Annotated in this window: 56 protein-coding genes, 4 pseudogenes and 1 riboswitch (1 of these 61 running past the window's edge); of the genes and pseudogenes, 28 read left to right on the forward strand and 32 right to left on the reverse strand. The window is 70.2% G+C overall.

Annotation, left to right across the window (positions count from 1 at the left end; all coding sequences use genetic code 11):
- Positions 1-18 precede the first annotated feature (18 nt).
- Positions 19-525, reverse strand: coding sequence for a flavin reductase family protein (locus tag ACIPEK_RS08000; protein WP_401992112.1), 507 nt, complete (start codon positions 523-525; stop codon positions 19-21).
- Positions 526-895: 370 nt separating this feature from the next.
- Here ACIPEK_RS08000 and cdgB point away from each other — a divergent pair, with 370 nt between their 5' ends.
- Positions 896-2,539: a diguanylate cyclase CdgB gene (gene cdgB / locus ACIPEK_RS08005; RefSeq protein ID WP_401992114.1), complete on the forward strand. Its 1,644-nt coding sequence runs from the start codon at positions 896-898 to the stop codon at positions 2,537-2,539.
- Positions 2,540-2,691: 152 nt separating this feature from the next.
- Complete coding sequence (locus ACIPEK_RS08010) at positions 2,692-3,648, forward strand: carbohydrate-binding protein (RefSeq protein WP_401992116.1); 957 nt, start codon at positions 2,692-2,694, stop codon at positions 3,646-3,648.
- A gap of 74 nt (positions 3,649-3,722) precedes the next feature.
- Here ACIPEK_RS08010 and ACIPEK_RS08015 read toward each other — a convergent pair whose 3' ends face one another.
- The 5 genes and pseudogenes from ACIPEK_RS08015 to ACIPEK_RS08035 form a co-directional block, all read right to left on the reverse strand.
- Positions 3,723-4,574: a ketose-bisphosphate aldolase gene (locus ACIPEK_RS08015; RefSeq protein ID WP_401992119.1), complete on the reverse strand. Its 852-nt coding sequence runs from the start codon at positions 4,572-4,574 to the stop codon at positions 3,723-3,725.
- 58 nt (positions 4,575-4,632) lie between these two features.
- Complete coding sequence (locus ACIPEK_RS08020) at positions 4,633-5,613, reverse strand: 1-phosphofructokinase family hexose kinase (protein ID WP_382900534.1); 981 nt, start codon at positions 5,611-5,613, stop codon at positions 4,633-4,635.
- A 170-nt stretch (positions 5,614-5,783) separates the two neighbouring features.
- Entirely contained in the window at positions 5,784-6,938 is a 1,155-nt protein-coding gene (gene nagA / locus ACIPEK_RS08025) for an N-acetylglucosamine-6-phosphate deacetylase (protein ID WP_401992122.1), read from the reverse strand.
- Complete coding sequence (locus ACIPEK_RS08030; protein ID WP_401992125.1) at positions 6,938-7,870, reverse strand: ROK family protein; 933 nt, start codon at positions 7,868-7,870, stop codon at positions 6,938-6,940. The genes nagA and ACIPEK_RS08030 overlap by 1 nt, the downstream gene beginning before the upstream one ends.
- A 114-nt stretch (positions 7,871-7,984) precedes the next feature.
- Positions 7,985-8,152: pseudogene (locus tag ACIPEK_RS08035) on the reverse strand (sugar isomerase); the annotation flags it as partial.
- Between ACIPEK_RS08035 and ACIPEK_RS08040 the strand changes: the two are divergent.
- Both ACIPEK_RS08040 and ACIPEK_RS08045 read left to right on the forward strand, forming a co-directional pair.
- Positions 8,111-8,350, forward strand: a complete 240-nt coding sequence (locus ACIPEK_RS08040) for a hypothetical protein (RefSeq protein WP_401992749.1) — start codon at positions 8,111-8,113, stop codon at positions 8,348-8,350. The pseudogene ACIPEK_RS08035 and the gene ACIPEK_RS08040 overlap by 42 nt on opposite strands.
- Positions 8,316-8,540, forward strand: a complete 225-nt coding sequence (locus ACIPEK_RS08045; RefSeq protein WP_401992128.1) for a hypothetical protein — start codon at positions 8,316-8,318, stop codon at positions 8,538-8,540. Before ACIPEK_RS08040 ends, ACIPEK_RS08045 begins: the two co-directional genes overlap by 35 nt.
- A 17-nt stretch (positions 8,541-8,557) precedes the next feature.
- On the opposite strand, the gene ACIPEK_RS08050 is transcribed toward ACIPEK_RS08045, so the two are convergent.
- Positions 8,558-10,219 (reverse strand): MFS transporter, encoded by a 1,662-nt coding sequence (locus ACIPEK_RS08050; RefSeq protein ID WP_401992131.1) that lies wholly within the window; start codon positions 10,217-10,219, stop codon positions 8,558-8,560.
- 160 nt (positions 10,220-10,379) lie between these two features.
- On the opposite strand from ACIPEK_RS08050, the gene ACIPEK_RS08055 reads away from it, so the two are divergent.
- Positions 10,380-11,390 carry a helix-turn-helix transcriptional regulator gene (locus ACIPEK_RS08055; protein WP_401992134.1) on the forward strand — a complete coding sequence of 337 codons (1,011 nt, stop codon included), beginning with the start codon at positions 10,380-10,382 and terminating at the stop codon, positions 11,388-11,390.
- 24 nt (positions 11,391-11,414) lie between these two features.
- Positions 11,415-11,681, forward strand: a complete 267-nt coding sequence (locus ACIPEK_RS08060; protein WP_383070697.1) for a DUF3263 domain-containing protein — start codon at positions 11,415-11,417, stop codon at positions 11,679-11,681.
- A gap of 12 nt (positions 11,682-11,693) precedes the next feature.
- Here the strand turns inward: ACIPEK_RS08060 and ACIPEK_RS08065 are convergent, their stop codons facing one another.
- Positions 11,694-12,572 carry a hypothetical protein gene (locus ACIPEK_RS08065; RefSeq protein WP_401992138.1) on the reverse strand — a complete coding sequence of 293 codons (879 nt, stop codon included), beginning with the start codon at positions 12,570-12,572 and terminating at the stop codon, positions 11,694-11,696.
- A 170-nt stretch (positions 12,573-12,742) separates the two neighbouring features.
- Here ACIPEK_RS08065 and otsB point away from each other — a divergent pair, with 170 nt between their 5' ends.
- Complete coding sequence (gene otsB, locus ACIPEK_RS08070; protein WP_383070693.1) at positions 12,743-13,621, forward strand: trehalose-phosphatase; 879 nt, start codon at positions 12,743-12,745, stop codon at positions 13,619-13,621.
- Between the two features lie 11 nt (positions 13,622-13,632).
- On the opposite strand, the gene ACIPEK_RS08075 is transcribed toward otsB, so the two are convergent.
- Both ACIPEK_RS08075 and ACIPEK_RS08080 read right to left on the reverse strand, forming a co-directional pair.
- Positions 13,633-15,024, reverse strand: coding sequence for a trehalose-6-phosphate synthase (locus ACIPEK_RS08075; RefSeq protein WP_401992141.1), 1,392 nt, complete (start codon positions 15,022-15,024; stop codon positions 13,633-13,635).
- A gap of 44 nt (positions 15,025-15,068) precedes the next feature.
- The gene (locus ACIPEK_RS08080; protein WP_401992144.1) at positions 15,069-16,019 is read right to left on the reverse strand and encodes a glucosyl-3-phosphoglycerate synthase; all 951 of its coding nucleotides are present in this window, start codon (positions 16,017-16,019) and stop codon (positions 15,069-15,071) included.
- A 153-nt stretch (positions 16,020-16,172) separates the two neighbouring features.
- Positions 16,173-16,300: riboswitch (SAM riboswitch) on the forward strand.
- Between the two features lie 18 nt (positions 16,301-16,318).
- Between ACIPEK_RS08080 and thrC the strand changes: the two genes are divergently transcribed.
- The 4 genes from thrC (at position 16,319) to groL (ending at position 20,499) form a co-directional block, all read left to right on the forward strand.
- Complete coding sequence (gene thrC, locus ACIPEK_RS08085) at positions 16,319-17,620, forward strand: threonine synthase (protein WP_401992147.1); 1,302 nt, start codon at positions 16,319-16,321, stop codon at positions 17,618-17,620.
- Positions 17,621-17,649: 29 nt separating this feature from the next.
- Positions 17,650-17,928 carry a MoaD/ThiS family protein gene (locus ACIPEK_RS08090; protein WP_072487929.1) on the forward strand — a complete coding sequence of 93 codons (279 nt, stop codon included), beginning with the start codon at positions 17,650-17,652 and terminating at the stop codon, positions 17,926-17,928.
- A 422-nt stretch (positions 17,929-18,350) separates the two neighbouring features.
- On the forward strand, positions 18,351-18,557 hold the full coding sequence (locus ACIPEK_RS08095; protein ID WP_003967346.1) for a cold-shock protein: 207 nt from the start codon (positions 18,351-18,353) through the stop codon (positions 18,555-18,557).
- A gap of 319 nt (positions 18,558-18,876) precedes the next feature.
- Positions 18,877-20,499, forward strand: a complete 1,623-nt coding sequence (gene groL, locus ACIPEK_RS08100) for a chaperonin GroEL (protein ID WP_383070685.1) — start codon at positions 18,877-18,879, stop codon at positions 20,497-20,499.
- A 381-nt stretch (positions 20,500-20,880) separates the two neighbouring features.
- Here groL and ACIPEK_RS08105 read toward each other — a convergent pair whose 3' ends face one another.
- The 3 genes from ACIPEK_RS08105 to ACIPEK_RS08115 all read right to left on the reverse strand — a co-directional run bounded on the left by ACIPEK_RS08105 (position 20,881) and on the right by ACIPEK_RS08115 (position 23,328).
- The gene (locus ACIPEK_RS08105) at positions 20,881-22,122 is read right to left on the reverse strand and encodes an esterase/lipase family protein (protein ID WP_401992150.1); all 1,242 of its coding nucleotides are present in this window, start codon (positions 22,120-22,122) and stop codon (positions 20,881-20,883) included.
- Positions 22,123-22,246: 124 nt separating this feature from the next.
- Positions 22,247-22,438, reverse strand: coding sequence for a hypothetical protein (locus ACIPEK_RS08110; protein WP_401992153.1), 192 nt, complete (start codon positions 22,436-22,438; stop codon positions 22,247-22,249).
- 2 nt (positions 22,439-22,440) lie between these two features.
- A complete protein-coding gene (locus tag ACIPEK_RS08115; protein WP_401992156.1) occupies positions 22,441-23,328 on the reverse strand; it encodes a hypothetical protein in 888 nt (295 codons plus the stop codon).
- 412 nt (positions 23,329-23,740) lie between these two features.
- On the opposite strand from ACIPEK_RS08115, the gene ACIPEK_RS08120 reads away from it, so the two are divergent.
- Entirely contained in the window at positions 23,741-24,211 is a 471-nt protein-coding gene (locus ACIPEK_RS08120; RefSeq protein ID WP_401992159.1) for a hypothetical protein, read from the forward strand.
- Positions 24,212-24,292: 81 nt separating this feature from the next.
- On the opposite strand, the gene ACIPEK_RS08125 is transcribed toward ACIPEK_RS08120, so the two are convergent.
- Positions 24,293-24,511 (reverse strand): ferredoxin, encoded by a 219-nt coding sequence (locus ACIPEK_RS08125; RefSeq protein ID WP_401992162.1) that lies wholly within the window; start codon positions 24,509-24,511, stop codon positions 24,293-24,295.
- 36 nt (positions 24,512-24,547) lie between these two features.
- Positions 24,548-24,988 carry a hypothetical protein gene (locus ACIPEK_RS08130; protein ID WP_401992165.1) on the reverse strand — a complete coding sequence of 147 codons (441 nt, stop codon included), beginning with the start codon at positions 24,986-24,988 and terminating at the stop codon, positions 24,548-24,550.
- 176 nt (positions 24,989-25,164) lie between these two features.
- Between ACIPEK_RS08130 and ACIPEK_RS08135 the strand changes: the two genes are divergently transcribed.
- Positions 25,165-26,379 carry a sensor histidine kinase gene (locus ACIPEK_RS08135; RefSeq protein ID WP_401992168.1) on the forward strand — a complete coding sequence of 405 codons (1,215 nt, stop codon included), beginning with the start codon at positions 25,165-25,167 and terminating at the stop codon, positions 26,377-26,379.
- A gap of 17 nt (positions 26,380-26,396) precedes the next feature.
- On the forward strand, positions 26,397-27,068 hold the full coding sequence (locus ACIPEK_RS08140) for a response regulator (RefSeq protein ID WP_401992171.1): 672 nt from the start codon (positions 26,397-26,399) through the stop codon (positions 27,066-27,068).
- A gap of 95 nt (positions 27,069-27,163) precedes the next feature.
- On the opposite strand, the gene ACIPEK_RS08145 is transcribed toward ACIPEK_RS08140, so the two are convergent.
- The gene (locus ACIPEK_RS08145; protein WP_401992174.1) at positions 27,164-27,382 is read right to left on the reverse strand and encodes a ferredoxin; all 219 of its coding nucleotides are present in this window, start codon (positions 27,380-27,382) and stop codon (positions 27,164-27,166) included.
- A gap of 5 nt (positions 27,383-27,387) precedes the next feature.
- Entirely contained in the window at positions 27,388-28,578 is a 1,191-nt protein-coding gene (locus tag ACIPEK_RS08150) for a cytochrome P450 (RefSeq protein WP_401992177.1), read from the reverse strand.
- Positions 28,579-28,689: 111 nt separating this feature from the next.
- Between ACIPEK_RS08150 and ACIPEK_RS08155 the strand changes: the two genes are divergently transcribed.
- The gene (locus tag ACIPEK_RS08155) at positions 28,690-29,280 is read left to right on the forward strand and encodes a TetR/AcrR family transcriptional regulator (protein WP_401992180.1); all 591 of its coding nucleotides are present in this window, start codon (positions 28,690-28,692) and stop codon (positions 29,278-29,280) included.
- Between the two features lie 50 nt (positions 29,281-29,330).
- On the opposite strand, the gene ACIPEK_RS08160 is transcribed toward ACIPEK_RS08155, so the two are convergent.
- Positions 29,331-30,914, reverse strand: coding sequence for an adenosine deaminase (locus tag ACIPEK_RS08160; protein ID WP_401992184.1), 1,584 nt, complete (start codon positions 30,912-30,914; stop codon positions 29,331-29,333).
- A 216-nt stretch (positions 30,915-31,130) separates the two neighbouring features.
- Here ACIPEK_RS08160 and ACIPEK_RS08165 point away from each other — a divergent pair, with 216 nt between their 5' ends.
- Entirely contained in the window at positions 31,131-32,477 is a 1,347-nt protein-coding gene (locus tag ACIPEK_RS08165) for an erythromycin esterase family protein (protein WP_401992187.1), read from the forward strand.
- Positions 32,478-32,572: 95 nt separating this feature from the next.
- Here the strand turns inward: ACIPEK_RS08165 and ACIPEK_RS08170 are convergent, their stop codons facing one another.
- Entirely contained in the window at positions 32,573-32,839 is a 267-nt protein-coding gene (locus tag ACIPEK_RS08170) for a DUF397 domain-containing protein (protein WP_383070667.1), read from the reverse strand.
- Positions 32,820-33,662 carry a Scr1 family TA system antitoxin-like transcriptional regulator gene (locus ACIPEK_RS08175; protein ID WP_401992191.1) on the reverse strand — a complete coding sequence of 281 codons (843 nt, stop codon included), beginning with the start codon at positions 33,660-33,662 and terminating at the stop codon, positions 32,820-32,822. The genes ACIPEK_RS08170 and ACIPEK_RS08175 overlap by 20 nt, the downstream gene beginning before the upstream one ends.
- A gap of 114 nt (positions 33,663-33,776) precedes the next feature.
- Here ACIPEK_RS08175 and ACIPEK_RS08180 point away from each other — a divergent pair, with 114 nt between their 5' ends.
- Both ACIPEK_RS08180 and ACIPEK_RS08185 read left to right on the forward strand, forming a co-directional pair.
- Entirely contained in the window at positions 33,777-34,025 is a 249-nt protein-coding gene (locus ACIPEK_RS08180; protein WP_382221434.1) for a hypothetical protein, read from the forward strand.
- Positions 34,015-34,248, forward strand: a complete 234-nt coding sequence (locus ACIPEK_RS08185; RefSeq protein ID WP_351202401.1) for a hypothetical protein — start codon at positions 34,015-34,017, stop codon at positions 34,246-34,248. Before ACIPEK_RS08180 ends, ACIPEK_RS08185 begins: the two co-directional genes overlap by 11 nt.
- Before the next feature lie 214 nt (positions 34,249-34,462).
- On the opposite strand, the gene ACIPEK_RS08190 is transcribed toward ACIPEK_RS08185, so the two are convergent.
- A complete protein-coding gene (locus ACIPEK_RS08190) occupies positions 34,463-35,068 on the reverse strand; it encodes a TetR/AcrR family transcriptional regulator (RefSeq protein ID WP_401992196.1) in 606 nt (201 codons plus the stop codon).
- 133 nt (positions 35,069-35,201) lie between these two features.
- Here ACIPEK_RS08190 and ACIPEK_RS08195 point away from each other — a divergent pair, with 133 nt between their 5' ends.
- Positions 35,202-36,224: a hypothetical protein gene (locus ACIPEK_RS08195; protein WP_401992199.1), complete on the forward strand. Its 1,023-nt coding sequence runs from the start codon at positions 35,202-35,204 to the stop codon at positions 36,222-36,224.
- Positions 36,225-36,352: 128 nt separating this feature from the next.
- Positions 36,353-37,198 carry a hypothetical protein gene (locus tag ACIPEK_RS08200; protein WP_401992202.1) on the forward strand — a complete coding sequence of 282 codons (846 nt, stop codon included), beginning with the start codon at positions 36,353-36,355 and terminating at the stop codon, positions 37,196-37,198.
- Here ACIPEK_RS08200 and ACIPEK_RS08205 read toward each other — a convergent pair.
- Positions 37,179-38,567, reverse strand: a complete 1,389-nt coding sequence (locus tag ACIPEK_RS08205) for an ATP-binding protein (protein ID WP_401992205.1) — start codon at positions 38,565-38,567, stop codon at positions 37,179-37,181. The two genes, ACIPEK_RS08200 and ACIPEK_RS08205, sit on opposite strands and share 20 nt — an antisense overlap.
- A 61-nt stretch (positions 38,568-38,628) precedes the next feature.
- Positions 38,629-39,303, reverse strand: coding sequence for a response regulator transcription factor (locus tag ACIPEK_RS08210; RefSeq protein WP_401992208.1), 675 nt, complete (start codon positions 39,301-39,303; stop codon positions 38,629-38,631).
- A gap of 319 nt (positions 39,304-39,622) precedes the next feature.
- Here ACIPEK_RS08210 and ACIPEK_RS08215 point away from each other — a divergent pair.
- Positions 39,623-39,748, forward strand: a pseudogene (locus tag ACIPEK_RS08215) (Uma2 family endonuclease); the annotation flags it as partial.
- Positions 39,749-39,964: 216 nt separating this feature from the next.
- Here the strand turns inward: ACIPEK_RS08215 and ACIPEK_RS08220 are convergent.
- From ACIPEK_RS08220 to ACIPEK_RS08230, 3 genes and pseudogenes are all read right to left on the reverse strand, one after another.
- Positions 39,965-40,154: pseudogene (locus ACIPEK_RS08220) on the reverse strand (PTS glucose/sucrose transporter subunit IIB); the annotation flags it as partial.
- Between the two features lie 48 nt (positions 40,155-40,202).
- Complete coding sequence (murQ, locus tag ACIPEK_RS08225; RefSeq protein WP_401992211.1) at positions 40,203-41,168, reverse strand: N-acetylmuramic acid 6-phosphate etherase; 966 nt, start codon at positions 41,166-41,168, stop codon at positions 40,203-40,205.
- Between the two features lie 78 nt (positions 41,169-41,246).
- On the reverse strand, positions 41,247-42,164 hold the full coding sequence (locus tag ACIPEK_RS08230; RefSeq protein ID WP_114245853.1) for a MurR/RpiR family transcriptional regulator: 918 nt from the start codon (positions 42,162-42,164) through the stop codon (positions 41,247-41,249).
- A 134-nt stretch (positions 42,165-42,298) separates the two neighbouring features.
- Here ACIPEK_RS08230 and ACIPEK_RS08235 point away from each other — a divergent pair, with 134 nt between their 5' ends.
- Positions 42,299-42,667, forward strand: coding sequence for a hypothetical protein (locus ACIPEK_RS08235; RefSeq protein ID WP_093895806.1), 369 nt, complete (start codon positions 42,299-42,301; stop codon positions 42,665-42,667).
- Entirely contained in the window at positions 42,664-42,939 is a 276-nt protein-coding gene (locus tag ACIPEK_RS08240; RefSeq protein ID WP_383070634.1) for a DUF4031 domain-containing protein, read from the forward strand. The genes ACIPEK_RS08235 and ACIPEK_RS08240 overlap by 4 nt, the downstream gene beginning before the upstream one ends.
- A gap of 10 nt (positions 42,940-42,949) precedes the next feature.
- Here ACIPEK_RS08240 and ACIPEK_RS08245 read toward each other — a convergent pair whose 3' ends face one another.
- The gene (locus ACIPEK_RS08245; RefSeq protein ID WP_401992216.1) at positions 42,950-44,185 is read right to left on the reverse strand and encodes a Cmx/CmrA family chloramphenicol efflux MFS transporter; all 1,236 of its coding nucleotides are present in this window, start codon (positions 44,183-44,185) and stop codon (positions 42,950-42,952) included.
- A gap of 116 nt (positions 44,186-44,301) precedes the next feature.
- Positions 44,302-44,988: a hypothetical protein gene (locus ACIPEK_RS08250; RefSeq protein WP_401992219.1), complete on the reverse strand. Its 687-nt coding sequence runs from the start codon at positions 44,986-44,988 to the stop codon at positions 44,302-44,304.
- A 78-nt stretch (positions 44,989-45,066) separates the two neighbouring features.
- On the opposite strand from ACIPEK_RS08250, the pseudogene ACIPEK_RS08255 reads away from it, so the two are divergent.
- Positions 45,067-45,559, forward strand: a pseudogene (locus ACIPEK_RS08255) (allophanate hydrolase subunit 2 family protein); the annotation flags it as partial.
- Between the two features lie 227 nt (positions 45,560-45,786).
- Here ACIPEK_RS08255 and ACIPEK_RS08260 read toward each other — a convergent pair.
- On the reverse strand, positions 45,787-48,069 hold the full coding sequence (locus ACIPEK_RS08260) for a heavy metal translocating P-type ATPase (RefSeq protein ID WP_401992222.1): 2,283 nt from the start codon (positions 48,067-48,069) through the stop codon (positions 45,787-45,789).
- A 253-nt stretch (positions 48,070-48,322) separates the two neighbouring features.
- Here ACIPEK_RS08260 and ACIPEK_RS08265 point away from each other — a divergent pair, with 253 nt between their 5' ends.
- Positions 48,323-49,012, forward strand: coding sequence for a copper homeostasis protein CutC (locus ACIPEK_RS08265; RefSeq protein WP_401992225.1), 690 nt, complete (start codon positions 48,323-48,325; stop codon positions 49,010-49,012).
- 237 nt (positions 49,013-49,249) lie between these two features.
- On the opposite strand, the gene ACIPEK_RS08270 is transcribed toward ACIPEK_RS08265, so the two are convergent.
- Entirely contained in the window at positions 49,250-51,322 is a 2,073-nt protein-coding gene (locus tag ACIPEK_RS08270) for a HelD family protein (protein ID WP_401992228.1), read from the reverse strand.
- A gap of 362 nt (positions 51,323-51,684) precedes the next feature.
- Between ACIPEK_RS08270 and ACIPEK_RS08275 the strand changes: the two genes are divergently transcribed.
- Positions 51,685-51,915: a hypothetical protein gene (locus tag ACIPEK_RS08275; protein ID WP_382900597.1), complete on the forward strand. Its 231-nt coding sequence runs from the start codon at positions 51,685-51,687 to the stop codon at positions 51,913-51,915.
- Positions 51,912-52,058 carry a hypothetical protein gene (locus tag ACIPEK_RS08280; RefSeq protein WP_401992231.1) on the forward strand — a complete coding sequence of 49 codons (147 nt, stop codon included), beginning with the start codon at positions 51,912-51,914 and terminating at the stop codon, positions 52,056-52,058. The genes ACIPEK_RS08275 and ACIPEK_RS08280 overlap by 4 nt, the downstream gene beginning before the upstream one ends.
- A 27-nt stretch (positions 52,059-52,085) precedes the next feature.
- On the opposite strand, the gene ACIPEK_RS08285 is transcribed toward ACIPEK_RS08280, so the two are convergent.
- A complete protein-coding gene (locus ACIPEK_RS08285) occupies positions 52,086-53,729 on the reverse strand; it encodes a DNA repair helicase XPB (protein ID WP_383070622.1) in 1,644 nt (547 codons plus the stop codon).
- Positions 53,730-53,898: 169 nt separating this feature from the next.
- Here ACIPEK_RS08285 and ACIPEK_RS08290 point away from each other — a divergent pair, with 169 nt between their 5' ends.
- On the forward strand, positions 53,899-54,441 hold the full coding sequence (locus tag ACIPEK_RS08290) for a GNAT family N-acetyltransferase (RefSeq protein ID WP_401992235.1): 543 nt from the start codon (positions 53,899-53,901) through the stop codon (positions 54,439-54,441).
- 22 nt (positions 54,442-54,463) lie between these two features.
- Here ACIPEK_RS08290 and ACIPEK_RS08295 read toward each other — a convergent pair whose 3' ends face one another.
- Positions 54,464-54,738: the 3' portion of a helicase C-terminal domain-containing protein gene (locus ACIPEK_RS08295; protein ID WP_401992238.1), read on the reverse strand. It continues 2,185 nt past the right edge of the window; the window shows 275 of its 2,460 coding nt (coding positions 2,186-2,460); the start codon falls outside the window, past its right edge — the gene reads right to left on this strand; it ends in the stop codon at positions 54,464-54,466.

Here is a 54,738-nt window from a genome sequence, read left to right on the forward strand (position 1 = left end):
CCCGCGTGATGCCGAGCCTCACCCCAGCTGCCGGTAGCGCCCCCGGAAGTACGTCAGCGGTGATCCGTCCCCGCTCGGCAGGGCCGCGCTCAGCACCCGGCCGATCACCAGCGTGTGGTCGCCCGCCAGGACCCGCTGCTCGGTGCGGCACTCCAGCGTGGCCAGTGCGCCTCCGACCAGAGGCGCATGGCTGATCTCCCCCCTTGTACAGGGGATGTCCTCGAACAGCAGCCGGTCGCTGATCCGGCCCTTCATCGCGAACCGGCCGGCGATGTGCTGCTGGCTCTCGGTGAGTACGGAGACCGCCCACAGCGGTTGCTCCGACAGCAGGTCGTCCATCCGTGAGTCGTTGCGCAGGCTGACCATGACCAGTGGCGGGTCCAGCGACACCGACATGAAAGCGGTCGCCGTCATCCCGACGTCCTCACCGCGCCCGTTCTCGTCGAGCGGCGGCTCCTCGGCGGTGATCAGCACGACTCCGGCGGCCAGCCGGGCGAGGGCGCCTCGGAACTCATCGTTGCTCACCCCCTCAGCATGGGGGATGGGCTGGGAACGCGGGGTGGGGGGCTTCGTCTGCAACACACCGGGCACGCTAGCCGTGGATGCTGCGCCGTCGCATCGGGCCAGGGGACCAGCCTGGTCCTAGGACCCGCGGTCCATGGCGGCGGCGGACCGGCACTGCACCGTACGGATGTGCGTTCAAGGAAAGGATTGACCGCATCCGCGCGGCCCTCTGATCCCTTTACCATCTGTTGTGACTTGGGTCACAGAGTGCAATATTTGCTGACCCTGTGTACCGACTGCACAGCTCACTGTGATTCAGTGGCCGTGACACTGAAGCCAGTACGTCGATATGAAACCTGGAGTGCTGTCGAGGTCTCGGGGAGTGCGAGCAATGGAGGCCGAGTCGGAGCCGTACGTCCGTCTTGCGACGATGCGGCAGCTGCACCAGGCCGTGGCCGATCTCAATACGGCGCGGAGCCTGGCCGACACACTGCAGACCGTGGCCGACGGAATCGTCGCCGGTCTCGGCTACGAGCTGGCCTGTGTGAACCTGGTCCGCCCCGACGGCGATCTCGTCGTCGCCGCCTTCGCCGGTAACAGCGCCGCAGAAGCCCTGATCACCGGCCGCGTCGGCTCGCGCAGCTCCTGGGAGCGCAGGCTCTCGATGGGTGAGGCCTGGGACGAGCTCTGCTTCATACCGCACACCGACGGCTGGGTCCTCCTCGACGACGACGTACCGCAGTGGCACACCGAGGGCCCCGAACCCCGCTTCGAGGACGAGTGGCACCCCGAGGACCGGCTCTACGCCCCGATGTACGCGTCCGGCGGCGGCCTCGATCTCCTGGGCGTCATTTCCGTCGACCGCCCGCGCAACGGCCGCCGCCCCGGCGCCTGGGGCCGTGAGGCGCTCCAGATGTACGCATCACAGGCCGCCATTGCGATCAGCAACGCCCGGCTGAGAGCAAACATGCAGCGCGCCCTGGTCCGTCTGGAGCGTGAACAGCAGGCGCTGCGGGCCAGCGAGGAATCCTTCCGGCAGGCCTTCGAGTACGCGCCCAGCGGCATGGCCATCGCCGAGATGGGCGGCGACCAGCACGGCCGGCTGCTGCGGACCAACGACGCCCTGTGCCGGCTGCTCGGCCGCCCCGCGTCCGTCCTGCGCCGCTACTCCTTCGCCGACCTCGTCCATCCCGAGGACATCGGCACCCTGCTGCGCACCTCCGCCGAGGGCGGCCGCGCCGAGCTGCGGCTCGGGCGGCGGGACGGCACCTACCTCTGGGTCTCGCTGCGCAACTCCGTCGTCGCCGACACCACGGACGGCCCGCGCTTCCTGCTCACCCATGTCGAGGACATAGAGGAGCGCAAGCGCCACGAGCTGCATCTCGCGCACCGCGCCTCGCACGATGCGCTCACCGGTCTGCCCAACAGCGCCGAGCTGCGCTCCCGGCTCGGCTCCCGGCTCTGCGAGCGCCCGCACTCGGTGGCCACCACCGCGGTGGAGGCGCTGGACGCGGCCTACGGCGACGCCGACGATCCGGACACGCGGACGCACGGCTACGACGTGGACTCGGTGCCCGGCGGCCCGTACGACCACCATGTGCATTCCGTCGCACCCGACACCGAGAACGACGACGGGGCGAAGGGCCTCGCGGTCCTCTTCTGCGACCTCGACGGCTTCAAGTCGATCAACGACCGCTTCGGCCACCACACCGGTGACGCCGTACTGATCGAGGTGGCCCGCCGTCTCACCACCTGTGTGCGTGACGGCGACACCGTCGCCCGGCTCGGTGGTGACGAATTCGTTGTTCTCGCCGACGGACTCGGCGCCGCAGACGCCGCGGACCTGGCCGTACGCCTCCGTAACGCCATCATTCCGCCCATTCGGGTCGATGGCCGGGCGGTGCGCGTCGGGGCGAGTTTCGGCATCGGCTGGGCGGAGTGCGGCATGACCGCCGAAGAGGTACTGCGCTCCGCCGACCAGCGGATGTACGTGGAGAAGCGGTCCCGGGCGAAGGTTCACCGCAGGGCCGGCTGACGTTCACGACGGTGCTGTTCCCGCATCCCGTGGCGGTTCCAGGACGTGCGACGGCAATTCTTGGTGCGGTCCGTTCGGGGTAGGCTCGGCCGGTCGGCCACGGCTGGCGAAATTCGGCGACGGCTGGCGACATGGTGAGGAGTGACCCAGGGATGACGGCCGGGAACAACGGCGCAAGCAAGCCCGAGGACGACGATCCGTTCGGCTACCTGTACGAGGACGGACAGGCAGCAGGCGCCCAGCCGCCACGGCAGGGCGGCTACGGCTACCCGGGCCCGGCGGCCCCGCAGCCCGGCGTGCCCCGGACCTCGTACAACCAGGTGCGGACAGTCGGCGAGCGCCAGTACGGGCAGCAGGTGCCGCACCAGCAGCCGTACGGCCAGCCGAACGCGCAGTACGCCGCGCCGGAGACGTACCCCGGCGGCGCCCCCACCGCGCAGGTCCAGCAGCAGGGCGGCCGCGGCCGCACCGGCGGCCCCGGCAAGGGCGGCCCGAACACCAAGGGCCTGCTGATCGGCGCCGTCGCGGTGGTCCTGGTCGTGCTCATCGGCATCGGCGCCGCGCTGCTCACGGGCAACGGCGACAAGGACAAGAAGAAGGACGAGGCCACCACCTCCGCCGGACCCGGCGGCCAGGTCTCGGAGTCGCCCAAGCCCAAGGAGTCCGCGAGCTCCGAGGCCCCGGCCGAGCTCCCCAAGCAGGACGCGGCGACGCTGAAGCTCGGCGGTTCGGCTCAGCTGGACAACACCACCAAGGGCGCGAAGAGCGCCAACGGCCAGTACATCAACCTCAACGAGGTCGGCAGGTCGGCGACCTGGTCGGTCGAGGTGCCGAAGGCCGGTCCGTACACGCTGTTCGTGACGTACGGGGTGCCGGGCAAGGATGCCAAGACGTCCCTGACGGTCAATGCCGAGGCTCCCCGCGGCATCAACATGGAGAACTACGCGAAGGCGCCGGAAGGCGACCTGGAGAAGGGCTGGACGACCACGTACTCCTGGCTCCAGCTCAGCAAGGGCTCGAACTCGATCACGATCTCGTGCAACGAGGGCGACCAGTGCGACGCCAATCTTGATCAGCTGTCGCTGAAGGCCGGACATGTGAAGAGCTGACCGTCCCCCGGACGCACTCCGGCCCCCTTCGCCCAGGGCGAAGGGGGCCGGAGTGCGTCCGGGCGCGGAGCGGCTCAGCCCATCAGGGCCAGGAACCCCGCCACCGTCGCGGCCATCGCCTCGCGCCCGGGGGCGATGTACTTGCGCGGGTCCACGCCCGTGGTGTTTTCGGCCAGGTACGCCCGCACCGCGCCGGTGAACGCCGTGTTCAGCGCCGTACCCACGTTGATCTTGACCATGCCGGAGGAGGCGACGGCCTGGCGGATCTCGTCGTCCGGGACACCGCTGGAGCCGTGCAGCACCAGCGGGACCGGGACCGCGTCGCGCAGCCGGCCGATCAGGCCGTGGTCCAGGGCGGCGGTGCGCTCGGTCATGGCGTGCGAGGAACCGACCGCCACGGCCAGCGCGTCCACCCCGGTGTCGCGGACGTACGCGGCGGCCTCGGCCGGGTCGGTACGGACGCCGGGGGCGTGGGCGTCGAGCGGGGCCTCGCCCTCTTTGCCGCCGACCTTGCCGAGCTCGGCCTCGATCCAGATGCCGCGCTCATGACCCCACGTCACCGCCTCGGCCGTGGCCCGCACGTTCTCCTCGTACGGCAGCTTGGAGGCGTCGAACATCACCGAGCCGAAGCCCTCCGTGTGCGCCTGGTGCAGCAGCTCCACGGACTCGACATGGTCGAGGTGGAGCGCGAGGGGGGCGCCGGAGGTGCGGGCGACGGCGGCGGCCGCGGCGGCGATGGCGGAGAGCCGCCCGCCGTGGAACTTCACGGCGTTCTCGGAGATCTGCAGGATGGCGGGCGCTCCGGCCCGCTCCGCTCCGGCCGCGATGGCCTCCGCGTGCTCCAGCGTGATGACATTGAAGGCGGCGATCCCGCGTCCCTCGGCCTGGGCGGCGGAGACGAGTTCGCCGGTGCTCACGAGCGGCATGCTGACCTCTTACTACTTCTTCGAACCAGCTGAACGCGGGTCCGGGACGGGCGCGGCCTCAGGCCGCCGTGGTGTGTTCCTCGATGCCGACGCGCGGCAGCAGCTCCTCGTACGCCGCGCGGTCGAACTCACCGGCCGTCGGGGAGAGCACGGTCGCCGTCGACAGTGCCACCGCCCGCCGCAGCCGGTCCGGCCAGCTCAGGCCCTCGACGAGGCCGGACAGCAGCCCGGCCACCGCGGAGTCGCCCGCACCGGTCGGATTGCCCAGGACCTTGGCCGGCGGGGAGGCCCGCCAGACGCCGTCGGGGGTGATTGCCAGCATGCCGTCCGGGCCCAGTGACGCGACGACCCCGTGCGCGCCGCGGCGGCGGGCGTCGCGGGTGGCACGCAGCGGCTCGCGGGAGCCGGTCAGCTGGGCGAGTTCGTCGGCGTTGGGCTTGATCAGGTCGGGGCGGGCGGCGATGCCTCGGCGCAGCGGTTCGCCACTGGTGTCCAGGAGCACGGGGACGCCGGCGGTGCGGGCCAGGCGGACCAGTTCGGCGTAGGCGCCGACGTGGATGCCGGGCGGCAGGCTGCCGCAGAGGGCGACGGCGTCGGCCCCGGTGAGGAGCTCCTCGTACCGGCCGAGGAGGGCGGTCCATTCGTCGGCGGTGACGAGCGGGCCGGGTTCGTTGAGCTGGGTGGTGTCGCCGGTGGCCCGGTCGACGACGGCGATCGTGCGACGGGTGTTCCCGGCGACGGTGACGAGGGCGTCGGTGATCGGCGCGGCGGCGGGCGTGGCACCGTTCTCGGTCTTCGTGTCCGCGTCCTGCGGCGGCAGGCCGGCCAGCAGTTCGCGCAGCACGGCTCCGGTGGAGCCTCCGGCGAAGCCGGTGACTGCCGTTTCGTGGCCGAGGGCGGAGAGCACCCGGGCCACGTTGAGGCCCTTGCCGCCGGGCCGCTCGGACATGTCGCTGACGCGGTGGCTGGCGTGCGGGACGAGCTCCGGGACGCCGTACGTCAGGTCGAGTGCCGTATTCAGTGTGACCGTGAGGATCACCGCGGCCGCTCCCTCGATCCCTGCTCCGGAGCGCGAATCCTTGGACGGAATGCGCTTTCTCTGCCTGTTTCCCAGGCGATCATGTCAAAGAGGCGACGGTCGGCCCAGACCCCCGGACCAACCGCCATCTCTTCGTTACGTATTCGACTCGCCGTCAATAACGGGCCAAATCAACCGATCTGGGGATCGACGATCCATTCGCCCTTGCGCATGACGCCCTTGAGCGTGAAGTCCGCGTCCAGGATCACCAGGTCCGCGTCCTTGCCCGGGTCCAGCGAGCCGACCTTGTCGTACACGCCGAGCAGCCGTGCAGGGTTGGCGGAGATGGACTGCACGACATCGCCGACCGGAATCCTGTCGATGGTCACGGCCCGGTGGAACGCGGTGTCCAGGGTGAGCGTGGAGCCCGCGATCGAGTTGCCCTCGACCAGCCGCGCGACGCCGTCCTTGACCTCGACCGCGAGCGGGCCGAGCTGGTACCGGCCGTCACCGAAGCCGGCCGCGTCCATGGCGTCGGTGATCAGCGCGACGCGGTGGGCGCCCGCGTGGTGGTAGGCCAGCTCCAGGGCGGCGGGGTGCAGATGCGTACCGTCGTTGATCAGCTCGACGGTGATCCGCTCGTCCTCCAGGAGAGCGGCGATCGGGCCGGGCTCGCGGTGGGCGAGCGGCGGCATCGCGTTGAACAGGTGCGTGGCGACGGTGGCGCCCGCGTCGATCGCCTCGACGGTCTGCTCGTACGTCGCGTCGGTGTGCCCGATCGCGGCGATCACCCCGTGCTCGGCGAGCAGCCGCACCGACTCGATGCCGCCCGGGAGTTCGGTGGCGAGCGTGAACATCTTCGCGGTGCCGCGCGCTGCGTCCATCAGCTTGCGGACCTCGGCCGGGTCCGGGTGGCGCAGCAGATCCTCGCTGTGCGCGCCCTTGCGGCACGGTGAGATGAACGGGCCTTCGAAGTGGATACCGGCCAGGTCGCCCTGCTCGACCAGCTCGGACAGGACACCGGCCCGCTGGGCGAGGAAGTCCATCTCGCCGGTGACGGTGGAGGCGACCAGTGTGGTGGTGCCGTGCTCGCGGTGGGTGCGGATACCGGTGAGGACCTCGTCCACGGTGCCGGAGGTGAAGGACGCGCCGCCACCGCCGTGGTTGTGCATGTCGACGAAGCCCGGGACCACCCAATGGCCGCTCAGGTCGACGGTCCGGGCGTCCTGCGCCGCACCGCCGACGATCCGGGGGCCCTCGACGATCACCCGGCCGTCCTCGACGGTCCCGGTGGGAAGCACCACCCGGGCACCTGCGAGAACTGTGCTGTCTGCGCGTCCGGCCATCAGGCGGATACCTCCGTGGAGAGAAGATCCCAGGCGAGCAGCCCTGCGCCCAGGCATCCGGCGGTGTCCCCGAGGGCCGCCGGGACGATGTGGGGCAGCTTCTGGAACGTGACACGTTCCTCGACGGCCGCACGGAGTGGTGTGAACAAGGTTTCCCCGGCCTCGGCGAGACCGCCACCGATGATGAGCATGCTGGGGTCGAGCAGCGTCAGCGCGGTGACCAGCCCGGCGGCGAGCGCGTCGACCGCGTTCCGCCAGACCTCCAGAGCCGCCGGGTCGTCCGACTCCACGGCCTTCGCGCAGTCCGCGGCGTCCGCCGTCGGATCGCCGGACGCCGCGGCCCAGGCCCGGGTCACCGCGGAGGCGGACGCCAGGGTCTCCAGACAGCCGCGCTGGCCGCAGCCGCAGTCCGGGCCGTCCGGCCGGACCACGATGTGGCCGATCTCGCCCGCGTACCCGTGCGCGCCGGACTCGATGCTGCCCGCGATGCCGATGGCCCCGGCGATCCCGGTGCCCAGCGGTACGAAGAGGAAGCGGTCGGCGCCCTTGCCCGCGCCGATCCGGCCCTCGGCGAGTCCGCCGGTGCGCACATCGTGGCCGAGCGCGACGGGGACACCGCCGAGCCGCTCGCCGAGCAGTTCCCGCATGGGTACGTCGCGCCAGCCCAGGTTCGAGGCGTAGACCGCGACCCCGTTCTCGGCGTCGACGATGCCGGGCACGGCGACACCGGCCGCGACAGCGCTTTCGCCGAGGTGCTCCTCGCCGTACGCCCTCAGGTCCGCGGCGAAGGTGAGGATCGACTCCACTACGGCGTCGGGACCGCGTTCTCTGCCGGTCGCCCGCCGCGCCTCGTGCAGCAGGGCGCCGTCGGCCCCGACCAGTGCGGCCTTCATTCCGGTGCCGCCCACATCGAGGGCGATGACGTGTTTCACGGGAAACAGTTTCGCCCGACGGACCCCAAAAGGTCTAGTCCACTATCGCGGTTTGTTGCGCCTCCATACAAAATCGCGCCCGTGACCCCGCAGCAGCGGACTCGGACAGCGGGCTCAGGGCGAAAGGATCACGCTGCGCGAGAGATTGCGCGGGTGGTCCGGGTCGTGCCCCTTCGACGTCGCGAGCTCGACTGCCAGCCGCTGCGCCCGGATCGGATCCGCCATCGGGTCCGCGGTGGCATGCGCGACCAGCGTGCCGCCCACCTGTGCCACATCGCCGGCACCGGCGGCCCCACAGGGGGATCGATGGGCGTCGCCGACTGGGTCACGGGCTTCGGGCAGCGCGGCCACCGTGTGGAGATGGGCAAGTTCTTCGACTATCTGTTCACCGACAAGAACGTCATCGACTTCGCCGACGAGTACGGCCTGCTGCCGGTCACCGACAGTGCTTCCGCAGCGATGGAGTCCGATCCCGGGTAACAAGCCGCTGTGGAAGTTCCTGGCCGCGCCGGCGAACTCGGAGTTCTACCCGTTCGGCAAGATGTCCTGGGCGCGGGCCAGCGAGTCGATCAAGGAGCACATCGGGAACGCGGTCGCGCCGAACGGGAGCCCCGAGAGCGTGCTGGGGAAGATCGCACAGGACGCGAGGGCGGCGGAGGACGCGGAGTAACGGGCGGCGGCCCTTAGCTAAGAGGCGGGGGACTGCTCGGCGTCGACGCCGGCATCCGGCGCCCCGCTGGGAGCGTGCTCCTCTCCCCACCGCTGGGCATCCGGCTTGCGCCGGGGGATGAGGAAGGTCGCCAGCATTCCGAGCGCCAGCAGTGCGGCGCAGGTATGGCCGTTGATCTGGATCGCGTGGGACATGGCATCACGGGCAGCGGCGGCGGCCGATGCCGTCTGCGGGTTCTGACTCAGCCCGGAGATCATCGCGCCCGCGCTGTCAGAGACTGCCGAAGACAGCTGGTCCGCTCCGGGTGCGGACGTTCCCTGCTGGACAAGCCGATCCGACAGGTCGGAGGTCAGCGTCGTGAAGAACGTCGACGTCAGAATCGCGATGCCGAGCGCGGAGCCGAGTTGACGCGCGACGCTCTGGATTCCGGATCCCTGGCCGGCCTGCTGTGGCGGCACGTCCGCCAGGACGACGTTGGTGACCTGCGCGGTGGCAAAACCGACCCCCATGCCGTACAGGAACAGGGCGATTCCGATGACCCACCACTGGGAGTCGCTGCTGGCCAGCAGGCCGAACATCAACAGACCGATGGCCTCGAGAACCAGGCCGATCCGGACCAGGCCGATAGGGCCGGCCTTTTCGGCCATGCCGAAGCTCGCACCGCTCGCGAAGAAACTGCCGATCGCGACGACGAAGACCATCAGCCCGGTCTGGACCGCGGAATACCCCAAGGTGTACTGAAGCCACAGGGGCAGAACAGCGAGGATGCCGAACTCGGCCAATGCGATGATCAGCGTCGCGATGTTGCCCGTACTGAAGGACTTGATGCCGAACAACGAGGTGTCCATCAGCGGCGCTGTGCCGTTCTTTCGGGTCAACCGAACCTGCAGGAGCAGGAAGAGCACGAGGCACACCACTGAGGTGACCAGAGCGACCGGGACGACCGACAGATTCACCCCGTCCCCGAAGGGACCGAAGCTCTTCCGCGGCTGCCACCACCCGTAGTCGCGTCCCTCGATCAGTCCGAATGCGAGAAGTCCGAGGCCCAGCGCCGACAGCACTCCGCCCATAGCGTCGATCTTGCCCGGTTGCCGAGGGGACTTCTGCAGGAACTTCATGACGCCCGCAAGGATCAGCAGCACGAAAAAGATGTTGATGCCGAAGGCCCACCGCCAGGAGTATTCGGCGAGCCAGCCGCCCAGCAACGGTCCGACCGCGGCGGCCGCTCCGATCGTGGATCCCCAGATGGCGAAGGCCTTGCCGCGGTCCGGACCCCGGAAGGTCATGTTGAGCAGAGCCAGCGATGTCGGTATGACGATCGCGCCACCGATGCCCTGCATGAACCGGCTGGTGATCAGAAGATCCCCGGTGGGCGACAGCGCTGCGGCGACGCTCGCAAGTCCGAAGATCACGGTCCCGATCAGGAACAGCCGGCGTGCTCCCGCGATGTCCGAGAAACGACCCATCACCAGCAGCAGAGCGGCTAAAACGATCGCGTAGGACTCTTGGATCCACTGGGCGCCGAAAGCCGAGATCTTGAGGTCGTCGATGATCGGCGGCATCACCACGTTGACGATGGTGAAGTCCACGACCACCAGCGACACACCGAGGGAAATGGCGACCAGGCCCAGCCAAGCGTCCCGGTTGGTTGATGAGGGCCGAGTTGGATTTTCAGACACTGCGTTCCTCTGTTCTGTTCGATGCAACGCACCCGGTTCGGTCGCCGAGGGCGAGGTACTGGGGCCGGCGGGGACGCGTCTCGGCCCCCGACGCGTGGCACCATGGCAGAAGAAGAGGACGCATTCTGACCTCTACTGACATCAATCCGGAGGACGATCCGTGATCGCCAACCGAACGCTGGAGCTCCTCAGTCTGCTTCAGGTCCAGAAGGAGTGGACCGGCGACGGGCTGGCCGAGCGGCTGGGCGTGTCCCCACGGACTGTCCGGCGCGATATCAACCGGCTCCGCGAACTGGGTTACCCCGTCACGGCGACAAAAGGCCCCTCCGGCTACTACCGGTTGTCCCGCGGAGCGCGTCTCCCTCCGCTGATAGTCGACGACGAGCAGGCCATTGCCATCGCGCTGTCCCTCCAGACAGCGCCGGCCTCAGTGACCGGTATGGGGGACGCCACGAAGCGTGCGCTGAACTCCATCAGGGAGCTCCTGCCGCCCCACCTGGCCCGCCGCCTTGCGACCTTCTCCATCGAACAGATCGAGAACGCCTGGGAGCTTGCTCCGCCCCAGATCGATCCCGCACTGCTGGCGCAACTGAGCGCCGCCGCACAACAACGTGACCTCGTGAGGTTCTCCTACCGGTCCATCAACCTCGACCCGGTGGAGGACAGCGAGGTCCTGGCCGAACCCCACCGGCTCGTCGTCTGGTCCGGACGCTGGTACATGGTGGCCTACGACCAGCACAGGAACTCCTGGCATACCTACCGGCTCGACCGCATCAGACACCTGGTCCCCACCGCTTGGCGATTCGGCCGGCGGGACGTTCCCGAGGGGGACATCACCCGCTTCGTCCAGAGCCAACCCGATCGCGGTGATACCCCGGACACCTGGCCCTGCTGGGGCACTGTCCTGATGGAGTGTCCCGCGACACTGGTGGCGAAGTGGGCTCCAGGCGCGGCAAGTTTCGAAGCGATCGACGAGCGGATCACCCGGATTCGGATGGGCGCCTGGTCGTGGTCGGGGCTCATCGGCTTCCTGGTCACCTTCAACTGCCGTTTCACCGTCGAAGGCCCGCCCGAACTCGCGGAAGCGGCCCGCGAAGTGATGGGCCGCCTTGACGTCGCGATACCCCGGACCGGCAGGCACTCGGGGCCGTCAGCCGGAATCCCCGCCTAAAGCCCGGGCGATATGTTGGCTGATATGACCGCCCCTCCGAATGGCCCCGACGACACAGACGGCTCCGTCGGCCTCTCCGCCAGGGACCGTGCCGTGCTCGCCGTCGAACGGCAGTCGTGGGCCGGGCCCGGGGCGAAGGAGCGCGCGATCCGCGAACAGCTCGGCATCTCGCCCACGCGCTACTACCAGCTGCTGAACGCGCTTCTCGACGACCGCCGCGCGCTGGAGGAGGACCCGGTGACGGTGAACCGCCTGCGCCGGGTCCGCGACGCGAAGCGAGGGCGTCGCTGAGACGGCACCCTCTCAGCGGGAGACGGTGATCACGACGGGTTCCGCGGTGCCGGTGACGCGCAGCGCCTCGACGAAGACCTCCGTGATCCAGGCTGCCGCGTCCAGGGACCACACGGGCACCCGGCAGCGGAAGGCCAGGGCCCGGCGCATCCCTTCGCTCTGCACCTCGCCGGTCAGCGGCAGAGCCAGGCCCGGGAGGTCCACATCGGTGGTTTCCGGCTCGACGGTCATGCGTCCGTAGGTGCACGCCAGCGCCTCGTCACGAACGCGCCCGGCGCGGCCGGCCAGCTCCGCTTCGCGGCCCGACACGGTCACGGTGATCTCCCTGACCGAGCCCGGATCGGCCAGCTCATACCAACCGGCGGTGTACAGGAGGGCGGCGGCGGGGTCCGGTGCCAGGTGCACCGGTGCGACGGTGTGCATGCCGGTGACGCGGATGTCGCCCACCTGCCGCAGCACGTCGCCAAGGACCGTCGCCACCGGCAGGACGGGCAGCCGTTGCCGGTTCAAGCGGGAGGCCACGTCCACCTGGAGCCAGCCGATCTCCCGTACGCGCCCGTCCTGCCTCCAGTCCTCCCCCGCGTCGTTGTGCCCCCACCGGCTCCCCCCGAGCTCCATGCCGGCCCCCAGAAGGGTGCTGCTCCACCCGTAGACCTCGGCCCGGTTCACCGCCAGGCCGAAGACGTCGACGTCGGGCTCCGAAGTGCCCTCGGGCGATGCGAGCCAGGGATGCCGGGTGAGGACTCCGTGCACGCCCATGAGCAGAGTGGAGTCCCGCACCGCATCACCCATCGTTTCCTCCTGCACGCCCGCGCCGCAGTCGAAGGTCATCGTGGCAGTGACGGCCTTCTCCGGGGAGTCGGTCTCGCCGATGATGTCCACGTCGATCAAGCTCCGCCACCGCGTCTTCTTCCTGCCCTCGCACGTCTTGCGGGCGTTGGCCCGGTGTGTGCTGCCGGCCGCGCGGCAGTCAGCCGCTGCGTGTCCGTCACGCCGCGGACGCCGCCCGTATGCCACGTCGCCCATGGCTGTGCCCGGCGGTACGCCTATAGGCTCGGCCCATGGGCAGCAATCCGCACGTACCCGCGCCGAGCGAGAACCCGTCCGAGCTCCCGACCCCCGCCACCCCACCCGGCCGAGAGGCCCTCGCCGCGATCCTCGCGCGCCCGGACCGTGCCGTCGTCGCACTCGATTTCGACGGGACCCTCGCCGATATCGTCCCGGACCCGGAACAGGCCCGCGCCCACCCCGGCGCCGTCGACGCGCTCGTCGCGCTCGCCCCGAAAGTGGCCTCCATCGCTGTGATCACCGGCCGCCCGGCCGGCGTCGCGGTCCGGCACGGCGGCTTCGCCGGAGTACCGGGACTCGACCACCTCGTCGTCCTCGGCCACTACGGCGCCGAACGCTGGGACGCCGTCTCCGGCACCGTCCACGCCCCCGCCCCGCACCCCGGCGTGGCCGCAGTCCGCGCCGAACTCCCGGGCGTGCTCGACCGGTTCGATTCATGGCACGGAACCTGGATCGAGGAGAAGGGCCAGGCGCTCGCCGTCCACACTCGCCGCGCCGCCGACCCGCAGGCCGCGTTCGAGGCCCTGCGCGGCCCCCTCGGCGAGCTCGCCGCCCGGCACGGGCTGATCGTCGAACCGGGCCGCCTGGTCCTGGAATTGCGCCCGCCGGGCACGGACAAGGGTGTGGCGCTCGCGCGGTACGTACGGGAGCTGGACGCCGAGTCCGTTCTGTACGCGGGTGACGACCTGGGTGACCTCGCCGCATACGCCGCCGTGGAGAAGCTCCGCACCGAGGGCCCCGACGGCATCCCGGGCCTGCTGGTCTGCAGCGGCAGCGCGGAAGTGCCGGAACTGGCCGAGCGGGCCGATCTGCTGCTGAACGGCCCGGGTGCAGTCGTCGGCTTCCTGGCAGCCCTGGCGCGACAGCTCTAGCCCGCGCCGGCTCACTCCCGCCGCAGCGCGTCCAGCTGGTCCAGGAACCACTGCTGCGGCGGCAGCGCCACCGCCGCCGCGGCCAGCCGCTCCGTGCGTGCGGCCCGTTCGTCGTCCGCCATCGTCAGAGCCTCGTGCAGAGCCGCCGCTGTCGCGGACACGTCGTACGGGTTCACCACGACCGCGTCGCTGCCCAGCTCCTCGTACGCCCCCGCCTCCCGCGACAGCACCAGCGCGCAGCCGTGGTCGGAGACGACCGGGACCTCCTTGGCGACCAGGTTCATGCCGTCGCGGATCGGGTTGACGAGTGCCACGTCGGCCAGCCGGTACGCGGCGAGCGAGCGGGCGAAGTCGTCCTTGACGTGGAGCACGACCGGCGTCCAGCCCGCCGTGCCGTACACGGCGTTGATCTCGTCGGCGACCCGCTGCACCTCGGCCGTGTAGTCGCGGTACACCGCCAGGTCCTGTCGAGAGGGGTACGCGAAGGCGACATGGACGACGCGCTCACGCCATTGAGGCCGCTCTTCGAGGAGCTCGCGGTACGCGAACAGGCCGCGCACGATGTTCTTGGACAGTTCCGTTCGGTCCACTCGTACGATCGTTCTCCGGCCGGGGCCGACCTGCTTCCGCAGCGACGCCATCCGCTCGTCCACGTCCGCCTCGTGCGCGCGCCCGCGCAGGAAGTCCGCGTCCGCACCGAGACCGTGCACCCCGATCCTGGTCCGGCCGGTGCCGCCCAGGATCTCCGTACAGCAGCCGATGAACGCGTCCGCCCAGCGCCGGGTCAGGAAGGCCGCCCGGTCCGCGCCCAGGATGCCGTGCAGCAGCTGCTCGGCGATGTCGTCGGGGAGCAGGCGGAAGTAGTCGACGGGGGCCCACGGAGTGTGCGAGAAGTGGCCGATCCGCAGGTCGGGGCGGAGCTCGCGGAGCATGCCGGGCACCAACGCCAGGTGGTAGTCCTGCACCAGCACCGACGCACCCCGGCCCGCCTCCTCGGCGAGCGCCTCGGCGAAGGCCCGGTTGTACGTCTCGAACGACGCCCACTGCCGCCGGAACTCCGCGTCGAAGACCGGCTCCAGCGGCGTCTGGTACAGCATGTGGTGGACGAACCAGAGCACCGAGTTCGCAATGCCGTTGTACGCGTCCGTGTGGACGGCCGCGTCGATGTCGAGCATCCGTACGCCCTGCTCACCGACCCCGCGCCGGACCGCCTCCCGGTCCCCGTCACCGAGCGCGGCGCACACCCACAGTTTGTCCTTGACGGCGCTCAGCCCGGAGACGAGCCCGCCGCCGCCGCGCTTCGCGTCGAGTGATCCGTCCGTGGCGAGGGTGTACGACACCGGGCCTCGGTTGGACGCAACGAGGACCTGGGCAGCGGACTGGGCTTCGTACGCGGAGACCATGTTGCGGAATCTAGCCAGATCACGAACCGCCCAAACGTGCGAAGTCAGGCCGCGCGGCGCGAAACGTACTCCTCGATCTCGCGCATCGGGGGCCGCTCCTCGGTGTCCACCGCATGGGTGCGCGGTACGAAGCCGTCCTCGCCGCGCTCGAACTGGGTGAGCGAAGGCCGCACCAAGTGACCTCGGGAAAGACGGAGTTGAGCGGTCCGGTAGATCGTCGCCGCCATCCGGCCGAGCGCCTGCCCGTCCTGGTGACGGTGTTTGCGCACCCCCACGTCGACCTGGGCCAGCGCGTCCAGGCCCACCGTGTGCAGCGCATCGACCAGGAGGCCCAGTTCCACCCCGTAGCCGACGGGGAAGGGCAGTCGTTCGAGGAGGGAGCGGCGTACGGCGTACTCCCCGCCCAGCGGCTGGACGAAACCGGCCAGCTGCGGCCAGTGCAGATTGAGCAGCGGACGGGCCACCAGTTCGGTGACACGACCCCCCTGACCTGCGGTGTCACCGAAGGGGCGGTCGTACATCGCCTTCACGAACTGCACGCTCGGGTCGGTCAGCAGCGGGCCGACGACGCCGGAGACGAAGTCCGCCGAGAAGTCCCTCAGATCGGCGTCGATGAAGCAGACGATGTCACCGCCGGTCACCAGGAGCGACCGCCACAGCACCTCGCCCTTGCCGGGTACGGCGGGTATCCGGGGGAGTATCCCGTCCCGGTGCACCACCCGGGCGCCGGCCTCCCGGGCCACCTTCGCGGTGCCGTCCGTGGAACCGGAATCGATCACCACGAGTTCGTCGACCAGCTGGACCTTCTCCATCAGCTCGCGCCGGATCGTCGCGACGATATGGCCGACCGTCGCCTCCTCGTTCAGCGCGGGCAGTACGACGCTCACGCTCCCGCGGCGCGGGTCCCTGGCCTTGGCGGCCAGGATGCGGTCCAGCGGGCGGTCGGCGACCGACCAGGAACGCCTGGCCAGCCAGCGTTCGACCTCTTCCAGCACGGTCGATACTCCCTGTATGTGATCCATCTCGCGGTTCGGACGACTATCTCAACTGTCCGGTGCTTCGGTTACAGTCTTGAACAACGCGGATGGCCGTCGCATGTCGGGGTCAGTCCGCCAACAAATGCCTGGATCGTTGATCCGGTGCCACAGCGCTCATCCAGAGGGACTGAGGGAACGGCCCGTTGAAGTCCCGGCAACCCTCCTGCCGACCGCGAGGTCACGGTGGGGAAGGTGCCAATTCCGTCTTGTGGCGAAACGCGTCGCAAGGAAGATGAGGAGAAAGGGCCTCCGCCATCATGGCCGTGCAGACTGTTGCAGTAAGCACCAATTCTTCCGCCGAAGCTGTCGACCTCGGACCCGCCGCGGCGCTTTCCTGCCGCGAGTGCGGCGAGCGTTTCGAGCTCGGCCCCATTTTCGCCTGCGCGTCCTGTTTCGGGCCGCTCGAAGTGGCGTACGACCTGCCGAGCGGCTCCCCCGACGAGCTGAAGAAGCGCATCGAGGCCGGACCCGACAACATCTGGCGTTACGCGCCGCTGCTGCCGGTCCCCGCCGATGTCGCGGACAAGCCCAACATCAACCCCGGTTTCACCAAGCTGGTCAAGGCCGACAACCTCGCCCGCGAGCTGGGCGTCACCGGCGGCCTGTACGTCAAGGACGACTCCGGCAACCCGACGCACTCCTTCAAGGACCGCGTCGTCGCCATCGCCGTCGAGGCCGCCCGTGCCTTCGGTTTCACCACCCTGTCCTGCTCCTCCACCGGCAACCTCGCCGGTGCGGTGGGTGCCGCCGCCGCCCGCGCCGGCTTCCGCTCCTGCGTGTTCATCCCGCACGACCTGGAGCAGGGCAAGGTCGTCATGGCCGCGGTGTACGGCGGTGAGCTGGTCGGCATCGAGGGCAACTACGACGACGTCAACCGCTTCTGCTCGGAACTCATCGGCGACCCGCTCGGCGAGGGCTGGGGCTTCGTCAACGTCAACCTGCGTCCGTACTACGGCGAGGGCTCCAAGACTCTGGCGTACGAGATCTGCGAGCAGCTCGGCTGGCAGCTGCCCGACCAGATCGTCATCCCGATCGCATCCGGATCGCAGCTCACGAAGATCGACAAGGGTCTGCAGGAGCTGATCAAGCTCGGTCTCGTCGAGGACAAGCCGTACAAGATCTTCGGCGCCCAGGCCGAGGGCTGCTCCCCGGTCTCCACCGCCTTCAAGGCCGGTCACGAGGTCGTGCGGCCCCAGAAGCCGAACACCATCGCCAAGTCCCTGGCGATCGGCAACCCGGCCGACGGCCCGTACGTCCTGGACATCGCCCGCCGCACCGGCGGCGCGGTCGAGGACGTCGACGACGAGCAGGTCGTCGACGCGATCAAGCTGCTGGCGCGCACCGAGGGCATCTTCGCGGAGACGGCGGGCGGGGTGACGGTCGGCGTGACGAAGAAGCTCATCGAGGCCGGTCTGCTCGACCCGACGCTGACCACCGTCGTCCTCAACACCGGTGACGGCCTCAAGACCCTGGACGCGGTGGCCGCCACCTCGCAGGCGACCGCGACGATCCGCCCGAGCCTGGACGCGTTCCGCGCCGCCGGCCTCGCCGCCAGCTGACCACCCGAGACCGAAGAAAGGCACCCCTCATGAGCGTCAAGGTCCGCATCCCCACCATCCTCCGCACCTACACGGGCGGCCAGGCCGAGGTCCCGGCCGAGGGCTCGACCCTCTCCCAGGTCATCGAGTCCCTGGAGCAGAACCACCCGGGCATCGCCGCCCGCGTCCTGGACGACCAGGGCAAGCTGCGCCGTTTCGTGAACGTGTACGTCAACGACGACGACGTGCGCTTCGAGGGTGGCCTGGAGACGGCGACGCCGGACGGCGCGGGCATCTCGATCATCCCGGCAGTCGCAGGCGGGTGCTGACCGTCCGTCCGACTTCACCGCGTTATCGGTATTGCCCCCTCCGCGAGAGAAGCGGAGGGGGCAATTCTGCATGGTTGAGCGCGGTACAGTGTGGGAAGTCCCCCCAGCTGCCCGTGCCGCCCGCATATGAGAATGCGCCCGGCTGCGACAAGAAGCAGCCAAAGTGTGCGATCTGCTTGCGCCATAAGTCACCTTTGCCTGGCCCGACTTGCCCTGGAATCTCATGAATTCCTCATATTCGGGCGTTCGGTGCTGCCCAGAATTCTCGTCCGATTGACCTGTTGCAGAGGGCAGTTGGGCAGATACATTCGGCCGCGGTCGACGCGTTCCGGCGCACGCACCCTCTCCTGTCGGGGGGTGAGTTCTGACCCGGGTCCGCGAAGTGCGGTCCTGTGCAAGGGCCAGTAATAGGGGAGTTAGGCATGGCTCAGGGCACCGTCAAGTGGTTCAACGCGGAGAAGGGGTACGGCTTCATCGCGGTCGACGGTGGTGCGGATGTTTTCGTCCACTACAGCGCGATCCAGATGGACGGGTACCGCACCCTCGAAGAGGGTCAGCGAGTTGAATTCGAGATCTCGCAGGGCCAGAAGGGGCCGCAGGCGGACATGGTCAAGCTCGCCGTCGGCTGAGCTCGACGCGGTCGGCCAACGACACTACTCACGCACGGAGGGCCCGTACCCCTGAGGTACGGGCCCTCCGTGCGTCCGCGTCCGTGGCCACCCGTGAGTGGCTGTCGTTGTCCACACCCCGAGGCGGACGCTTGCACTCTAGGGGGTCGAGTGCTAATCATTGGCGTTAGCACTCTCCAGGTGAGAGTGACAGAACTTGGACCGGGCCGGTGAGGCCCGCAGGTCCGGTGGGGCAAGGAACCACCGGACACGCAGGCCGTCCGTCGCGGGCGCCACTCGGTCCGGAGAAATCCACCCCTGTCCGGGAGGACCACTTCACATGGCCAAGATCATCGCGTTCGACGAGGAGGCCCGGCGCGGTCTCGAGCGCGGCATGAACCAGCTCGCCGACGCCGTCAAGGTCACCCTTGGCCCCAAGGGTCGCAACGTCGTCCTTGAGAAGAAGTGGGGCGCCCCCACGATCACCAACGATGGTGTTTCCATCGCCAAGGAGATCGAGCTGGAGGACCCGTACGAGAAGATCGGTGCGGAGCTGGTCAAGGAGGTCGCCAAGAAGACGGACGACGTCGCCGGCGACGGTACGACCACCGCCACCGTTCTCGCCCAGGCTCTCGTCCGCGAGGGCCTTCGCAACGTCGCCGCGGGTGCCAACCCGATGGCCCTCAAGCGGGGCATCGAGAAGGCCGTCGAGGCCGTCTCCGCCGCCCTCCTGGAGCAGGCCAAGGACGTGGAGACCAAGGAGCAGATCGCTTCGACCGCCTCCATCTCCGCCGCCGACACCCAGATCGGCGAGCTCATCGCCGAGGCCATGGACAAGGTCGGCAAGGAAGGCGTCATCACCGTCGAGGAGTCCCAGACCTTCGGTCTGGAGCTGGAGCTCACCGAGGGTATGCGCTTCGACAAGGGCTACATCTCGGCGTACTTCGCCACCGACATGGAGCGCATGGAGTCGTCCCTCGACGACCCGTACATCCTGATCGTGAACTCCAAGGTCAGCAACGTGAAGGACCTCCTTCCGCTGCTGGAGAAGGTCATGCAGTCCGGCAAGCCGCTGCTGATCATCGCCGAGGACGTCGAGGGCGAGGCCCTGTCGACCCTGGTCGTCAACAAGATCCGTGGCACCTTCAAGTCCGTCGCCGTCAAGGCCCCGGGCTTCGGTGACCGCCGCAAGGCCATGCTCGGCGACATCGCCATCCTCACCGGTGGCACCGTCATCTCCGAGGAGGTCGGCCTCAAGCTGGAGAACGCCGGTCTCGACCTGCTCGGCCGCGCCCGCAAGGTCGTCATCACCAAGGACGAGACCACGATCGTCGACGGTGCCGGTGACAGCGACCAGGTTCAGGGTCGCGTCAACCAGATCCGTGCCGAGATCGAGAACTCCGACTCGGACTACGACCGCGAGAAGCTCCAGGAGCGCCTCGCGAAGCTGGCCGGCGGCGTGGCCGTCATCAAGGCCGGTGCCGCGACCGAGGTCGAGCTCAAGGAGCGCAAGCACCGCATCGAGGACGCGGTGCGCAACGCCAAGGCCGCCGTCGAGGAGGGCATCGTCGCCGGTGGTGGCGTGGCTCTGCTCCAGGCCTCGGCCGTCTTCGAGAAGCTGGATCTCTCGGGTGACGAGGCGACCGGCGCCAACGCCGTCAAGCTGGCGCTGGAGGCCCCGCTCAAGCAGATCGCCGTCAACGGTGGTCTCGAGGGTGGCGTCGTCGTCGAGAAGGTGCGCAACCTGCCGATCGGTCACGGTCTGAACGCCGCGACCGGCGAGTACGTCGACATGATCGCCGAGGGCATTCTCGACCCGGCGAAGGTCACGCGCTCCGCCCTGCAGAACGCCGCGTCCATCGCCGCGCTGTTCCTCACCACCGAGGCCGTCATCGCCGACAAGCCGGAGAAGGCCGCTGCGGCCGCTCCGGGCGGCATGCCGGGCGGTGACATGGACTTCTGATCCTGACGGATCGGTAGTTCCTGTACAGCTTTACCGCATCGACCCCCGGGACCAGCAGGTCCCGGGGGTCGATGTCGTTTCTGTACGGGGCGGGGCGGTGGACGCACCCACGATGCCCGCCGGAGCACCGTGAGCGCGTGACACCCCGTACGACGGGGCTGCGGAACCAAGGGGCCGCGGACTAAGACCGACCGGCAAATGGGGGGCGGCGTCGCGGGGCTGGGCACGCACATCTGCGGCGTTGTCGTCGGTCAACAACTTCCCCAAGCTCTCGGCTTCGGTCGAGCAGGGGAGACCCCATTCGCGTTGCTTCCCTCCTCCGCCTTGCGGCTGCACGCACCCAGCCCCGTTCCTTCTCCCACCCCCCATGTGCCGGTCGGTCTACGGAAGCCGGTCGAGGAGCCAGGTGCAGAGTTCCTCCGTCACGAGGGTGTGCCCCTCGTTGCGGGACGAGAGCTTGAACTCGTCGAGCCCGCCGGCATTCGGCGGGAGCGCGGAGATGTCCTTGTACAGCTCCTCGTCCGTGTCCGGATCGCCGACGTCGACCGCGCTGACGGCGGGCACGAAGCAGTGCGAGCGGATACGCACGTCGGTCTTGAACCCGAGGAGGAGGTTGAGAGCGTTGAGCCCGTCGGCGAGGATGCCGAACCCTTCCAGCGAGCCGCCGGGTGCGCCGTCGATCGATGGGAGTCCGGACGTATGCACCTGGTTGGTCTTCAGCGTCACCACCCGCAGTTTCGCGACGAGTTCGTTCTCGCCCGGGGACTGCGTGTAGAGCTTGGTGCCCACGACCGAGAGGCCCTTGCCCTCCAGGGCCAGTTCGCCGGCCTGCGCATCGGTACCGGTGCCGTCGGCCACGCCGTTGGAGACACCGATCAGCCGCGGCCGCCGCGGCCATTCGCCGATGGCCTCCATCTCCGCGAGGAACGCGGCGCGCTCGTCGCTCTGGTCCGGCGTCCCGTCCCACTTCTCGATGTGCCGCCACAGCAGCTGACGGGCGGCCGGGCTGTTGATCTGGTCGGAGAACCGGCTGTCGAGATCCTTGATGTAGTGCGCGAACGCCTGCAGCGCGATCGGGATCCAGGCGCCGCGGTGCGGGCTGTCGTACGAGAAGTAGAGAGAGGTCTGGTGGTCGATGCCCTGGCTCTCCATCTTGGCCAGCGCGTGCCGGGTGACGAGCCCACCCATGCTGAACCCGCCGACGGCCAGCGACGCGTCGCCCTGCCGTTCCGCGATGGCGTGCAGGATCGCGGCCTGCGCGGTCCGGGAGTTGTCCAGAATCGATGCACGGCGCTCATGGAAGCCCAGAATGATGACGTCGTGTCCCCGGCGGCGCAGTTCGCTGATGAGCGCGTAGTCGCCGAACTCCATGATTTCCCAGGAGAAGTCCAGGCTGCTCGGCCCGGTGTTGAATCCGTCGGCGAAGATCACGGGTCGCGTGAGACCCGAGTGTCCCTCGCCGTAGTAGACCCAGGCGGTGCCGCCCGGCAGGTCCCACACGGTGTTGGGCGGCAGGGGGAGGGCGCCGTGCTTCTCGGCGTCCAGGCGGGGGCCGGGGGCGAGAGTGATGGGGCGCTTGCTGTGGAGCTCCGAGACGATTTGCTCGTAGGTCGGTTCGGACATGGTTCGTTCCCCTTTGGACTGGTTTGTTACAGCGGGTGTCAAGGTGAACACGCGCAGTAGTGACCAGGAAGAGGAAGTGGATCAAACCACTCCCAGGTGGGAGCCGGTTTCGGACATCCGGCGGTCAGCGGACGAAGTCCTTGAGCCTGTCCGTGTCGAGGGCGAATCCGACCGGGTCGGGGAGGGGGACGGTGGCGCCGAACGGATACGAGGGGCGCTGCTGGTACATGCCGTCCTTCGGCTCGCTGGAGACCGTGACGGTGTCGTTGTCGCGGTCGACGAGGAGGTGGACGGGATGTATGAGCCGCACGGTCATCGCTATTTCCTCTCGGATCGTGGGGCCATCGCGGCCCGGACCTCGCTCATGCGGTTTCGTACGCCGGTGGCCTGGACGGTTCCGGCAGGTCTGGTGGGAGCGTCGACGGGGTTGCCCCGGCATGATCCGCACCGGCCGCCGATCAGGGCCTCCGCGCTGCCGGGTGCGCGGCACTCGCTGCATTCGAGGGTGCGCAACACCGTCCCCCGTTGTGCCGGAGTGACCCGTTCGGGTGGCATCTTGTCGGTCAGCCGCCTGCGGACGAGGGCCGCCGCGTGGTGGACGGGGGTGGGCAGGCCGTCGGTGAGGGCGTGCAGGAGCTCCGCCTCTGTGGCGCCGCGCTCGAACCAGTCGGTGACCTGCGGTTCCAGCGCCGCACAGTCCGCCGCCGAGAGGGTGAGTGAGGGGGCGGTACGGCCCAGCGCGGCCAGCAGTACGAACGCCCGGGAACGGGTGGGGTGTTGGTGCCACCGCTCCGGCGGTACGTCTCCCCGGGTGAACGCCGCCCACCAGTCGTCGTCCCGCGCGGTGCGGGAGTAGAACGTCCGCGTCACCCAGAGCAGGACCTCGTCATTGGCCACGCACTCGCTGCCGCGCCGCAGATGCCCGGCGTCCTGGAGCCGGTTGAGGGCGGTCCGCAGCGCACACTGCCCGTACGGGAGGACCTTGGCCAGCGTCTTCACGGAGATGTCGGCGCCGTCGGGCAGCCGGTCGATGTAGGCCGCGATGGACGCCTCGCGAGGCGGCAGATGCGCGAAATCGCGGTCGGTGCGGGGGCGTTGGGCGGGTGCGGAACGCTTGCCGTAACCCGGATTGGCCATGGGATGCGGGGGCGTGGGCAGGGGTACGTGCGGAGCGTACGGGGCGGCACTAAGCTGGCTGGCAGCCATCAGATCGGGCCTAACGATCGAAGTGGTCAGGCCCCTGTTTCGGTGTTACAGCACCGGCAGGGGTCGTTCGTTTATCGGAACGCTAGAGCGTCGCCACCATCCGTGGCAAGCCGGTCACGAAAAGTCAACTGGCCGGGTGGGGAGGGTGGGTGGGAAGTGGCCCACCTCCCGTTCCTCGGAAAGAGCGCTCGGACTTCGCGGCTTGAGCTCCGGGGGATTTCGCCTGATGGGGGCGCGCGGGGGCGGTGAGAGTGCGCCGTGCGTGATCCGGGCGCGCCGCCGCTGTTGGGGTGGAAAAACGGGCCGAAGGCCTCGCGAGCGCGCGAACGGCCGCACATGTTTGTGATCTTGAGATGGCGGGCCGCTCTTGGCTCGTTCTCCCTGAGTCTTTCTTTCTCGTACGAGGAGTCCCGTGCGTATCCGTTCGATCCTGTCTCTCGCCGCGTCCGCCGTCGCCGTGGCGGCACTGGCCACCCCCGCCCAGGCCGCCGACGCCGCCGACGGCGCGTACTTCATCCGTGACGTGCGCACCGGCGCGTGCCTGGCGGGTGGCGAAGGCCCGCTGGGCGGCCACATCGAGCCCTGCAACCCCGGCACCGTGTGGGAGGTCCGCAACCAGGGCAACGGTCTGGCCCAGATCGTCGAGGCGCGCGGGGAGAACCGCTGCCTGGCGCTCTCGCCGATCCGGATTTTCCCGCCGGCCGTGTGGGTGGACCAGTGCGGCCAGCAGCCCGACCAGTGGACGATCCAGGGCGCGGCCGATAACCAGCCGGTCAATATCGCCCTCGGCCGGGGCGAGTTCGGCTCCCTGACGACGGAGGGTCGGCGCGTGGTCCTCCTCCCCGACGGCCGCCCCCAGTGGATCATGGAGCGGCTCGGCTAGGACCGACCTGTTCGGACGATCACGCAGCCGCCCCGTGCCGGGATCGTTCTTCCCGGCACGGGGCGGCTGTGTGTGGGGGCCTCAGTCGCGGCGCGGGCCGATGACCGATGCCCCCTCGTGCACGGTGATCGCCTGGGCCGGGCAGATGTCGGCGGCGTCCAGGACCCGTTCGTCCGGTTCGATGCCGTCGGGGATCGCCCGGGCGTGCTCCCCGTCCAGCGCGAACACCTCGGGGACGCTCCCGGCGCACATGCCCGATGCCTGGCAGAGCTGTGGATCGACGCGTACGTTCCAGGTCATGGTGGGCGGGAGTGTGGCGGGAGTGCGGAATGCGCGCTAGGCACCCCGTGCCGGGCGTGCGGCGAGCGCCGCGCACAGGGCTGCGAGAGGGAGTTCCACGGCCGCGGCCATGACGGCGGCGGTGGCCAGTTCCGGGCCGGGGGCGGCAGTGGCGAGATCGATGCAGGCGTCGGCGAGGAGGAGCACCGCCGCGGCGGCCGCGGGTGCGCGGTAACGAGTACCGGCGTGCAGCAGGCGGCTGCCGGCGGTGAGCAGCGCGGCGGCCTCCAGGGCGTCGAGGGTGACCCAGGCGGCGGCCTCGGCGGGCGGCAGGGTGCCGGCGAGGTAGCCGAGCCAGGGCAGCAGGGCGAGGCCCGCGCCCGTCAGTATGCGGCTCTGCCGGCGGCGGCCGCGACTTAGGCGCGCGGAATTGCGGGCGGCGCCGAATGAGTGGCAAGTGCCCATTGGGGCAGGGGGGTTGAAGGTGATGAGGGTCACGGCGGAGGTCTCCTCCGGTGTCACGAACCCGGCCGTCGGGCTCGTGATCAACCATCAGATGTCCGTCGGCCGGAGTCAGTAACGCCGCTGTCCGTCTTGGGGTGGCACTAGCTATACCCCGGCTGCGGACGGCAGTTGCATGGCAGGCTACGGCGCCCGCCACCTACGGTTGGACCATGGAAATCCCGCCCCGGACGCGGCGTGCGCTCAACCGCCTGACCCGCGATACGTCCTTCCTCGCCCTAGGGGCGCCGCTACACCTCCTCATGGGGTTCCTGCTGCTCATGATCTTCGGCCTCGGGTGGGAGGTCATCGCGGGGCGGGACAGCAGCGCGCCGACGGCCCTGGGGTTCACGCTGGTGCTGACGGTGTTCTCCGTGCCGGCGCTGACCGCGGCCCAGCGCTGGCGTTTCCGGCGGCTGCTCGGGATCGACATCCCTCGCCCGGGGTGGCGGCGGCCGTGGCGCCAGTTCGGCCACCACTGCCTGGTCGGGGCGCTGTTCGGCTGGCTCGAAGTGTTGGTGGTGGGGCTGCTGGTGGCGGGGGTGGCCGCGTCGCTGGCCTTTGTGTGGGTCTACGCGCTGCCCTGGCAGTGGCGGATGGAGCATGTCGGCTACTCAACGCAGGCGGGGTACGTCTCCGGGGCAGGGCTGGTCGTGCTGGCCACCGTCCCGGGCGTGGCCGCCGCCCTGGTACGCCTTGAGAGTCATGTGGTGCCCGCCCTGCTCGGCCGCAGCAGGGAAGAGGACCTGGCGCGGCGGGTCGAGGATCTTACCGAGAGCCGGGCCGGGGCGGTGGACGCCGCGGATGCCGAACGGCGGCGTATCGAACGGGATCTGCACGACGGAGCCCAGCAGCGACTGGTGTCGCTGGCGCTGAATCTAGGTCTGGCCAAGGCCACGTTGGCGGATCTGCCGCCGGAGGCGCGGGAGGTGATCGACACGGCGCACCGGGAGGCGAAGGAGGCGATCGAGGAGCTGAGCAGTCTTGTGCGTGGGCTGCACCCGGCCGTCCTGGACGAACTCGGGCTGGATGCGGCGCTGTCGGGACTCGCGGCCCGCGCCCCGCTGCCCGTACGGCTGCGTGTGGATCTGCCGCAACGACTTGCGCCGGCGATCGAGGCGGTCGCGTACTTCGTGGTCTCCGAGGCGCTGACGAATGTCGCCAAGCACGCACGGGAGTCGACCCGGGCGGATGTGACGGTCACCCGGCTGGGCGAGATAATGCGGGTGGTGATCGCCGACGATGGTCTGGGCGGCGCTGATCCCTCCAAGGGGAGCGGCCTTACGGGGCTTGCCCAGCGCGTGCGGTCCGTGGACGGAACATTCCGGATGAGCAGCCCCGTGGGGGGACCGACCATGATGCACGTGGAGCTGCCGTGCCCGAGCTGAGGAGTGCCGCGCCTGGCATGAGACAAGAGGAGCCCGATGTGAGGCGTGCCGTGATCGCCGAGGACTCCGTACTGCTGCGGATCGGACTGGTCAAGGTGGTGGAGATGGCCGGCTTCGAGGTAGCGGCCGAGGTGGGCGACGCACACGGGCTGCTGGCCGCAGTCGAGAAGCATCGGCCCGACCTGGCGGTGGTGGACGTCCGGATGCCGCCCGACTTCACGGACGAGGGGGTGCGTGCCGCGCTGTCGATCCGCCGGAGCCGGCCGTCGACCGCGGTGCTGATGCTCTCCCAGTACGTCGAGGAGCGCTACGCGGCCGACCTGCTCGCCACCAACATCAGCGGGGTGGGCTATCTGCTCAAACAACGGGTCGCGGATGTCGAGGAGTTCATCGAGGCGCTGCAACGGGTGGCGGACGGCGGTACGGCGCTCGACCCGCAGGTCGTCGCCCAGCTATTGGTACGGCGGCCGAGCGATCCGCTGGAACGGCTGACACCCCGCGAACGGGAGGTGCTGGCCCTGATGGCCGAGGGCCGCTCCAACGCGGGCATCGCCGCCCAGCTCGTGGTCAGCGAGAGTGCGGTCGCCAAGCACATCAACAACATCCTCGCCAAACTCGACTTTCCCAAGGCGGACGCCGACCACCGCCGGGTACTGGCGGTGCTGCATTTCTTGGGAGTGGGTGCCTAGCCAGGACCGACCTGTGCGGCCGCTCAGGCAGCCGCCCTTGCCGGGATCGCCCAGCCCGGCAAGGGCGGTTCTGTCGGTCGTGGGCCGGTGAGGCCTCAGTCGCGGCGCGGGCCGATGACCGATGCCCCCTCGTGCACGGTGATCGCCTGGGCCGGGCAGATGTCGGCGGCGTCCAGGACCCGCTCGTCGGGTTCGATGCCGTCCGCCCGTACCCGGGCGTGCTCGCCGTCCAGCGCGAACACTTCGGGGGCGACCCCGGCGCACATGCCCGAAGCCTGGCAGAGCTGTGGATCGACGCGTACGTTCCAGGCCATGGCGGTCACCACCCGATCGGCATGACACGCGGGCCGCGTACCAGCATCTCGGACTTCCACGTCACGTCGCCGGCCAACTTCAGCCCCGGGAGCCGGGTGATGAGCGCGATCAGTGCCTCCTGAAGTTCCAGCCGGGCCAGTGGGGCGCCCAGGCAGTGGTGGACGCCGTGGCCGAATCCGAGGTGCTGGTTGCCCTCGCGGGCGATGTCGAGCACGCCCGGGGTGGCGAACCGCAGCGCGTCGCGGTTGGCGGCGCCCATGGCGACCAGGACCGGACTGCCCGCCCGGACGAGGGTGCCGCCGACCTCGATGTCCTCGGTGGCGTAACGGGGTTGGCCGGCACCGCTGCCCAGCGGTACGAATCGCAGCAGCTCCTCCACCGCGTTCGCGATGAGTTCGGGCTCGGCCCTGAGCCTGGCCAGCTGATCCGGGTGGTCCAGCAGCGTGAGGACGAAGTTGGGGATCTGGGACGCGGTGGTCTCGTGTCCTGCCACCAGGATGCCCACGCACAGATCGACGAGTTCGAGTTCGGAGAGCCGGTCGCCGCCGTCGCGGGCCTCGATGAGTGCCGTCATCAGGTCGTCCTGCGGCGACTGCCGGTGCTGCTCGATCAATCCGGCCATGTAGGCGCGCAGTTCTTCGCGGCTGGCGTCGAACTCCGCGGCCGTGAGGGAGCTGGTCGACAGAGCGTCGTCGCTCCATACCCGAAATCGTGGACGGTCCTCGGTGGGTACGCCCAGCATTCGGCAGATCACTGCGACCGGCAGCGGCAGCGCGAACAGGTCGACCAGGTCCGCAGGCGGTCCGGCCGCCTCCAGGTCGTCGAGAAGGCCTGCGGTCAGTTCCCGGACCTGGGGGCGGAGTTTCTCGATCTGGCGGACCGTGAAGGCCTTGGCGACCAGGGAGCGCAGCCGGGTGTGGTCGGGCGGATCCATGCTGAGGATGCCACTGTCGCGCCGGCCCTCGGACTGCCGGGGCTCGTCGTGCGAGGCGCCTGCGGCCCGGCTGAAGCGCTGGTCGCCCAGGACGAGCCGGGCGTCGGCGTAGCGGGTGACGAGCCAGGCCGGTTCGCCGTATTCCATCTGGACCCGTAAGAGGCCGGGCCGGTCGCGGGCGCGCTCGTAGGCGTCGGCGAGCTGGAGTCCGTCGGGGGTGTTGAAGGGGTAGGTGGTGGGGGCGTTGTCTGCTGTCGTCACTGCGGTCTCCCTTATGTAAGCAGCTGCTTACAACGGTAGGAGTGTGCCTCGGGGCGGTCAACAATGCGTTACGGCCGTTATCCTGACGGGCCGTCCGAGAGGAAATTCGCCATGGAGTCCGCGCCCGCACCGCCGTCCGGAGAGCGCCGTCGCGATGCCGCGGCCACGCGTCGCCGACTGCTGGAAGCGGCTCGTGACCTGTTCGCGGAGCGGGGCTACGAAGGGGCGACGGTCCGCAGCATCGCGGAGCGGGCCGGGGCCAACCAGGCGCTGCTGTTCCGGTACTTCGGGTCCAAACAGGGGCTGCTCACGGAGGTCCTCGCGCAGGGCGGACTTGAGCAGTTGCGTGCGACACCGCCCGAAGAGCTCTTCGAGACCGCCCTGCGCTCGATGCTGACCCGCAGCGCGGCCGGCGGCGCGGGGGATCGCTCCCTGGAGGTCTATCTGCGTTCCATCGGGCGGGGTGACGAGGCGGCCGGAACCCTGCGGGAGCTGGGCGAGGAGTACCAGAGTGTGCTGGCCGGGCTTTCAGGCACCGAGGACGGTGCCCTGCGTGCGGATCTCGCCATGGCGTGGCTTCTGGGCATCGGCCTGATGCGGACGGTCGTCGCGCGTGAGCCGCTGGCCGGGGCCGATCCGGACGACGTGTGCCGTCTCGTACTGGGCACGCTCAGGCACCTCTGGCCGGCTCCGGCGGAGTAGCGCAGACACGTCCGGACCCGGGGCCCCGGGCCCGGACGTGTGCTGTTCGGTTACCGGTGACGGCTCTCGAAGGTGGCGAAGGCCGTCTCCTGGCGCCACTCGGTCGCCGCCTTCGGGTTGTCGGCGAGGTAGCGGGCGCAGCGCGCGCTCGGGTGGTCGGTGCCCGGCCGGTCGCTGCGGCAGGCGGCGACCAGGCGGTAGCCGGAGGGGGCGGAGCCGGTGGCCCACAGGCTGCGGCCGTCGCGGAACGCGTACTCCAGCGAGGCGCGGGCCAGGTCCTTCAGCTCGGTGTAGCCGAGATCGTACGTCCTGGCGGCGTACTGGTACTCGTGGCTGATGTCGATCCGCGAGACCCCCGGGTCGTCGGTGGACAGGACCACCGGGACGCCGTAGCGGCGGTACGCGTTGAACGGGTGGTCGTCGCCCGCGATGCCGAGGATCTGCTTGTTGCTGCTGAACGGCACCTCGACCGCCACCTTGCGCTGCGCCATCGTCCGGGCGAGCTGGCGCCAGTCGTCCTCGTGGACCAGGTCGACACCGTGTCCGATGCGTTCGGCTCCGGCGACGAGTACGGCCTCGCGGATGTGGAACGTCAGGTCCTCGGGCTTGACCAGGCCGGGGGCCAGCTCACCGGCGTGCAGGGTGAGGTGGGCGCCCGGGTACTGGCCGCGCAGATAGTTCAGCATCCGCATCTGGAGGCTGTAGTTGGCCAGCGCGCTCTCCCCGTCCTCGGGCTGCACGAGGTTGACCGCGACGAACCTCGGGTCGCGCTCCGCCAGCCGCATGCCGACCGCCATCTGCGTGAACACCCGCGCCGGGGTGCTGCCCCGGGAGACCTGGGAGATCCACCTGACGGGGAGCCGGCAGCCCGGGTCGGGGCGTGGGGTGTCGCAGTGCGCGGCCACCCGGAACTGGGCATTGGCGTCGTCGGCCTCCTTGACCGCATCGTCCACGACCCGGTCGAGCTGCCCGCCGGCCAGAAGCTTGCGATGGAAGGCGGCCAGGTCGGCGTCGTAACCCACGGCGTCGGCAAGCTTCCTGGCGCTGTCCGACGCCGGGGTGACCATGGTCTCCAGATAGAACTGGTTCTGCTCGACCACGGTGTCGGCCACATTGGCGAGCAGCTTGCCGCGGTCCCAGGTCGCCAGGCTGAACTTGCCGAAGGTGTCGAAGAAGTGGTCGTGCCCGGACTGGTCGGCCGGGAAGTCCTGCATGGACCAGGCCCGGATGATCTGCTGCCGGAAGGCGGCGTCCGTCTGCGCGTCGACGGCGGGCCGCTTGCCCGGTCCGCACGGCGGTGCGACGGCCGTCATCGTGGCGTCGATGCACAGCCCCTTCTCGCCCGCGAGCTTGATCAGGAACTCGGTCTTTGCCGCGCCCGACAGGTGGTTGTGGAGGTCGCCTCCCTTGGGCAGCGCCTTGAAGAAGGCCTTCAGTCTCTCGGGCTTGTTACGCAGCGAGTCGAGGTACGCGGCGGTCCTGCGCTCGGCCTGGGTCACCGCGCGGGGCGACGCGTCGCCGACCGGTGCCGCCGTCGCCGGGACCGCGGGAAGCAGGGACAGTACGGCGAGTACGCCGAGCCCGGCCGGGAGCAGGGACGTGGGACGGTGGGCCGTCCGGATTGTTGAGATCACCGCCGAATGATCGCGTTCGGCGAGGGCATTTTTCACCCAAACCACATCTATGGCCGGAAACGTCCACCCGATCGAGTGCGTGTAGCGGGCGCTGCCCTCCGGCTCTTCCGGGGGGCAGCCCCCCGAAACAGTCGGAGGCTTCTCCCAGCGCGCGGCGGTGGAATCGCAGGCAATGATTCTTCTCAAGTTGCAATACGCAAGTTGAGAGGTAACAGCATGGCTAGGCACCGGAAGCGCATCAGCCGGCGGGTACTGCTGGCGACTGCGGCGGTCGCGACGGGAGCGGTCCTCGCCCCTGTGGCGGTCCAGGCCGCCTCGGCCGACACGGCCGGCAGGGGGCAGAACCCGGTCCGCGCACTGGAGCAGGCGGCCCACCCGCTGCGTTCGACCGAGCCCGGGGGGAGCACGGCCGACCTGCGAGCCCTGGGCTCGATGATCGGCGATGCCAAGGTGGTCGGCCTCGGCGAGGCCACCCACGGCTCCCACGAGTTCTTCACCATGAAGGAGCGGGTCTTCCGCCACCTCGTCGAGAAGAAGGGTTTCACCACCTTCGCCCTGGAGCTGAGCTGGTCCGCGGGACTCCAGATCGACGACTACCTCCAGACCGGCAAGGGTGATGCCCGCCAGATCGCCAAGGAGACGCTCACCAACTCGCCCTGGGACCGGGAGGAGTTCGTCAGCCTCATCGAGTGGATGCGGGACTACAACCGCCACCACCCCGACCGCACCGTCCACTTCATGGGCGACGACATCGGCGCTCCCGCACTGAGCGACGAGTTCTTCGGCCGGGTGACCGGCTACGTGCAGAAGAACCACCCGGAGGCGCTGCCGCGACTCAACGAGCTCTACACCGGTCTGCGCCCCATCAATGACGTCTTCGCCTACCTGGGCAAACCGCTCGCGGAACGGCAGCAGCTCGCCGCCAAGGCACAGCAGGCCCTGGAGCTGGTCAGCGGTCTGAAGGGCTCCGGCGGCGACGCGTTCGACTGGGCCGAGCAGAACGCCCGGTCCGTCGCCCAGACCGCCAAGTTCCTCACCCTGAACCCCGAAGACCCGGACTCCAACGCCGCCTCCCAGCGCTTCCGTGACGAGGTGATGGCCCAGAACGTCTCCTGGTGGCAGCAGCGCACCGGCCAGAAGGTGCTGCTGTCCGCGCACAACGACCATGTCGCCTACGTCGCCAGCGATCCCGAGGTGTACTCCAAGACGCAGGGGTCGTTCCTGCGCGACACGATGGGCAAGAACTACCTCCCCATCGGTTTCACCTTCAACCAGGGCTCTTTCCTGTCGAAGGACGCCGCGCTGGGCGGCGAGTGGAAGAAGTTCACCGTTCCCGCCGCCGAGTCCGACCGGAACGAGGCCACCCTCGACAAGGTCCGCTACCGGGACTTCTACCTCGACGTCCGCACCGCCCCGGCCGCCGCGCGCGACTGGCTGAACACCGCCCGGCCCACGCTCAACGTCGGCACGCTGTTCCCTGAGGAGCCGCGCGACACCGCGCTCGCCAAGGCCTACGACGTCCTCATCCACCTCCACGAAGTCAGGGAGGCCGACAAGCTGTAGCCGCGACGGCTTGGCTCCGGCGCGAGCCGCCCGAGACCACCTGACCTGCGGGGAGGCCAGCCGTGCGGCCGGCCTCCCCGCAGCGGGACGACTTCTTAGGCGTGCTTGAGGTCCGCGATGAAGGACGTCCAGGCAGCGGCCCGGAACACGAGCGTCGCGCCCTCGGTGACCTTGGAGTCGCGGACGGGGACGATGCCGGGGTGGCCGTCGGCGACCTCCAGGCAGTCGCCGCCGCTGCCGTCGCTGTACGTGGACTTCCGCCAGGTCGCGACCTCCAGACAGTCCCCACCGCTGCCGCCGCTGTGGGAGGACTTGTGCCAGGTGGCCGTGGACAGGTCGTAGTCAGAACCGCTGATCTTCATGGGCGTAATCCTCCGCCACCGACTCGATCAGGGCCAGGGACAATTCCGGTGACAATGCGCCGGCCACCACCAGATCGTAGGTCAGCTCGTAGTGCCTGACGGTTGCCGGTTCATCGTGCAACGTCCCTGTGCTCAGACCCTGAAGGTAGGCGAGCGGGGGCGCGTCCTCGAAGGACATCAGTTTGAGCTGGCCCTCCATGGCCATGTGGGCGCCCGCGTGGAACGGCAGCACCTGCACGATGATCCGGTGTTTGCGGGCCAGCTCCAGGATGTGGCGGAGCGCCTGAGCCATCACCGCCGGGCTGCCAACCTGGCGACGTAACACCGCCTCGTCCAGAACCGCCCAAACCAAGGGCGTTGTTGGATCGGTCAGGAGCTGAGCTCGTTCTAGTCGTGCCGCGACCAGGTCGTTGATGACGTCTTCCACAGCCGTCGGCTGATACGCCCGGAACACCGCTCGCGCGTATGCATCCGGCTGCAACAGCCCCGGGATCAGCTGAGGCGCGTACTCCTTGATCGTCTTTGCCACGGCCTCCGCCTCGGCCGCTTCGGCGAAGTGATCCGGGTACTTCGACTTCTTCAGGGCGGCGCAGTTGCGTGCGAAGAACCCGTCCGCCTTAAGGATCTCGTCCAGTTTCTCGGCCTGATCCACCTGCATCCGTCGTGTGCCGGACTCCAACTGCCCGATGAATGAGCCGCTGACGAACAGCGGAAGGCCCAGCTCCTCCTGCGAGAGGCCCGCACCCTCTCTTCGATGGCGGAGTTCGGCGCCGAGCAGGGCGCGTGGCGAGGAGGAGGGGTCGAGTTTCTTGGGTCCTGGCATGACAACTCCCTGTGACACACGTGCGGTTGTTGGTTCTGCGCCTCTTCCAGGCTAGCGACGTGTTGGACACGCTGGGTATGCATTGTCATTACTCAGCGTGGAAAGGGATGGATCATGACGACGATGGAACGGCGCAGGACAGCAGAGGGCAGAGTGCGGGCGGCGGAGGACGCTGTGGCGCGGCTGAAGGAGGGGTTCTCCGGGGTCGGGATCACGCTGCCGTCGCTGCGGGTCGACCCCGTGTCGTGTGCGGGGAACGAACCGGCGTCGCCGCTGGTCGACCTCGGCCGGTGCAACCTCGACACGGCGCTGCGGCTGAGCGCGGTCCTGGAGGCGCAGGGGCTGGCCGGTCATGACGGATGAGGGGCTTGAGCCGTGTGCGCCGGAGCCCGGGTCGTTCGCGGTGGACACGCGGGACGGGCGGGTGGGGCGCGTGATGGGGTTCGTCGGGCCGTACGTGCAGCTGCGGGCGCCGGGCGGCGGGGCCGAGTGGGACTGCCCGCCGGAATCGGTCCGCCCGGCACCACTGGGGGAAGTGCTGCGGGCCCGGGTCAGGGAGGTCAACCGGGAGGGGCGGCTGCCGTGAGGGTGTCAGGGTGCCGGACCTGATGCGGCGCCGGACGTGAGGAAGGGCGACGCCCTGGATGGGTGCCACCCTTTGATCGGGCCGGTTGGTCCGGTCGACTCGCCTTACGGGGCAGGGGCTTCGCGTACGAGCTCTGAAGTCCAGTGGCAGAAGATGAGGCCGGGCGGCAAGGGGCCACCGGCCTCGTCGGGTGAACACGCGACGGGGCGCACGGTCAGTTCGGGGCCGGGTCGCGTCGCCGTACCAGGGGCAGGTACACCTCGTCGACGATCTCGACGAGGACGTCGTCGGGTGCCGTAGGGGCTCCGCGTACGACGAATTCATTGCGCAGCAGGACGATGGCCACGGTGGCGACCCGCGGATGGAGTGCTTCGGGGGAGGCCTCGCCGCGTGCGACCGCGCGCCCCAGGACGGTCAGCCAGGGGGCGGCTGCGGCGTCGCTGGACTGTTCTTGCAGCTGCGCCAGGAGTTCCGACGTACCGCCGGCCGAGGAAAGCAGTTCGCGCAGGATTGCTCCGAGGGGGGAACTCCAGTGACGGTTGGCCCCGCGTAGCAGTTCAAGGGCGTCGCTGCGCAGATCGCCGGTGTCGGGTGGTTGGACTGTCGTGGCCAGTTGCCGATAGGCGGCGATGCCGAGCGCGAGGCGGTTGGGCCAGCGGCGGTAGATGGCGTTCTTGTTGGTGCCTGCGCGGGCGGCGACCTTGTCCATGGTCAACCCGGCGAATCCGGACTCGGTGAGTTCGTCCACCGCTGCGCGCAGGATCGCCTCCTCCAGGACGGCTCCGCGTCGCCGCGTCTGTCCGGCGCTCGGCTGTCTCATCGGATTCTCCGCCATGGCCCCTTCTCGTAAGCGGTACCGCTCGTACCTTCCCATTGTGGTTGCCATCCCCGAGGACCGGCAATTAGGGTACGTCGAGTACCGTAAATTCTTCCGCCAGGAAAGGATGCGACGCATGCGGGCCAGAGGCATCAGCTACGACACCGGCTTCGTCAAGAACGGAGCGGTCTCCCGAAAGCTCTTCGACCCGGAGGTGGTCAGGCGCGAACTGCGCATCATCCGTGATGACCTGCACTGCAACGCGGTCCGCGTCATGGGCGGTGATCCGGAACGGGTGGAGCTCGCGGCGGGGTACGCGGCCGATCTCGGCCTTGAGGTCTGGTTCTCCCCGTACCCGCTCGAACTGACCGCCGACGAGATGCTGTCGCTGTTCGCCGACTGCGCCGAGCGCGCGGAGCGGCTGAGGCGGCGGGGAGCGGAGGTCGTGTTCGTCGCCGGCGCCGAGCTGAGCCTGATGAACAAGGGATTCCTGCCCGGCGACAGCATCGACGACCGGGTCGCGCTGCTGAGCCGGCCGGATCGCGTGCGCGAGCACATCGGCCAGGTCAGCGCGCGTGTCAACGACTTCCTCGACAAGGCCGCGGCACTCGTCCGCGAGCGCTTCGGCGGCAAGGTGACCTACGCGTCCGTACCGCTCGAACGCGTCGACTGGGCCCCCTTCGACATCATGTCCGTGGATCTCTACCGGTCGGCCGAGACCGCCGACCGGTTCGCCGAAGGCGTCCATCACCTCGTCGCGCAGGGAAAGCCGGTCGCGATCACCGAGTTCGGCGCGGCCGGTTACCGGGGTGCGGGTGACCGGGGAGCCCACGGTCTGGAGATCGTCGAGTACGACAAGGACGCCGGTCCACTCCGGCTGAACGGCGAGTACGCCCGCGACGAGGCCGGTCAGGCCGCGTATGTGCGGGAACTGCTGGAGGCCTTCGACGCCGGAGGCATCGACAGCACCTTTGTCTTCACCTTTGCGCTGTACGACCACGTGCACCGCCCCGACGGCGACCCCCGCGAAGACCTGGACCTGGCCAGCTACGGCATCGTCAAGGTCTTCGAGGACCGCCTCGGAACCACCTACCCCGGCCTGCCATGGGAACCCAAGGCCGCGTTCACCGCCGTCGCCGACCACTACCGGCAGCACTGAGACCGCGGAAGCGGTCGTGAGTGGGTATCGGCGGACCGCCGCGATGAGGGAGGGGCGGCTCCCGCGCTGAGCACAGTGCTGAGCGCAGTCAGGAAAATTTCAGGGAGGCCCTGCCAGCGTGCCGTTCCATGACAACCGACATGACCGACACGTGTGCGTCCGGCACGCGCTCCCGGGCGCGGCAGATGCTGAACAAGGTCCCGGAAGTGACCGTCTACTTCTGGGTGATCAAGGTGCTGTGCACCACCGTGGGTGAGACCGCGGCCGATCTGCTCAACGACAACCTGGGCATGGGGCTGACCAACACCTCGTACCTGATGAGTGCGCTGCTGGTCGTCACCCTGGTCTTCCAGTTCCGGGCGCGTAGGTATGTACCCGGCCTCTACTGGCTGTCCGTGGTCCTGATCAGCGTGGTCGGCACACTGATCAGCGACAACCTGACCGACAACCTCGGCGTTCCGCTCCAGACCACGACCGTGGTGTTCGCGGTGGCGCTCGCCGTCACGTTCTTCGCCTGGTACGCGAGTGAGCGGACGCTGTCCATCCACTCGATCCGGACGACGCGCCGCGAGGCGTTCTACTGGCTGGCGATCCTGTTCACCTTCGCTCTGGGCACGTCCGCGGGCGACCTCACGGCGGAGAAGCTGGACCTGGGGTACTGGCTCTCCGCGCTCGTGTTCGCCGCGCTGATCGCGGCGGTGGCCCTCGCACACCGCACGCTGGACTTCAACGCGGTGTGGTCGTTCTGGATCGCGTACGTCCTGACCAGGCCGCTCGGCGCCTCGCTGGGCGACTACCTGTCGCAGCCCACCGCGGACGGCGGGCTGGGACTGGGCACGGTCGGCACCAGCATCCTGTTCCTCGTCGTCATCCTCGCTCTTGTCGTCTTCCTGACCCGGACACGGCGCGATGTGGCAAAGGACGGTGCCGTCGAGACGGCCGGCGCGCGGGGGGTCAGCCCGCAGGAAGGGTGACGACGAAGCGCGCGCCGGGCGCCGCGGCGTCCAGTGCGATGTCCCCGCCCGCTGCCCTGGCCAGACGGCGGGCCAGGGCCAGACCGAGTCCCGCGCCGTCGTGTCCGTCCTCGGGGCGGGCGCGACGGCCGGGTTCGAAGAGCGAGACGACGAAGTCCTCCGGCACACCGGGTCCGTCGTCGGACACGTACACCGTGACCTCGCCCGCGCTCGCCTCGCAGGTGAGAGTGACCGAGTGGGCCGCGTAGCGGCGGGCGTTGTCCAGGAGCGGCGTCAGGATGCGCTCGGCGACGTCCTCCGAGACGCCGATGCTCACCTCCGGTGTGCCGCCGGGGGTGCTGCTGCCCGCCGCGACGGTCACCGGCGGGGCGTCGGGGAACAGGGCCGCGTTGCGTTCCGCCAGGCGGTGCGCGACGTCGAAGAAGCGGGAGCGGCCGGGGGTCTGCGCATTGCGGGTACGCACCTCGGAGAGCAGCGAGTCGCAGATCTGCTGCATGGTCGCGGCGGCGCCCGCGATGGACTCCAGGGAGGTTTCCTGCTCCTCCGCGCTGCGCGGGCGTCCCGTCAGCCACTCGGTTTCGGCGGCGATGCGGGCGAGCGGTGTGCGCAGTTCGTGGGAGAGCTCGGCGGCCTGCTGCTGCTCGTGGCGCAGGACGGCGGCCAGCCGGTCCAGCAGCGCGTCCAGACTGCCGGCGAACGCGGCGAGCTCGGCGGGTCTGCCCTCAGCACCGAACCGTTCGGGAGCGCCTGCGGCGCTCCACCGGGTGGCCTGCTCGCTCATCGCGGCGACCGGGCGCAGGGCCCGTCGTACGACGAGGCGGGTCAGGAGATAGATGGTGGCCAGCAGAAGCACCGCCAGCGCGATCGAACCGATCAGAGCGGTGTCCGCCGTGCTGCGGTACGGGTCGAGGCTGACGGAGCTGACGACGGTGCCGGCCTGCGTGGGTGTGTGGCCCTGCCGGGCGGGGGCGTCGACGGGGAAGGCGTACAGCCGCCATGACCCGGGGCCCTCGGTGTCGGCGAACGTCTCGCGCCGGCCGGCGAGGTGGGCAGCCCGAGTCTCCAGGCCGGCGGGTGCGGTGGGGGGCTTCTCGACCACCGTGCCGCCCTGGAAGATCCAGACCCCGGCGTCCAGGGCCCGGTCCTCGGTCGGCTCCCGCACGACCAGTCGGCCGTCCGGCCGTACGTCCACCGTCGCCGCCACGGCCTCGGCGCGGGTGCGCAGGACGTCGTCGGCCTGCCCGTGGAGCCGTTTGTCGAGGGCGATGTTGAAGACGGTGGTCAGGACGCCGATCCACAGCGCGCAGGTGGCGAGGGCCATCAGGGCGAGGCGGCCGCGGAGGGTCCGGGGGGTGAAGTGGCGGTTCATCGGTTCATCGGTTCATCGGGGCCTCTGGTCGGACGCAGCGGATGTGTTGCCGTTCTGGTCCTCAGTCGAAGCGGTAGCCGATGCCGCGGACGGTGCTGATGCTCTGCGGGCTGTCCGCCTCGCGGAGCTTGCGGCGCAGGCGGGCCAGGTACTGGTCCAGGGTGTTGTCGCTGACCTGCGCCCCCTCCGGCCAGCCCGCCCGAAGCAGGGCCCGGCGGCGCACCACGCTCCCGGGGCCCGCCATCAGGCAGGCCAGCAGGCGGAACTCGGTCGGGGTCAGGGCCACGGGGCGGCCGTGGACCGTCAGCTCGTGCTTTATCGGGTTCAGCCGCATGGCACCCGCGCTGTCGGCGAGGGTGCTGCCGTGGTGACCGGACCGGTTCAGGACCGCCCGGACGCGGGCCGCGAGCTCGCTGAGGTGGAAGGGCTTGACCAGGTAGTCGTCGCCGCCGGAGGCGAAACCGGAGAGCCGGTCGGTGAGATTGCCGTGGGCGGTCAGGAAGATCACCGGAGCGGTGAACCCCGCACCGCGCATCGCCTGGCACACATCACGCCCGTCGGAGTCCGGCAGCCCCACATCGAGCACGACCGCATGCACCGACTCGTCGACGGTCTTCAGGGCGGTCGCGCCGTCGACGGCGGTCACGACGTCGAAGTCCTCGTCGCGCAGGCCACGGGCCAGGACATCGCGCAGGCCGTGGTCGTCCTCGACGACAAGAATGCGTGCAGCGGTCACCCGGCCAGTATGGCGCGGGCCGGATCGGTTCGGCGGGGCCGAGGGCCGGAAGGGCGCCGCCCCGGCCCGGCATGCCCGGCCGGCCCGCCCCATGGCGCCGGGACTTTCCGTACGGGCTTCGAGGTCCAGGGGCAGAAGCAGGAGCCGGGTGGGACGGGGCACAGCCACTCGCCTTGGCGCGCCTGAAGACCGGGGCCGGGCGGACGGCGGAGGGTCGCTGCGTACGTCACACGGTCGTGGGACGCTGATGTGAGCGGCGAACTGCCGCGGAACCGTCGATCTGCGCTCCTTTGACAGGCCACAGAAGAAGGGACTCGCGATGACCGCCGCGATGGTCGAGAACGACCAGGCCTCTCAGGGCCGCCCGTGGGACTACCTGCTGCAGACCTGGCGTGAACTGGACGTGCCCGAGGGGTGGCGCGCCGAGATCGACGAAGGGCAGATCGCGGGTTACCACCCCTCATCCACGTATCCGGGTCCGGCCCCGGCCGGTTCCTTCGCCGGGGTGTCGGGGCCGGGAGCCGGTGACGTCGGGCCGTCCGTTGCCGCGACCGTGGATTCGGCCGGTTCCCGGGAGACGTCGAACTCCGCCGGCAGGTTCTTGCTGAAGCCGAAGAAGTACGTCGCGAGGAACCCGGCGAGGCAGCCGACCAGCAGGCCGCGTACGTGTCGTCCTCGACCACGCCCATGACGGCGGGTACCGCCTTCAGGGCCTCGTCGTCGACGAGCGAGCGGTCGTGCAGGCCCAGCCGGAGCCGGGTCATGCAGTGGGCGATGGAGCTGACGTTCGCGGCGCCACCGACGAGCGGAAGGATCGCGGCGGCGGTGGCGCGGTTGTCTTCTGTTGCCACGGTGCGTGGTGCCTTGCTGTGCGGGGGGTGCGGGGCGGAGCCGGTGGGTCAGGTGGTGCGGGGGGCGGCGGCGAGGGCGGCGCGGAGGTGGCCGCCGGACGCGGTCAGCAGGGTGGCGGCGGTGGGCCCGTCGACCTGGCCGAGGATGGTGAGGATGGCGTTCTTCACCTCGCCGTCGGTCGCGGCGAGGGCGGCCTCGATCTCCTCGTCGGACGCTCCGGTGGCGAGCGAGACGATCCGGCGGGAGCGGGCGCGCAGCTTCTCGTTGGAGGCGCGGACGTCGACCATGAGGTTTCCGTACGTCTTGCCGAGCCTGATCATCGTGATCGTCGAGAGCATGTTGAGGACGAGCTTCTGGGCCGTACCCGCCTTGAGCCGGGTGGAGCCGGTCAGCAGCTCCGGACCGGCGACGATCTCGATGCCGTGCTCGGCCGCGGCGCCCAGTGCGGAGTCCGCGTTGCAGGAGAGCCCGATGGTCAGCGCGCCCTTGCCGCGGGCGTGCTCGACGGCGCCGATCGCGTACGGCGTACGGCCGGAGGCGGAGATGCCGACCACGGTGTCGTCGGCGGTGAGGTCCAGGGCGTCGAGGTCGGCGGCGGCCAGCTCCTTGCTGTCCTCGGCGCCTTCGACGGCCTTGATCATGGCGGACGGGCCGCCCGCGATCAGGCCGATGACCTCGGAGGGGTCGGTGTTGAAGGTGGGCGGGCACTCGCTGGCGTCCAGCACACCGAGCCGGCCGGCGGTGCCCGCGCCCGCGTAGATCAGCCGGCCGCCGCGGGCCATGCGCTCCGCGGTGCCGTCGATCGCGGCGGCGATCTCGGGCAGCCGGGCGCCGACGGCGGCCGGGACGGACCGGTCCTCGCCGTTCATGATCCGGGCTATCTCAAGCGTGTCCAGGCGGTCGATCTCTGCGAGCTCGGGCCGGAACGCCTCGGTGGTGAGCGTTTCGAGCTGGGCTCGCAGTTCCCCGTATCCGTCGGGGGTGGTGGTGTCGGCGTCGGTGGTGGAGGTCATGGAGAGCGGCTCTGCTTTCTCGATCTCGTACGGTTCAGCGGGTGCGGGCGGTGAGGGCCGGTTCGGCTCGGGCCGGGGTCAGCGCGGACGTGGGGTGTGGCGGTGGGCCAGCGCCTCGTAGGAGGCGGCGAGCGCCGGTGCGGCCGTTTCGTACGTGCGCTGCGCGACGCCTATGAACAGGCAGTCGACGACGAGCAGCTGACTCGTACGGCTCGACATGGCGGCGGGCCGCAGCTCGCTCTCCCGGGCGGTGGATGTGGTCAGCACGTGGTCGGCGTACTGCGTCACCGGGCCGTCGGGACGGCCGGTGATCGCGATCGTCGTCGCACCGCGGTCGAAGGCGACCCGCAGCGGCTCGATGACATCGACGGTGGAGCCGGAGTGCGTGATCGCGATGGCCACGTCGCCGGAGCGGAGCTGCACGGCGTTGGTCACCGCGAGGTGCGGGTCCGTGTGGGAGTGCGCGATCAGGCCGATACGGGCCAGCTTCTGCGCCAGGTCCTGGCCGACGAGGGACGAGGCGCCCACACCGTAGATGTCGATGCGCCGGGCGGTGGCGGCGGCGGCGACCGCGGCACCGAGCTGGACGGTGTCGAGCCCCGCGGCCGTGTCGGCGAGGGTCTGCTGCTCGTCGTAGGCCAGCTTGGCGACCACATCGGCGATCGGGTCGTCGACCGCTATGTCGGCGGTGACGGAGGGAGCCCGGCCCGACTGCTGGTGCGCGGCGAGCCCGGCGAGGGCCAGGCGCAGATCGCGATAGCCGGGGTAGCCGAGGAGGCGGGCCGTGCGGACCACGGTCGCCTCGCTGGTGCCGGTGAGCTCGGCGAGACCGGTGACCGTGAGGGCGGCGCAGCCTGCGGGGTCACCGGCGACGGCCTCGGCGACGCGCTGCATGGAGCGGGTCATGGACGGCGCGAGCGTGCGCACCTTGGCCGCGAGCGCCGCCGGGGCGGGCGGTGAATCAGCGCTGAAACTTTCCTTCAGGTCATTGGTCACATTTGAAAGATATTTTCAACAGGGTTACCCGTCAACCCCCCCTTTGGTCCCTACCGCTGACAGCACCTCCGGCAGCGCGGAAATGGTGGGGGCGGGCGCGAGAGGCGGGTTCATGGGCGGGTGACAATGGGCCCATGGAGATGAATCCCTTGGAACAGGCGTTGCACACGGCCCGCGCGCTGGTCATGGCCGATCTCGCCGCAGGTGACGTCGCCGAGGCCGGGATCGTCTCGCTGGTCGAGGACGCGGTGACCCACCGCCGGTGGTGGGTCGAACAGTGGCCCGACGGCGCCTCGTTCGTCGTCGGCCTCGTCGCGCAGGACGTGCAGGACGCCTTGCTCGAACGGTACGGGCGGTGGCCGCTCTGCCCGGTCTGCGACGCGGGCGACCCGCACGCCCTGGACGTCGAACCGGAGCTGGGCCCGGACCCGCACTGGGTGTGCACCAAGGCGGCTGTGGCCGTCGCACCGGTCGGCTCGCTGAGCGGGATACTTCGGCGGTGACGGTCTACATCGACCCGCCGGACTGGCCGGGGCACGGGCGGCTCTGGTCGCATCTGGTCAGCGATGTGTCCTTCGATGAGCTGCACGCCTTCGCGGCCTCCATCGGCTGCCCGCCCCGTGCGTTCGAGCGGGACCACTACGACGTACCGGAATCGCGGTACGAGGACGCGGTACGGGCCGGGGCGAAGCAGATCGGCTCGAAGGAGCTCGTCCGCCGGATCACGGAGGCCGGTCTGCGGCGGCCCAAGGGACGCCCGGCCCCCGCCGGTTGACGGCCGCGGGTCAGACTGCGGGGGTGCCCGCCTCCGACGACGCCTTTCCGTGCACTCCCGACGACGCCGCGGCCGGCGCCCCGGCCACCCGTCGGGACCTGCCCCCGCCCTGCAGCCGCAGCGAGAACACCACGGCCACCAGCGCCAGTACCGTCATCGCGGCCCCCGCCCACGCGGTCGCGGCGAAACCGAAGTCCGCGTCGATCACCGTGCCGCCCAGCCAGGGGCCGCCCGTGTTGCCCAGGTTGAACGCGGCCGTCGTCGTGGCACCGGCCAGCGTCGGAGCGGCGCCCGCGACATTGAACATCCGGGCGTTCAGCGCCGGGGCCGTGTAGAACGCCGACAGTCCGAGCAGGAACGAGAGGCCGATCGCGGCGGCCTGGTTCGAGGCGAACAGCGCCAGCGCGACCAGGAAGACCGTCGAGGCCGCGATCCCGCTCATCAGCACCCCGAAAAGATGCGCGTCCGCGACCCGGCCGCCGATCGTCGTACCGACCAGCGCACCGATCCCGAACAGCGCGAGCACCGTCGGCACCCAGCCGGAGTCCAGCCCGGCGACATCCGTCAGCAGCGGGGCCAGATAGCTGAACGCGCAGAAGACACCGCCCGCTGCGAGCGCTGTGATCACGATCGACAGCCACACCTGCCGGTCCCGGTAGATGCTCATCTCCTGCTTGAGCCGCGGCTTCTGCTCCGGCAGCGGAATGCGCGGAATCAGCGTCGTCACCCCGACCAGTGCCACGGCGGACGCCGCACCCACCGCCCAGAATGCCGACCGCCAGCCGAGGTTCTCACCGAGAAAGGCCCCCAGGGGCACGCCGAGCACATTGGCGATCGACAGACCGCCGATCATCACGGCCATCGCACGGGCCCGCGCGTTCACCGGCACCATCGCGATGGCGACCGCCGCCCCCACAGCCCAGAATCCGGCGCAGGCGAAGGCGCTCACGACACGGGACGCGAAGAGCACCTCGTACGTCGGAGCCAGCGCACCCGCGATCTGGCCGAGGCCGAAGACGGAGATCAGGGCGATCAGTGTGGTGCGGCGCGGCAGCCGGAGCGTGGCCACGGCGAGCAGCGGGGCGCCGATCACCATGCCGATCGCGAAGGCGGATATGAGAAGTCCGGCGCGGGGGATGGACACGTTCATGTCGTCGGCGATGGGTGGCAACAGCCCGGAGAGCATGAACTCGCTGGTTCCCAGGGCAAAGACCGAGAGGCCCAAAATGTACACGGCGAGGGGCATGCGTGAGCGGCGAGCGGCAGAGTCGGGCATGACAGCTGCCAACAGCCATCACGGCCGTTACATTCCCGGCCCCTTCACGCCCGCCGGCTTTCGGCCACCGCCCTGCCACGAGCTGCTCAGTGGCTGAGCAGCTCCAGCTCCGTCAACAGGTTCTGTCGCGCCCGCGGTTCCCACCGGGTCACCCCGTGCGGTGTATGGAACAGTCGCGGCAGCCCGAGCAGCTGACGCAGCACCGCCGCCCGGCCCTCCCGGAACGCGTCGTCGGGCACGAAGCCGTACTCCTCGCGCACCTGCGCCGCGTAGGCCGCGTACTCCTTCGGGGGCGCCGCCAGGACGGCCAGATCCGCATCGCACAGCACCTCGCCGTTGGTGTCGCCGTCCGCCGGGTCGTGGGTGACGGTGAGGCGTACGAGCCGGGCGACCTCGGCCGTGACACCGGCCGGTACGCCGGCCTCCGGCAGGGCACGTTCGGCGAGGGCCGCGCTGCGTTCCTCGTTCTCGGACCGGTCGGGCCGGTAGACCGCATCGTGGAACCAGGCGGCGAGGCGCACGGCATCCGCATCGGCCGCGTACCCGGCGAGCGTGTCGATGCGGTCGAGCACCGCGACCAGGTGCGCGGTGGTGTGGTACCGCCGCTGGGGCTCGGCCCAGCGTGCCAGCAGATTGTCGGCGTACGGCTGCGGATCGGGGGCGGGCGCACCGCCCCGGACCGCGACGAGGGCCACGTGCCAGCGGTCACGGAGGGCGACGGCGCCGCCCACCTCGTGGGCACTGCTTCCGCTTCCGTGTGAGCTGTCGGTCATGGGACGACCCTAGCCCGGGACCGGACGGTCCGAGCGGGACGCCGGACGGGTCGGTGGCCGGGCGGGGTGCCCAGGGCCGGAGCGCTGCTCGTACCCGCTGCCGGGCAGCAGATCCGCGACCTGCTCTCCGGGCTGGGCCGGCCCCCTGCGCGACGGGGACGTACTGCCCCTGGGACGCGGGCCGTCGAGACCCGCGGGCACCGACGCCGTGCCGTGGCCGGGCGCGCCCGCCGAACTCGTGCTCCTCCCGCGCATCGGCCCCCGCCACACCTGGTTCATGGACGAGGCGCTGCGTGCGCTCACCACGGCCACGTACCGGGTCTCGCCGCACAGCAACCGGATCGGCCTGCGCACACAGGGCCCGGCCCTGACGCGCGCCCGCGAGGGCGAACCGCGCAGTGAGGAGATGGTGCGCGGCGCCATCCAGGTGCCGCCGGACGGGCGCCCGGTGGTGTTCCTCAACGACCGTCCGACGACCGGCGGTTACCCGGTCGTCGGTGCCGTGCACGAAACCGCACTCGCGGGCGCGGCACGGGCGGTGCCGGGAACCCGGGTGCGGTTCGTGAGGGCGGCTGAGAGCCTGTCGGGTGACCTCCGATCGGATAGCGGACGCGGTCTGGTGCGTGCGATTCCAAGGCGGAGGAGGGAGTCGACGCGAAGGGGGTCCCCCCATGCCTTCAGCTATGGGGGGGAGTTGGTGACTGACGACAACGCGGGAAGCGTGCGTGCCAGGGCGTGGCCGCCCGGTCGGAGGTCACCCGACAGGCTCTGAGGACCGGTCCCGAACGCCGCCGCGTCCTACGCCCCCGCCCTGAACCCCCGCAGCCGCAGCGAGTTGCCGACCACGAAGACCGACGAGAACGCCATCGCCGCGCCCGCGATCATCGGGTTGAGCAGCCCGGCCGCGGCGAGCGGCAGGGCGGCCACGTTGTAGGCGAACGCCCAGAACAGGTTCGTACGGATCGTCCCCAGCGTCTTCCGCGACAGCCGGATCGCGTCCGCCGCGGCCCGCAGGTCCCCGCGCACCAGCGTCAGGTCACCGGCCTCGATCGCGGCGTCCGTGCCCGTACCCATCGCCAGGCCCAGGTCGGCCTGGGCGAGGGCGGCCGCGTCGTTGACACCGTCACCGACCATGGCGACCGAACGGCCCTCGGCCTGGAGGTCCTTGACGACGTCGACCTTGTCCTCCGGCATGACCTCCGCGTACACCTTCTCGATCCCGACCTCGGCCGCGACCGCCTCGGCCACCGCGCGGTTGTCGCCGGTGAGCAGGATCGGGGTCAGACCGAGGGCACGCAGCCGCTCGACGGCCTCCGCGCTGGTGTCCTTCACCGCGTCGGCGACTTCGAGGACCGCCCGTGCCTCGCCGTCCCAGGCGACCGCGATGGCCGTCCGTCCGGCAGCCTCCGCCGCGGCCTTCTGCCGGGCCAGCTCCACCGGCAGGTGGATCTCCCACTCGGCGAGCAGCTGCTCACGGCCGACGAGGACGGCGTGGCCCTCGACGATGCCCTGGACACCGAGGCCCGCGACGTTGGCGAAGTCCTCGGGGGTGGGCAGGGCGGCGCCGGTGCGCTCGGCGGCTCCGGCGGCGACGGCCTGGGCTATGGGGTGCTCGGAGGAGTGCTCCAGGGCACCCGCGAGCCGCAGCACATCGCTCTCGTCCGTACCGTCCGCCGTGTGCACGTCCAGCAGGGTCATCCGGCCGGTGGTGACCGTGCCGGTCTTGTCGAGGACGATCGTGTCGACGCGGCGCGTGGTCTCCAGGACCTCGGGGCCCTTGATCAGGATGCCGAGCTGGGCGCCGCGTCCCGTACCGACCATGAGGGCGGTGGGAGTGGCGAGGCCCAGGGCGCAGGGGCAGGCGATGATCAGTACGGCGACGGCGGCGGTGAACGCGGCGGTCAGGCCGGCGCCGTTGCCGAGCCAGAAACCGAGCGTGCCGAGCGCGAGGGCGATGACGACGGGGACGAAGACGGCGGAGATCCGGTCCGCGAGACGCTGGGCCGCCGCCTTGCCGTTCTGCGCGTCCTCGACGAGCTTCGCCATCCGGGCCAGCTGGGTGTCGGCGCCGATGCGGGTGGCCTCGACGACGAGCCTGCCGCCCGCGTTGAGCGTGGCCCCGGTGACCGAGTCACCCACGCCGACCTCCACGGGTACGGATTCGCCGGTGAGCATCGACGCGTCCACGGCCGATGCGCCTTCCACGACGGTGCCGTCGGTGGCGATCTTCTCGCCGGGGCGGACCAGGAACCGGTCCCCGACCTGGAGATCGGCGGTCGGCACGGTCACCTCGTGGCCGCCGCGCAGCACGGTCACCTCCTTCGCCCCGAGTTCGAGCAGCGCCTTGAGGGCCGCGCCCGCCTTCCGCTTGGAGCGGGCCTCGAAGTAGCGCCCGGCCAGGATGAAGGCCGTGACTCCGGCTGCGGCCTCCAGATAGATGTTCCCGGCGCCGTCGCTGCGGCCGATGGTCAGCTCGAACGGGTGGGTCATGCCGACCATGCCCGCCGTGCCGAAGAACAGCGCCCACACCGACCACAGGAACGCGGCCGAGGTGCCGACCGAGATCAGGGTGTCCATCGTCGCCGCGCCGTGCTTGGCGTTGGTCCAGGCGGCGCGGTGGAAGGGCCAGGCGGCGTACGTGACGACGGGGGCCGTCAGGGTCAGCGAGAGCCACTGCCAGTAGTCGAACTGGAGCGCCGGGACCATCGACATGGCGATCACCGGCACGGCGAGCACGACGGCGGTGAGCAGCCGCTGGCGCAGGGGCAGCAGCTCGTCGGCCTCCGCGGCCCCGGGGGTGTCGTCCTCGGTACGTACCGGGGGAGCGGGCTCGTGCGCGGTGTAGCCGGTCTTCTCGACGGTGGCGATCAGGTCCTGTACGGAGATGTCCTCGCCCCGGTAGCTGACCTTGGCCTTCTCGGTGGCGTAATTGACGGTGGCCTCGACGCCGTCCATCCGGTTGAGCTTCTTCTCGATACGGGCCGCGCAGGAGGCGCAGGTCATGCCGCCGATCGCGAGCTCGACCTCTGCGGTGGTGCCGGCGGCTGTGCCGGTGCCGGTTGTGGCGGTGTGCGCGGACACGGTGTCCTCCCTGGCGGAGTTGATACCCCTAGGGGGTATGCATTGTTGATTCAGGTATACCCCCCACCCCTATAAAACGCAAGGGTGATCCATCGCCGGGGTCCGGGGCGTGCGCGCCCGATCGCCTGATATGCGTCTGACCTCACGTATCTTCACGTCACATTGAGGCTGTGCCCTCGGTCGGCCGCCCCGTAGGCTGGTTATTGGACTAGACCTATTTATCCATTGCTGCTTCCTGGAGGATTGGGATCCCATGAGCAACCGTGCAGTCCTGGAGGTGATCGCTCTCGACGCGGAGGACGCGGTCGCTGCCCAGGCGGGTGGTGCGGACCGGCTTGAGCTGGTCACCGACATGGCGGCGGACGGCCTGACCCCGTCCTGCGCGACCTTCGCGGAGATCCGGGCGGCGGTGGACATTCCGCTGCGGGTGATGCTCAGGCTGGCGGACGGCTTCGCGGCCGGCGACATCGATGTGCTCGTGGCCAGGGCGCACGAGCTGCGGGCCGAGGGCGCCGAGGAATTCGTCCTGGGCTTCCTGGACGCCGAAGGTCACCCGGACCTGGTCGCCGTCGAGCGCCTCGTCGCCGAGCTGGACGGCTGCCGCTGGACCTTCCACCGTGCGATCGACCGGGCCGCCGACCGGGACGCCCTGCGCAAGCAGCTGGCGGACATGCCGGGCCTGGACACGTACCTCACCGCGGGTTCGCCCAAGGGCGTCGACGACGGCATCCCGACGCTGCTGGTCGAGGCGGCGCGCAAGGGCGAGCCCGGCTACGAGCCGCAGATCCTGGTGGGCGGCGGGCTCCGCCTGGAGCACCTGCCGGAGCTGCTGTCCGCGGGCATCGACGCCGTACACATCGGCGGCGCCGCGCGCCCGCACGGCTGGTCGGGTCCGGTGGACGCGGCGGCGGTACGGGAGTGGCGGACGGTACTCGACGCGTAGCGGGGGCGGGGCTTGAGGTGGCCCCGGGCCAAGGGTTCGGGTCCACCCGGCTGAACGGTTCCGTCCTCGAACGCCGGACGGGCTGGTGGTCGTCGGACGGGCTTGATTCCGCCCGGCGAAAATCCAGCCCTGCCGACGTTCGAGGCGCGGGGTCCGGGGCGGGGCCCCGGTTCCGGGAAGGGGTGGGTAGGGGAACAGGCCGGCCGCAGGCGCTCCACCCGCCCGCGCCCCCGCCCCCTACACCAGCTCGTCCGGCATCCCCGCCGCATGCACCACCGTCAGCCCCGACACCGCACGCGTCAGCGCCACGTACAGCCGGCGCAGCCCCGTGCGCTCGTCCGGCTCGCCGTCCACCACCGCGGCCGGCTCGTCCAGTACCACGTAGTCGTACTCCAGGCCCTTCGCCAGCGACGCCGGGACCAGGGTCAGCCGGGACTCGGCAGTCGTCTCCTCACCGGGGGAGAGATACGCGTGGCCCGCCGCGGCCAGCGCATCGGCCAGCGCCGGAATCCGCGCATCGGCCGCGATCAGCCCGATCGACCCCTCCTGCCTCAACGACTCCTCACACGCCGCCAGCACCATCGCGTCCAGCTCCGCCGGATCGCCCACCTCCCGTACCTCCAGCGAACCCGGCGACTCACGCACCGACTCCACCGCCGCAAGGCCCGGCGAGATCACCGGCAGCAGCCGTGAGGCGTACGCGATCACCTCGCGCGGCACACGGAAGCCCGCCGTCAGCTCCTCCACCACCGCGTCCGACTTGCCCAGGTGGTGCAGCGCCTGCGCCCAGCTCTCCGTCGACCATGGCGTCGTGCCCTGCGCGAGGTCACCGAGAACCGTCGCCGAACCCGTCGTGCAGCGGCGGCCCACCGCCCGGTACTGCATGGGGGACAGGTCCTGCGCCTCGTCGAGCACGACATGGCCGAGCGAGTGGGTACGCGCCACCAGGTCGTTCGCCTCGTCGATCAGCACCGCGTCCGCCGCCGACCACTTCGCGGACTTCACGCTGCGGACAGGCTTGGTCCACAGGATCGTCTTCTGCTCGTCCTCGGTGAGCAGCCCCTCCGCGTGCGCGGCCAGGAACTCCGCGTCGATGAGCAGCCGCAGCACCAGCTTGGCCGGTTCGACGGCCGGCCAGATCGCCTTCACGGCCGCCTTCACGGCGGGGTTACGGGCCACCGCGTTCTGCACCCGGTCGTCGGGCGCCTCGCCGGCCTCCTCCATCCGGACCAGGACGGAGTGCGCGATGCGCTGCGGAAGCGCCTCATGGGCGGCCCCGTACCGCATGTCGCGGGCCAGCAGTTCGGTGACGATCTCCTCCAGCTCGTAGGCCGGCACCCGCCAGCGGCGCGAACCGCGCACCACCATCACCGGCTCCGTCGGCAGCGTCACATGTGAACGGATCGCCCGTCGCAGCACCTGCGCCATCCTGGCGTCGCCCTTGACGACGGCGGCTGCCGCCGAGTCCGTGCCGCGCACCTCGATGCCTGCCGTCACCAGATCGTCGACGGTCGCCTGCTTCACCTCCAGCTCGCCGAGGGCCGGGAGCACCTGCTCGATGTAGTGGAGGAAGGACCGGTTCGGCCCGATGACCAGCGTGCCGGTACGGGCCAGGCGCTCCCGGTGGGCGTAGAGGAGGTACGCGACACGGTGCAGGCCGACAGCTGTCTTACCGGTGCCGGGCCCTCCCTGCACACAGACCGTCCCGCCGAGACCGCTACGGACGATCTCGTCCTGCTCCGGCTGGATCGTCGCGACGATGTCACGCATCGGACCGACACGCGGCCGCTCGATCTCCGCCTGGAGAAGCTTGCTGGTCTGCGCGGCCTCGGTGGGGTCGCTGAGGTGCTCGTCCTCGTACGCGGTCAGCTCACCGCCGGTGTAGCCGAAGCGGCGGCGCTGGCCGACGTCCTGGGGATCCTTCTTGGAGGCCCGGTAGAACGGCTGCGAGACGGGGGCACGCCAGTCGATGACCATCGGGTCGCCGTCGCCGTCATGGACGTGACGGCGCCCGATGTAGAACTGCTCTCCCTCGGCGCCCTCGGCCTGCTCGGCACCGACCCGGTGCAGATAGTCCAGGCGGCCGAAGAAGAGCGGGGTGTGGGCGAGATCGGCGAGGGACTTGATGCGCTCGTCGATCTGGGCCTGCAGGACGGCCGCGTTGACCCAGTTCGCGGTGACATCGCGGATGTCGAGGGCCTGGGCGTCCTCGCGCATGGCGCGCAACGCGGAGCGGGACGCGGCGAGATGGGCGCGTTCATGAGCCAGGGGATCGGTGGTGGTGTCGCTTTCGTGTTCGTGCGCGGGCACGGTGTTGCCTCCGGCTTTTCAACGCAGGACGGCGGACCGCACCTCGCCCCCGGCTATGGCTCGGGGGTGACGCGGTCCGCTCGGGGATCGATCACGGGGTACGCACGCAGGTGTACGTACGGCTGTCGGCCGGTTTCCGTCCGGTCGGCGGCGCTCCCCCGGCTGCCGGCGATGGCCGGTACCACGGTGCGGGAGGCGGGCAGACCGGCGATTGTATCGACCGCCCTCGTCACGGTCCAACGGTTTTGACGCCGGGTCCGTCCCGTAGGGGACGCCGTGCGACCGGAGGCCTACGCGCACCGCTTCAGGGTTCCGTCCGCGGGTCGATGCCTTCAGTGGCCGGGCGCAGGACCATGGAGTACATGAGCACCGTCTCTCTGAACCCTCGCAGGACCGGCCCCGCGCACGGCGCGACCGCGGCCACCGGTCACCCGTACACCCACCGCGTCGGCGACGCCCTGCGTGCCGTCAAGGTCTACGCCCGCGCCGCGTTCGGCGTGGTCGTCCTCGGCGAGTACGCGGAAGAGGCGGGTGTCCACCGAGGCGTCCACCGAGGCGTTCACCGCCGCGAGCCCGAGCGATTTTGTACGTGACACCTCTGGGCCTGTTCGTCACGTGGGTTCTGCCATGGCGCTCGCGCTGGACCGCGGCCCGCCGACGGGCCGCGGCCTTCGCGCCGCTGCCGCACGCGGTGATCGCGGCGGACCTGCTGCCGCTGCTCATCTTCGGTGACTGACCGGCGTGCACAGGTCGGCCACCGGCCTCAGTTGTCGGTCAGCAGCTCGTCCGCGTCCACGATCCGGTAGGCGTACCCCTGCTCGGCCAGGAACCGCTGGCGGTGCGCCGCGAAGTCCTGGTCGATCGTGTCACGGGCGACCACCGAGTAGAACCGCGCCTCGTGCCCGTCGGCCTTCGGCCGCAGTACCCGGCCGAGCCGCTGCGCCTCCTCCTGCCGCGAGCCGAACGTCCCCGACACCTGAATGGCGACGGTCGCCTCCGGCAGGTCGATGGAGAAGTTCGCGACCTTCGACACCACGAGGACGCTGAGCTCGCCCTCGCGGAACGCGTCGAAGAGCTTCTCGCGCTGGGCGTTGCTCGTCTCGCCCTTGATCACCGGGGCGTTCAGATGCTCACCCAGCTCGTCGAGCTGGTCGATGTACTGCCCGATGACCAGGGTCTGCTCGCCCCGGTGCTTGCGTACCAGCGCCTCCGTCACCATCCGCTTCGTCGCGGTCGTCGCGCAGAACCGGTACTTCTCCTCGGTCTCGGCGGTCGCGTAGGCCAGCCGCTCCGAGTCCGTCAGATTGACCCGCACCTCGACACAGTCGGCCGGCGCGATATAGCCCTGCGCCTCGATCTCCTTCCACGGGGCGTCGAACCGCTTGGGCCCGATCAGCGAGAAGACGTCCGACTCGCGGCCGTCCTCACGCACCAGCGTCGCGGTGAGGCCGAGGCGGCGCCGGGCCTGCAGGTCGGCGGTGAACTTGAAGACGGGCGCGGGCAGCAGATGCACCTCGTCGTAGATCACCAGACCCCAGTCGCGGGAGTCGAACAGCTCCAGGTGCGGGTAGATGCCCTTGCGGCGGGTCGTCAGCACCTGGTAGGTGGCGATGGTGACCGGCCGGATCTCCTTGCGCGTACCGCTGTACTCGCCGATCTCGTCCTCGGTCAGCGAGGTCCGCTTCACCAGCTCGTGCTTCCACTGCCGGGCCGAGACGGTGTTCGTCACCAGGATCAGCGTGGTCGCCTTGGCCTGGGCCATCGCACCGGCCCCGACCAGTGTCTTCCCCGCACCGCAGGGCAGCACGACGACACCCGAGCCGCCGTGCCAGAACCCTTCGACAGCCTGCTTCTGGTACGGCCGCAGCGCCCAGCCGTCCTCCGCCAGCTCGATGGGGTGCGCCTCGCCGTCGACGTACCCGGCCAGGTCCTCGGCCGGCCAGCCCAGCTTCAGCAGTGTCTGCTTGATCTGCCCGCGCTCCGAGGGGTGCACGGCCACGGTGTCCGGGTCGATCCGTGCCCCGACCAGCGGCTGGACCTTCTTCGACCGGAGGATCTCCTCCAGCACGGGCCGGTCGGTCGAGGTCAGCACGAGACCGTGCACCGGGTGCTTGGAGAGCGTGAGGCGGCCGTACCTGGCCATCGTCTCGGCGATGTCGACGAGCAGCGCGTGCGGAACGGGATAGCGCGAGTACTGCACGAGCGCGTCGACGACCTGCTCGGCGTCGTGCCCGGCGGCGCGCGCGTTCCACAGCCCGAGCGGGGTCAGCCGGTAGGTGTGGATGTGCTCGGGCGCCCGCTCCAGCTCGGCGAAGGGCGCGATCGCCCGACGGCAGGCGTCGGCCTGATCGTGGTCGACTTCCAGGAGCAGCGTCTTGTCGCTCTGGACGATGAGGGGTCCGGTCACGCGCTTCGGCCCTTTCTGCTGCGGGAACGGCCGGGAACGGCCAAACATCCAGTGTGCCGCATCCGGGACAGGACCGGTCGGGCTGTGAGAGTCCTGGACGTTCTGGTGAGCCGATGACCGCCCCCAGTTATCCTGCCTCGTCCTGAACAGGCCTGGGAGGTTCCTCACCATGAGCAGCACCGCGTTGCCCTTTCCCGATCGGATCGAGCTCACGGGGGAAGGTCTCGTCCTGCGCGACTGGACGGAAGCGGACCTGGCCGCGATGCCGGATCTGTTCGACCACCCCGACATCGCGTACTGGACGCCGATCGTCTCCCCTTTCGACGAAGCGGCCGCCCGCGCGCGACTGGACCGGGACCGGCAGCTGCGGGCGGAGGGGACGGCCATCCTCCTCGCCATCACCGTCGACGGCGGGGCACCGCTCGGTGAGGTGATGCTGCGGCGTGCCCCCGAGGGCACAGAGCTCGGCTACGCGGTCGGCCCGGCGCACCGCGGCCAGGGGCTCGCTGCGCGGGCGGTGCGGGTGATGGCCGCGTATGCCTTCGAGCAGCTGGGCGTGGAGCGCGTGATCCTGGAGTTGGAGGCCGAGAACGCCGCCAGCGTCGCCGTGGCCACTGGGGCGGGTTTCAGCCTGCTCGACGTGCCGTTGATCAAGGGGGAGGAGAAGGGACGGTCCTATGCCCTGCAGACGTGGGGCCGGAATCTCCCCTGACCGTCAGTCTCCGGGACGCCGGTCAGGGCGTCGCGTCGTCGGCCAGTTCGGCGACGCCGGTGATCCGGTGCAGCGGGTACGTGCGGACCTCGTCCGCCGTGTGGTCGTACGCCGTGACGAACCCGCCCTCGACCCGGACCGGGGCGATGACGCGCTGGCTGGCCGCGCCGTCCGCGTTGACGTAGCCGATCCAGACCGCCGAGCCGGTCATCGCGGCGGCCTGGACGGTGGCAAGGGTCTCGGCGGAGGTCGTACGGGGCAGGGAGCCGGACGAGGCCGCAGGCGCGTCGGCCGGGT

Source organism: Streptomyces sp. NPDC088246 (genome assembly GCF_044741025.1).
Taxonomy (GTDB): domain Bacteria; phylum Actinomycetota; class Actinomycetes; order Streptomycetales; family Streptomycetaceae; genus Streptomyces.

Bases quoted from the DNA above. Each gene is read 5' to 3' on its own strand.
- ACIPEK_RS08250 (WP_401992219.1), bottom strand. From the start codon at position 44,988: ATGACCGACAGCTCACACGGAAGCGGAAGCAGTGCCCACGAGGTGGGC.
- ACIPEK_RS08105 (WP_401992150.1), bottom strand. From the start codon at position 22,122: ATGTCCGAACCGACCTACGAGCAAATCGTCTCGGAGCTCCACAGCAAG.
- ACIPEK_RS08060 (WP_383070697.1), top strand. From the start codon at position 11,415: ATGACCGCCCCTCCGAATGGCCCCGACGACACAGACGGCTCCGTCGGC.
- ACIPEK_RS08190 (WP_401992196.1), bottom strand. From the start codon at position 35,068: ATGAGACAGCCGAGCGCCGGACAGACGCGGCGACGCGGAGCCGTCCTG.
- nagA (WP_401992122.1), bottom strand. From the start codon at position 6,938: ATGGCCGGACGCGCAGACAGCACAGTTCTCGCAGGTGCCCGGGTGGTG.
- ACIPEK_RS08290 (WP_401992235.1), top strand. From the start codon at position 53,899: ATGAGCAGCACCGCGTTGCCCTTTCCCGATCGGATCGAGCTCACGGGG.
- ACIPEK_RS08155 (WP_401992180.1), top strand. From the start codon at position 28,690: ATGGAGTCCGCGCCCGCACCGCCGTCCGGAGAGCGCCGTCGCGATGCC.
- ACIPEK_RS08245 (WP_401992216.1), bottom strand. From the start codon at position 44,185: ATGCCCCTCGCCGTGTACATTTTGGGCCTCTCGGTCTTTGCCCTGGGA.
- ACIPEK_RS08180 (WP_382221434.1), top strand. From the start codon at position 33,777: ATGACGACGATGGAACGGCGCAGGACAGCAGAGGGCAGAGTGCGGGCG.
- cdgB (WP_401992114.1), top strand. From the start codon at position 896: ATGGAGGCCGAGTCGGAGCCGTACGTCCGTCTTGCGACGATGCGGCAG.
- ACIPEK_RS08075 (WP_401992141.1), bottom strand. From the start codon at position 15,024: ATGGTCTCCGCGTACGAAGCCCAGTCCGCTGCCCAGGTCCTCGTTGCG.
- ACIPEK_RS08125 (WP_401992162.1), bottom strand. From the start codon at position 24,511: ATGACCTGGAACGTACGCGTCGATCCACAGCTCTGCCAGGCATCGGGC.
- thrC (WP_401992147.1), top strand. From the start codon at position 16,319: ATGGCCGTGCAGACTGTTGCAGTAAGCACCAATTCTTCCGCCGAAGCT.
- ACIPEK_RS08140 (WP_401992171.1), top strand. From the start codon at position 26,397: ATGAGACAAGAGGAGCCCGATGTGAGGCGTGCCGTGATCGCCGAGGAC.
- ACIPEK_RS08110 (WP_401992153.1), bottom strand. From the start codon at position 22,438: ATGACCGTGCGGCTCATACATCCCGTCCACCTCCTCGTCGACCGCGAC.
- ACIPEK_RS08275 (WP_382900597.1), top strand. From the start codon at position 51,685: ATGAGCACCGTCTCTCTGAACCCTCGCAGGACCGGCCCCGCGCACGGC.
- ACIPEK_RS08040 (WP_401992749.1), top strand. From the start codon at position 8,111: ATGCGCGACCAGCGTGCCGCCCACCTGTGCCACATCGCCGGCACCGGC.
- ACIPEK_RS08200 (WP_401992202.1), top strand. From the start codon at position 36,353: ATGACAACCGACATGACCGACACGTGTGCGTCCGGCACGCGCTCCCGG.
- murQ (WP_401992211.1), bottom strand. From the start codon at position 41,168: ATGACCTCCACCACCGACGCCGACACCACCACCCCCGACGGATACGGG.
- ACIPEK_RS08170 (WP_383070667.1), bottom strand. From the start codon at position 32,839: ATGAAGATCAGCGGTTCTGACTACGACCTGTCCACGGCCACCTGGCAC.
- ACIPEK_RS08205 (WP_401992205.1), bottom strand. From the start codon at position 38,567: ATGAACCGCCACTTCACCCCCCGGACCCTCCGCGGCCGCCTCGCCCTG.
- otsB (WP_383070693.1), top strand. From the start codon at position 12,743: ATGGGCAGCAATCCGCACGTACCCGCGCCGAGCGAGAACCCGTCCGAG.
- ACIPEK_RS08135 (WP_401992168.1), top strand. From the start codon at position 25,165: ATGGAAATCCCGCCCCGGACGCGGCGTGCGCTCAACCGCCTGACCCGC.
- ACIPEK_RS08235 (WP_093895806.1), top strand. From the start codon at position 42,299: ATGGAGATGAATCCCTTGGAACAGGCGTTGCACACGGCCCGCGCGCTG.
- ACIPEK_RS08010 (WP_401992116.1), top strand. From the start codon at position 2,692: ATGACGGCCGGGAACAACGGCGCAAGCAAGCCCGAGGACGACGATCCG.
- ACIPEK_RS08095 (WP_003967346.1), top strand. From the start codon at position 18,351: ATGGCTCAGGGCACCGTCAAGTGGTTCAACGCGGAGAAGGGGTACGGC.
- ACIPEK_RS08175 (WP_401992191.1), bottom strand. From the start codon at position 33,662: ATGCCAGGACCCAAGAAACTCGACCCCTCCTCCTCGCCACGCGCCCTG.
- ACIPEK_RS08185 (WP_351202401.1), top strand. From the start codon at position 34,015: ATGACGGATGAGGGGCTTGAGCCGTGTGCGCCGGAGCCCGGGTCGTTC.
- ACIPEK_RS08090 (WP_072487929.1), top strand. From the start codon at position 17,650: ATGAGCGTCAAGGTCCGCATCCCCACCATCCTCCGCACCTACACGGGC.
- ACIPEK_RS08145 (WP_401992174.1), bottom strand. From the start codon at position 27,382: ATGGCCTGGAACGTACGCGTCGATCCACAGCTCTGCCAGGCTTCGGGC.
- ACIPEK_RS08265 (WP_401992225.1), top strand. From the start codon at position 48,323: ATGAGCAACCGTGCAGTCCTGGAGGTGATCGCTCTCGACGCGGAGGAC.
- groL (WP_383070685.1), top strand. From the start codon at position 18,877: ATGGCCAAGATCATCGCGTTCGACGAGGAGGCCCGGCGCGGTCTCGAG.
- ACIPEK_RS08115 (WP_401992156.1), bottom strand. From the start codon at position 23,328: ATGGCTGCCAGCCAGCTTAGTGCCGCCCCGTACGCTCCGCACGTACCC.
- ACIPEK_RS08195 (WP_401992199.1), top strand. From the start codon at position 35,202: ATGCGGGCCAGAGGCATCAGCTACGACACCGGCTTCGTCAAGAACGGA.
- ACIPEK_RS08015 (WP_401992119.1), bottom strand. From the start codon at position 4,574: ATGCCGCTCGTGAGCACCGGCGAACTCGTCTCCGCCGCCCAGGCCGAG.
- ACIPEK_RS08165 (WP_401992187.1), top strand. From the start codon at position 31,131: ATGGCTAGGCACCGGAAGCGCATCAGCCGGCGGGTACTGCTGGCGACT.